The organism is Eubacterium sp. AM46-8 (assembly GCF_003466705.1).
In the GTDB taxonomy this organism is placed as follows: Bacteria; Bacillota; Clostridia; order Lachnospirales; family Lachnospiraceae; genus Lachnospira.
This window is the reverse complement of record NZ_QSEU01000015.1, coordinates 1-57,671: the sequence shown is the minus strand read 5'-3', so window position 1 is coordinate 57,671 and position 57,671 is coordinate 1. Positions and strand designations below refer to the sequence as shown.

The 57,671-nt window shown below is 38.4% G+C and carries 47 protein-coding genes and 2 pseudogenes (1 of these 49 running past the window's edge); 44 read left to right on the top strand and 5 right to left on the bottom strand.

The window, feature by feature from the left end; all coding sequences use genetic code 11:
* The 4 genes from DW963_RS10435 to DW963_RS10420 all read left to right on the top strand — a co-directional run.
* Nucleotides 1-1,757, top strand: the 3' portion of a protein-coding gene (locus tag DW963_RS10435) for an LTA synthase family protein (RefSeq protein ID WP_117915619.1). 256 nt of this gene lie to the left of the window's left edge; the window shows 1,757 of its 2,013 coding nt (coding positions 257-2,013); its start codon lies off the left edge, out of view; its stop codon occupies nucleotides 1,755-1,757.
* 90 nt (nucleotides 1,758-1,847) lie between these two features.
* Entirely contained in the window at nucleotides 1,848-2,045 is a 198-nt protein-coding gene (locus tag DW963_RS10430) for a cold-shock protein (RefSeq protein ID WP_022098789.1), read from the top strand.
* Nucleotides 2,046-2,171: 126 nt separating this feature from the next.
* A complete protein-coding gene (locus DW963_RS10425) occupies nucleotides 2,172-3,020 on the top strand; it encodes a YhfC family intramembrane metalloprotease (RefSeq protein ID WP_117915617.1) in 849 nt (282 codons plus the stop codon).
* Complete coding sequence (locus DW963_RS10420; RefSeq protein ID WP_117915616.1) at nucleotides 3,013-5,394, top strand: HAD-IC family P-type ATPase; 2,382 nt, start codon at nucleotides 3,013-3,015, stop codon at nucleotides 5,392-5,394. Before DW963_RS10425 ends, DW963_RS10420 begins: the two co-directional genes overlap by 8 nt.
* 14 nt (nucleotides 5,395-5,408) lie before the next feature.
* Here DW963_RS10420 and DW963_RS10415 read toward each other — a convergent pair whose 3' ends face one another.
* On the bottom strand, nucleotides 5,409-6,431 hold the full coding sequence (locus DW963_RS10415) for an ABC transporter substrate-binding protein (RefSeq protein ID WP_502694419.1): 1,023 nt from the start codon (nucleotides 6,429-6,431) through the stop codon (nucleotides 5,409-5,411).
* A gap of 135 nt (nucleotides 6,432-6,566) precedes the next feature.
* Here DW963_RS10415 and DW963_RS10410 point away from each other — a divergent pair, with 135 nt between their 5' ends.
* The 6 genes from DW963_RS10410 (at nucleotide 6,567) to DW963_RS10385 (ending at nucleotide 11,052) form a co-directional block, all read left to right on the top strand.
* Entirely contained in the window at nucleotides 6,567-8,228 is a 1,662-nt protein-coding gene (locus DW963_RS10410) for a putative manganese-dependent inorganic diphosphatase (RefSeq protein WP_117915614.1), read from the top strand.
* Nucleotides 8,229-8,246: 18 nt separating this feature from the next.
* Nucleotides 8,247-9,119: a methionyl aminopeptidase gene (locus DW963_RS10405; protein ID WP_195367232.1), complete on the top strand. Its 873-nt coding sequence runs from the start codon at nucleotides 8,247-8,249 to the stop codon at nucleotides 9,117-9,119.
* Between the two features lie 109 nt (nucleotides 9,120-9,228).
* A complete protein-coding gene (locus DW963_RS10400; RefSeq protein ID WP_117915610.1) occupies nucleotides 9,229-9,369 on the top strand; it encodes a spore coat associated protein CotJA in 141 nt (46 codons plus the stop codon).
* A complete protein-coding gene (locus DW963_RS10395) occupies nucleotides 9,366-9,644 on the top strand; it encodes a spore coat protein CotJB (protein WP_012738763.1) in 279 nt (92 codons plus the stop codon). The genes DW963_RS10400 and DW963_RS10395 overlap by 4 nt, the downstream gene beginning before the upstream one ends.
* Nucleotide 9,645: 1 nt before the next feature.
* Nucleotides 9,646-10,245: a manganese catalase family protein gene (locus DW963_RS10390; protein ID WP_022098783.1), complete on the top strand. Its 600-nt coding sequence runs from the start codon at nucleotides 9,646-9,648 to the stop codon at nucleotides 10,243-10,245.
* A gap of 69 nt (nucleotides 10,246-10,314) precedes the next feature.
* Nucleotides 10,315-11,052, top strand: coding sequence for a DUF6062 family protein (locus DW963_RS10385; protein WP_117915608.1), 738 nt, complete (start codon nucleotides 10,315-10,317; stop codon nucleotides 11,050-11,052).
* A 59-nt stretch (nucleotides 11,053-11,111) separates the two neighbouring features.
* Here the strand turns inward: DW963_RS10385 and DW963_RS10380 are convergent, their stop codons facing one another.
* On the bottom strand, nucleotides 11,112-12,194 hold the full coding sequence (locus tag DW963_RS10380; RefSeq protein ID WP_117915606.1) for a transglutaminase domain-containing protein: 1,083 nt from the start codon (nucleotides 12,192-12,194) through the stop codon (nucleotides 11,112-11,114).
* A gap of 88 nt (nucleotides 12,195-12,282) precedes the next feature.
* Here DW963_RS10380 and DW963_RS10375 point away from each other — a divergent pair, with 88 nt between their 5' ends.
* The 10 genes and pseudogenes from DW963_RS10375 (at nucleotide 12,283) to kduD (ending at nucleotide 22,040) form a co-directional block, all read left to right on the top strand.
* Nucleotides 12,283-13,149, top strand: a complete 867-nt coding sequence (locus tag DW963_RS10375) for a DNA-3-methyladenine glycosylase family protein (RefSeq protein ID WP_055215735.1) — start codon at nucleotides 12,283-12,285, stop codon at nucleotides 13,147-13,149.
* A 178-nt stretch (nucleotides 13,150-13,327) separates the two neighbouring features.
* The gene (locus DW963_RS10370) at nucleotides 13,328-13,615 is read left to right on the top strand and encodes a co-chaperone GroES (RefSeq protein ID WP_041688456.1); all 288 of its coding nucleotides are present in this window, start codon (nucleotides 13,328-13,330) and stop codon (nucleotides 13,613-13,615) included.
* A 71-nt stretch (nucleotides 13,616-13,686) separates the two neighbouring features.
* The gene (gene groL / locus DW963_RS10365) at nucleotides 13,687-15,312 is read left to right on the top strand and encodes a chaperonin GroEL (protein WP_117915604.1); all 1,626 of its coding nucleotides are present in this window, start codon (nucleotides 13,687-13,689) and stop codon (nucleotides 15,310-15,312) included.
* 80 nt (nucleotides 15,313-15,392) lie between these two features.
* On the top strand, nucleotides 15,393-15,899 hold the full coding sequence (locus tag DW963_RS10360; RefSeq protein WP_117915603.1) for a DUF6106 family protein: 507 nt from the start codon (nucleotides 15,393-15,395) through the stop codon (nucleotides 15,897-15,899).
* 159 nt (nucleotides 15,900-16,058) lie between these two features.
* Complete coding sequence (gene guaB, locus DW963_RS10355) at nucleotides 16,059-17,519, top strand: IMP dehydrogenase (RefSeq protein ID WP_117915601.1); 1,461 nt, start codon at nucleotides 16,059-16,061, stop codon at nucleotides 17,517-17,519.
* 171 nt (nucleotides 17,520-17,690) lie between these two features.
* Nucleotides 17,691-18,119, top strand: a complete 429-nt coding sequence (locus DW963_RS13790) for a tRNA pseudouridine synthase A (protein ID WP_243004275.1) — start codon at nucleotides 17,691-17,693, stop codon at nucleotides 18,117-18,119.
* On the top strand, nucleotides 18,098-18,427 hold the full coding sequence (locus DW963_RS13785; protein WP_243004274.1) for a tRNA pseudouridine synthase A: 330 nt from the start codon (nucleotides 18,098-18,100) through the stop codon (nucleotides 18,425-18,427). The genes DW963_RS13790 and DW963_RS13785 overlap by 22 nt, the downstream gene beginning before the upstream one ends.
* Before the next feature lie 22 nt (nucleotides 18,428-18,449).
* Nucleotides 18,450-20,216, top strand: a complete 1,767-nt coding sequence (argS, locus tag DW963_RS10345) for an arginine--tRNA ligase (RefSeq protein ID WP_117915599.1) — start codon at nucleotides 18,450-18,452, stop codon at nucleotides 20,214-20,216.
* 12 nt (nucleotides 20,217-20,228) lie between these two features.
* Nucleotides 20,229-21,254, top strand: coding sequence for a glycosyltransferase family 2 protein (locus DW963_RS10340; protein WP_117915597.1), 1,026 nt, complete (start codon nucleotides 20,229-20,231; stop codon nucleotides 21,252-21,254).
* Nucleotides 21,255-21,276: 22 nt separating this feature from the next.
* A pseudogene (gene kduD / locus DW963_RS10335) lies at nucleotides 21,277-22,040 on the top strand (2-dehydro-3-deoxy-D-gluconate 5-dehydrogenase KduD).
* A gap of 55 nt (nucleotides 22,041-22,095) precedes the next feature.
* Here the strand turns inward: kduD and DW963_RS10330 are convergent.
* On the bottom strand, nucleotides 22,096-22,617 hold the full coding sequence (locus tag DW963_RS10330; RefSeq protein ID WP_243004273.1) for a hypothetical protein: 522 nt from the start codon (nucleotides 22,615-22,617) through the stop codon (nucleotides 22,096-22,098).
* A gap of 177 nt (nucleotides 22,618-22,794) precedes the next feature.
* Here DW963_RS10330 and DW963_RS10325 point away from each other — a divergent pair, with 177 nt between their 5' ends.
* Genes DW963_RS10325 through DW963_RS10305 form a run of 5 tightly spaced genes read left to right on the top strand, consistent with a single transcriptional unit; the run spans nucleotide 22,795 to nucleotide 28,516 of the window.
* The gene (locus DW963_RS10325) at nucleotides 22,795-24,477 is read left to right on the top strand and encodes a putative bifunctional diguanylate cyclase/phosphodiesterase (protein WP_286169311.1); all 1,683 of its coding nucleotides are present in this window, start codon (nucleotides 22,795-22,797) and stop codon (nucleotides 24,475-24,477) included.
* Nucleotides 24,474-25,796 carry a dihydroorotase gene (locus tag DW963_RS10320; RefSeq protein ID WP_117915593.1) on the top strand — a complete coding sequence of 441 codons (1,323 nt, stop codon included), beginning with the start codon at nucleotides 24,474-24,476 and terminating at the stop codon, nucleotides 25,794-25,796. The genes DW963_RS10325 and DW963_RS10320 overlap by 4 nt, the downstream gene beginning before the upstream one ends.
* 45 nt (nucleotides 25,797-25,841) lie before the next feature.
* Nucleotides 25,842-26,765, top strand: a complete 924-nt coding sequence (gene pyrF, locus DW963_RS10315; protein ID WP_117915591.1) for an orotidine-5'-phosphate decarboxylase — start codon at nucleotides 25,842-25,844, stop codon at nucleotides 26,763-26,765.
* Between the two features lie 39 nt (nucleotides 26,766-26,804).
* Nucleotides 26,805-27,605 (top strand): dihydroorotate dehydrogenase electron transfer subunit, encoded by an 801-nt coding sequence (locus DW963_RS10310; protein WP_117915589.1) that lies wholly within the window; start codon nucleotides 26,805-26,807, stop codon nucleotides 27,603-27,605.
* An 8-nt stretch (nucleotides 27,606-27,613) separates the two neighbouring features.
* Nucleotides 27,614-28,516 (top strand): dihydroorotate dehydrogenase, encoded by a 903-nt coding sequence (locus DW963_RS10305; protein WP_334299502.1) that lies wholly within the window; start codon nucleotides 27,614-27,616, stop codon nucleotides 28,514-28,516.
* 68 nt (nucleotides 28,517-28,584) lie between these two features.
* Here DW963_RS10305 and DW963_RS10300 read toward each other — a convergent pair whose 3' ends face one another.
* Nucleotides 28,585-30,339: a 1-deoxy-D-xylulose-5-phosphate synthase gene (locus DW963_RS10300; protein ID WP_117915586.1), complete on the bottom strand. Its 1,755-nt coding sequence runs from the start codon at nucleotides 30,337-30,339 to the stop codon at nucleotides 28,585-28,587.
* Between the two features lie 281 nt (nucleotides 30,340-30,620).
* On the opposite strand from DW963_RS10300, the pseudogene pyrE reads away from it, so the two are divergent.
* The 10 genes and pseudogenes from pyrE (at nucleotide 30,621) to hisS (ending at nucleotide 39,386) form a co-directional block, all read left to right on the top strand.
* A pseudogene (pyrE, locus tag DW963_RS10295) lies at nucleotides 30,621-31,306 on the top strand (orotate phosphoribosyltransferase).
* A 25-nt stretch (nucleotides 31,307-31,331) separates the two neighbouring features.
* The gene (locus tag DW963_RS13440) at nucleotides 31,332-31,484 is read left to right on the top strand and encodes a hypothetical protein (RefSeq protein ID WP_022097792.1); all 153 of its coding nucleotides are present in this window, start codon (nucleotides 31,332-31,334) and stop codon (nucleotides 31,482-31,484) included.
* A 50-nt stretch (nucleotides 31,485-31,534) separates the two neighbouring features.
* A complete protein-coding gene (locus DW963_RS10290) occupies nucleotides 31,535-32,005 on the top strand; it encodes a VanZ family protein (RefSeq protein WP_286169309.1) in 471 nt (156 codons plus the stop codon).
* Nucleotides 32,006-32,009: 4 nt separating this feature from the next.
* Nucleotides 32,010-32,324, top strand: coding sequence for a DUF6142 family protein (locus DW963_RS10285; protein ID WP_012738795.1), 315 nt, complete (start codon nucleotides 32,010-32,012; stop codon nucleotides 32,322-32,324).
* 28 nt (nucleotides 32,325-32,352) lie between these two features.
* Nucleotides 32,353-34,356: an aminopeptidase gene (locus DW963_RS10280; protein ID WP_353652815.1), complete on the top strand. Its 2,004-nt coding sequence runs from the start codon at nucleotides 32,353-32,355 to the stop codon at nucleotides 34,354-34,356.
* A gap of 176 nt (nucleotides 34,357-34,532) precedes the next feature.
* Nucleotides 34,533-35,033 carry a 5-(carboxyamino)imidazole ribonucleotide mutase gene (gene purE / locus DW963_RS10275; RefSeq protein WP_012738797.1) on the top strand — a complete coding sequence of 167 codons (501 nt, stop codon included), beginning with the start codon at nucleotides 34,533-34,535 and terminating at the stop codon, nucleotides 35,031-35,033.
* Between the two features lie 57 nt (nucleotides 35,034-35,090).
* Nucleotides 35,091-36,116 carry a phosphoribosylformylglycinamidine cyclo-ligase gene (purM, locus tag DW963_RS10270; RefSeq protein WP_117915584.1) on the top strand — a complete coding sequence of 342 codons (1,026 nt, stop codon included), beginning with the start codon at nucleotides 35,091-35,093 and terminating at the stop codon, nucleotides 36,114-36,116.
* The gene (purN, locus tag DW963_RS10265) at nucleotides 36,110-36,706 is read left to right on the top strand and encodes a phosphoribosylglycinamide formyltransferase (protein WP_117915582.1); all 597 of its coding nucleotides are present in this window, start codon (nucleotides 36,110-36,112) and stop codon (nucleotides 36,704-36,706) included. The genes purM and purN overlap by 7 nt, the downstream gene beginning before the upstream one ends.
* 46 nt (nucleotides 36,707-36,752) lie before the next feature.
* Nucleotides 36,753-38,027 (top strand): phosphoribosylamine--glycine ligase, encoded by a 1,275-nt coding sequence (purD, locus tag DW963_RS10260; RefSeq protein WP_055286313.1) that lies wholly within the window; start codon nucleotides 36,753-36,755, stop codon nucleotides 38,025-38,027.
* An 84-nt stretch (nucleotides 38,028-38,111) separates the two neighbouring features.
* Complete coding sequence (gene hisS / locus DW963_RS10255; protein WP_117915580.1) at nucleotides 38,112-39,386, top strand: histidine--tRNA ligase; 1,275 nt, start codon at nucleotides 38,112-38,114, stop codon at nucleotides 39,384-39,386.
* Between the two features lie 6 nt (nucleotides 39,387-39,392).
* Here hisS and DW963_RS10250 read toward each other — a convergent pair whose 3' ends face one another.
* Entirely contained in the window at nucleotides 39,393-39,890 is a 498-nt protein-coding gene (locus tag DW963_RS10250) for a hypothetical protein (RefSeq protein WP_117915578.1), read from the bottom strand.
* Between the two features lie 113 nt (nucleotides 39,891-40,003).
* Here DW963_RS10250 and DW963_RS10245 point away from each other — a divergent pair, with 113 nt between their 5' ends.
* The 9 genes from DW963_RS10245 to DW963_RS10210 all read left to right on the top strand — a co-directional run.
* Nucleotides 40,004-40,723 (top strand): M15 family metallopeptidase, encoded by a 720-nt coding sequence (locus tag DW963_RS10245; RefSeq protein WP_199665636.1) that lies wholly within the window; start codon nucleotides 40,004-40,006, stop codon nucleotides 40,721-40,723.
* Between the two features lie 321 nt (nucleotides 40,724-41,044).
* Nucleotides 41,045-44,818: a pectate lyase family protein gene (locus DW963_RS10240; RefSeq protein ID WP_117915576.1), complete on the top strand. Its 3,774-nt coding sequence runs from the start codon at nucleotides 41,045-41,047 to the stop codon at nucleotides 44,816-44,818.
* Between the two features lie 96 nt (nucleotides 44,819-44,914).
* On the top strand, nucleotides 44,915-48,244 hold the full coding sequence (locus DW963_RS10235; protein WP_117915574.1) for a PD-(D/E)XK nuclease family protein: 3,330 nt from the start codon (nucleotides 44,915-44,917) through the stop codon (nucleotides 48,242-48,244).
* Nucleotides 48,204-51,674 carry a helicase-exonuclease AddAB subunit AddA gene (gene addA, locus DW963_RS10230; RefSeq protein WP_158568701.1) on the top strand — a complete coding sequence of 1,157 codons (3,471 nt, stop codon included), beginning with the start codon at nucleotides 48,204-48,206 and terminating at the stop codon, nucleotides 51,672-51,674. The genes DW963_RS10235 and addA overlap by 41 nt, the downstream gene beginning before the upstream one ends.
* A 5-nt stretch (nucleotides 51,675-51,679) precedes the next feature.
* Nucleotides 51,680-51,889 carry a PD-(D/E)XK nuclease family protein gene (locus DW963_RS10225; RefSeq protein WP_158567487.1) on the top strand — a complete coding sequence of 70 codons (210 nt, stop codon included), beginning with the start codon at nucleotides 51,680-51,682 and terminating at the stop codon, nucleotides 51,887-51,889.
* A 122-nt stretch (nucleotides 51,890-52,011) separates the two neighbouring features.
* Nucleotides 52,012-54,747: a pectate lyase family protein gene (locus DW963_RS10220; RefSeq protein ID WP_117915568.1), complete on the top strand. Its 2,736-nt coding sequence runs from the start codon at nucleotides 52,012-52,014 to the stop codon at nucleotides 54,745-54,747.
* A gap of 380 nt (nucleotides 54,748-55,127) precedes the next feature.
* Nucleotides 55,128-55,304 carry a hypothetical protein gene (locus DW963_RS13330; RefSeq protein ID WP_158568699.1) on the top strand — a complete coding sequence of 59 codons (177 nt, stop codon included), beginning with the start codon at nucleotides 55,128-55,130 and terminating at the stop codon, nucleotides 55,302-55,304.
* Nucleotides 55,305-55,439: 135 nt separating this feature from the next.
* Complete coding sequence (locus DW963_RS10215; protein ID WP_117915566.1) at nucleotides 55,440-56,480, top strand: glycosyltransferase family 2 protein; 1,041 nt, start codon at nucleotides 55,440-55,442, stop codon at nucleotides 56,478-56,480.
* A gap of 91 nt (nucleotides 56,481-56,571) precedes the next feature.
* The coding region (locus tag DW963_RS10210) for an HAD-IA family hydrolase (RefSeq protein WP_147347594.1) at nucleotides 56,572-57,671 on the top strand (1,100 nt) is incomplete at its 3' end.

Here is a 57,671-nt window from a genome sequence, read left to right as displayed (position 1 = left end):
CACTTACTAATTTTATAATACTTTCTTCAAGAAAAACGCCATTTACGGCGATGGATTTTTACCTTATAAAAGATGCTATAAAGGTTGCGGGATTATATGTGAGTGTTATACAGATTATTCTTATTGCATTGCTGGTTATAGCGGTTATTGCAGGACTTGTTTTTCTGTGGCGGAAAGCTCCAAAGCTTGAAGTGACAATTAAGAAAACAAAGTTTGTTGCATATGCAGCAGTACAGATGATACTTGTATTTCTTGCAGCATATGGAATGGGAATTACTCTTCTGTTTACAGGAACTGTTGAAGGTCACTTTGGTAATCTCGCTCAGGCATATAAGAAATATGGATTCAGTCACTGCTTTGTCAGCAGTGTGCTTGACCGGGGAATTAAAAAATCAGGAGATTATTCTGAGGAATATATGGATTCACTTAAGAATGATCTTGATAATGTTGATGTCGAAGCGAGCGAAAAGACTCCTAATATTATATTTGTCCAACTGGAGTCTTTTTTTGATCCTACACATGTAAAAGGAATAACTTTATCAGAGAATCCGCTGCCTAATTATCAAAAACTTGTATCTGAATGTTCTTCAGGATATCTTTCGGTTCCATGTTTTGGAGCAGGAACATGTAATACAGAGTTTGAAGTACAGACAGGAATTAATATTGATGATTTTGGACCAGGTGAATACCCATATAGAACAATTATGAAATCCAAGGTATGTGAGTCTATGGCCTATGACCTTAAGAAGCTTGGTTATTCAACTCATGCAATACACAATAATGATGGAACATTCTATGATAGAAATCTGGTGTTTTCACATCTGGGATATGAAACATTTACTTCAATTGAATATATGGATGGGTTTGAAGAAACGCCTATGGGATGGGCTAAGGATTATATTCTTACAGGAGAGATTACTAAGGCACTTGATTCAACAGCTGGAACTGACTATGTGTTTACAATATCTGTACAGGGACATGGTGATTACCCGTCTACACCAATGGAAGGATACACACCAGAGATTAAAGTGACTAACTTTCCAGTTGCAGAACAGCAGGCATCATTTGAATATTATGTAAATCAGATTCATGAGATGGATAATTTCATAGGTGAGCTTATACAGTCTTTATCAGAGAGAGATGAAGAAACTGTACTTGTACTTTATGGAGATCATTTACCTACATTTGATTTTACAGATGAAATGCTTACTAATGGAGATAAATTCCAGACACAGTATGTAATCTGGAGCAACTTTGATATGGACAGACAGGAAAAGAATATTCAGGCATATCAGTTGTCTGCGTATGTAATGAAAAGGCTTGGTATATCTGAAGGATATATCATGAAATATCATCAGTCAAAGCAGGAACTTCCAGAGGATGAGTATTTGAAGAAACTCAAAATTCTGGAATATGACATTCTGTATGGTAAAAAGGAAATTTATGGTGGAGAAACACCATATGAGGCTACTGATCTTAAGATGGGTATTGATAATATTGAGATAACAGATGTCTATAATTATAATAATACAGTGTTTATAGAGGGCAGTAGTTTTAACGATTACAGTTGTGTTCTGATTAACGGAAAAGAATATACCACGGAAAAGGTGAGTGACCGTCTTTTAAGAGTTAATGGTATTAATGTAAAGAAGGACGATGTAGTTGTTGTCGCACAGAAGGGTGATGACAAAGTTGAACTCAGCCGTACAACTTTTACAGTAAAACAACAGAGTAAGAAAAACGCACAACAACAGTAAATGTGCTATCTTTAATTGACAGCAGGTACCTGAAATGGTAATATTAGTAAGGTGTTTCAAACATCAAGATTTTTTTTGGAGGTACTTGAAATGAAGGGTACAGTTAAGTGGTTCAACAACCAGAAGGGTTACGGCTTTATCAGTGATGAGTCAGGAAAGGATGTATTTGTACATTACTCTGGACTTAACATGGAAGGCTTCAAGTCTTTAGAGGAAGGCGCTCAGGTTGAGTTTGATGTAACAGATGGCGCAAAGGGTCCTCAGGCTACTAACGTAACAAAATTATAATCGGTTGTTTTCAGTGTGCCTTTTTTATATTATATATAGAAAGATATATTGTAACACAATAGGATTATGGGGGCGGTCACAATTAATATTGGACCGCCTTTTTTAATAATATAATCTGGAGGTTTTATGGAGAATTTAAATATTAATTATGACAAGACAGTGAGTAATGCAACTGTCAGTATGATATCGGCAGGTGCAATACTTGTTATATCTGTTCTGATAGTTCTTCTTGTGCTGGTAATTAAGAGATGGAAGGGAAGATTTATACCTTTGGCATTAGGTGTTCTTTCGTATGCTGTGTTTGGGTTTATGTTTTCACAGCTTTTAATGAGTGTTCTTTCGCTTATACCTAATGTTGACCAGTCATTTACGTATAATACCAATGCATATGTGGTTATATATAATATTCTGTTTGCTACAGGTTTTGGTATTGCAAGATGGTTCACGGCAAAGATGATGACTGACAGATATAACAGATCCGGGGATGTGCTTATGGCAGGAACGGGGCTTGCAATTGGGGATACCGTTATTACTTATGCATTGTCAATGTTTACATTTTTTGTATATGCACAGGCAATATCAGCTAATGGATTAGAAAAATTTATCTCGGATATGTTTAACAGCGGAATGGCTGAGAGTGATGTAATTACATTGTATACTTCAAATGTGTCACAGCTGGTTGATTCGCCTGCGATTCTGTGGTTTTTAATTGCTGTATCTGCAGTTCTTGATATTGCACTTAATATAATGCTGTTTATGGTTGTATATGGCGTGGTAAGGAAACAGGTTAATTATATGTATGCATATTATGCGATAATTGCACAGTTTGTTTCTAATATAATGTTCCAGTTATATAATGCATTTTCACTTACTAATATTATTGTTTTGTTTATTGTAAAGCTTGTGATTGTAGGAGGAATAGTTTTATTTATCAAGCAATTCATTATGAAGGAGATAAAATACTCAAATGACTGATGTGAAAAAAGGACTAACAGCAGATGAAGTAGAGCAGTTAACAAATGATGGCATGGTCAATGTGTCAGTTGGAAAACAATCCAAGACCATTGGCCAGATTGTTGCGGGCAATGTATTTACATATTTTAACCTGATATTTGCTGTATTTGCTGTTCTTCTGGCTCTTGTAAGGTCATATAATAATATGACATTTCTTCCGGTAATTATTTCTAATATGTTTATTGGAATAATACAGGAGATAAGAGCTAAGAAGGTTCTTGATAAACTTACGGTGGTTAATGCACCTAAGACATCGGTTATAAGAGAGGGACAATTACATACTATAGCTTCGGAGACTCTGGTTAAGGGAGATTTGTGCGTATTTTCAGCTGGAAACCAGCTGAGTGCAGATGCAATTCTTGTTGATGGGTTTGTTCGTGTCAATGAATCATTAGTTACTGGTGAGTCTGACGAGGTTGTCAAGAATGCCGGGGATATATTACTCTCCGGCAGTTTTATTGTATCCGGAGAATGTAGGGCTGTGCTTACAAATGTCGGTCTTGATGCATATGCAGCAAAGCTTGCAATAGAAGCAAAGGCAGGGCGAAAGAAACACAAAACAGATATGATGCAATCTCTTGATAAGCTTGTTAAGACAATCGGTGTCCTTATAATACCTATAGGAGCCGGACTGTTTTTACAGAGCAGATTCGCAGTCGGTGGCTCAATAAAGAGCAGTATAGATTCAATGGTAGCCTCTCTTGTTGGAATGATTCCAGAAGGACTGTATCTGCTTGCAAGTGTTGCACTGGTTGTCAGCGTTATGAGACTTGGAAAGAAAAATGTTATTGTACATGAGATGAACTGTGTAGAAACACTGGCGAGAGTTAATGTGTTGTGTGTTGATAAAACTGGAACAATAACCAGACCAGATATGTCAGTTACTCATGTTGAGATATTAGATTACACAGATGATTATGGAAAGCATACTGATTACCATGAAACAGAGAGAATTATAAAAAATGTAGTGGCGGCAATCAGCTCTGACAATGCAACAATGGAAGCAATACATTCGTATTATAGAATTGAGGAGGAATGTGAATGTGACCAGGTATTTCCATTTTCTTCTCAGAATAAATACAGTGGTGCGAGATATGGGAAAGATGTATATCTGTTAGGAGCACCTGAATATCTGCTTCTTGATTCATATCCGGATTATAGGAATATTATTGATAAGTATTCATGCAATGGAGAGAGAATTGTCGTGTTTGGGCTGGCAAATGAGCAGATAACAGGAGAGGCTGTCACAAAGGCAATAACTCCTATGGCTTTTATAATCCTTGAGAATGAGATAAGAGAAACGGCAAAAGAAACATTTGAATATTTTAAAAAGCAGGGGGTCGCAATCAAAGTTATATCTGGAGATAATCCGCTGACTGCATCAAAGGTTGCAATACGGGCAGGGATAGATGATGCCACATATTACATAGATGCGACGACGCTTAAGACAGATAAGGATATAGCAGATGCGGTTCAGAAATATACTGTTTTTGGAAGGGTTATCCCGGAACAGAAGAAAAAGATTATAGAAGCATTTAAGATGGCAGGCAATGTTGTGGCAATGACAGGTGACGGAGTTAATGACGTACTTGCATTAAAATGTGCTGACTGCAGTGTTGCAATGGCATCAGGAAGTGAGGCTGCCAGCAATGCGGCACAGATAGTTCTTCTGGACTCAGATTTTTCAAAAATGCCTGATGTTGTTGGAGAAGGAAGAAGAGTTGTCAATAATATTAAGCGTTCAGCATCACTGTTTCTTGCAAAAAATATATTTTCAATGCTTCTTACGATATTCACACTTATATCGGTTAATCTGTATCCTTTATATCCGACCCAGTTATCATTCTTAGGAATATTTACGATAGGTGTACCGGCTTTCTTTCTGGCATTGCAGCCTAATAAGAGTCTTATAAAGGGAGATTTTCTGCTTAATGTAGTACTAAAGGCGTTGCCTACAGGTCTGACGGACTTTATTGTAGTTATGATTATAGCAATATATGGCAATTGCACAGGTGCACCGCATGAGCAGACGGCGACTGCAGCAACTCTTGTGCTTCTTACGGTGGGTATGGCAGCACTGATAAGAGTATGCAAGCCATTCGATATAATAAGAGTATGTGTATGCGTTGCAATGGCATGTGGAATTTTATTTTCAATGATATTTTTACGCTCATTATTTGCAATGGTTGTATTAAAGGGGCTGGCACTTAATCTTACTGTTATTATGATGGTTCTGTCGCTGCCTCTGTACAGATATGTATGCAGGATGACGGCATGGCTGATAGATTTCCTTGAGAACCATAACCGTCATTTCAGACACCTGCTTAAAGGTTAATATATTAAAATGTATTACTGCTTATTTAGAGCTTTTTCAGAGAATTCAGTTGTTACAAGGCTGTTGTAAGGAACTGGAGATTTAAGCTCGCCAGCCTGTGTAAGAATGTCCTGTAAAAGATTAAAACTGTCTTCGGTGAATACAGTGGAGGTTTTCCATGTATCCTGTGATTTATATCTTTCAACAATTGCGGTTATTGTTGCAATATCGGTTTCTTTAAACTGAGGTGCAATGATGGCCGCAATTTCTGCTGATGAATGTGTATTGACATAATCAAGCCCCTTCTGTGTAGCGTTAGTGAATTTCTGGATTACATCAGGATGCTTCTGGATATAGCTTTTCTTTGCACAATATGCTGTGTAAGGAACATAGCCGCTTTCTACACCGAGTGAGGCGATAACATGGCCTTCGCCCTGCTGTTCAAGTAAAGTTGCAGAAGGCTCAAATTCAACTGTGTAATCACCTATTCCAGATGTAAATGCGGCAGATGTTGAACCAAAATCAACATTTTGAAGGATTTCAAGGTCTGTTTCAGGCTCAATATTATTCTTCTTCAGAATATATTCAAACAGCATCTGAGGCATACCGCCGGCTCTGCCGCCGATAACAGTTTTTCCTTTAAGTTCAGCCCAGTCAAAATTATCATTGGCTTCCCTTCCGACAAGGAAATTGCCGGCACGCTGTGTAAGTCCGGCAAAGTTGACAGCATAGTCATCAGAGCCTTCAGCATATACATAGATTGATGATTCAGAACCCATGAATCCAATATCTGCATCACCGGATATTAAGGCTGTCATTACCTTGTCAGCACCAAAACCATTAGTTACGGTAAGCTCAAGCCCTTCGTCGGCAAAATATCCATTTTCAATGGCAACATATTGTGGTGCATAGAATATAGAGTGTGTAACTTCGCAGAGAGTGATTTTTTTAACAGAATTGTCTGCTTTTTCTTTGTTGCAGGCAGTCATAGGGAGACAAAGTGTTACAATAATAGTAAGGGTGAGGAGCAAAGATATATATTTTTTAAGATGTCTCAATGTAAATCTCCGTTGTAGATGCTTTTATTGTTATAGTATTATGGCGGCGGCGTTTGGTTACAAAAAAGGAACAAAGATATTGTCATTAATTATTGGATTTGCTAAAATAGTTATAATATGGAGAGTGAATAGCTTATGGAAAAATATAAAGAAAAAGTAAAGGACGTTATGGTTATAGGCCATAAGAATCCGGATACGGATTCAATATGTTCAGCGATATGCTATGCAAACTTAAAAAATAAGATAACAGGAACAGATAATTATGTTCCAAAGCGTGCTGGACATATTAATGAGGAGACACATTTTGTACTTAACAGATTCGGAGTGAAGGCACCGGAATACATTAAAGATGTACGTCCTCAGGTAATGAATATTGAGATAAGACAGACTCCTGGCATCGATAAGAATCTTTCAGTCCGCAATGCATGGAAGCTGATGGATACACTTAATATTGTGACATTGCCAATCACAGAAGGCCGGGAACTGACAGGACTTGTGTCTATTGATGATATTGCCAAGTCATATTTTGAATCATTTGATAACAGGGTTTTATCCAATGCTAAGACAAGCTTCGCTAATATCGTTGAGACACTTGAAGGAAGAGTGATAACAGGCGATGCCAGTGAGATATTTGACAAAGGCAAGATGCTTATTGCAGCAGCTAATCCTGATATGATGGAAAGTATGATAGATGAAGGAGATATTGTAATTCTTGGTAACAGATATGAATCGCAGCTCTGTGCAATAGAGATGGAGGCAAAATGCCTTATAATATGTGAAGGTGCCAGGGTATCCAATACAATCGCCAAGGTTGCTAAGAGTCACGACTGTATTATTATTGAGACGGATTATGATACATATACTGTTGCAAGACTTATGAATCAGGCTATTCCTGTAGGCTTCTTTATGACACCAAGAGACAGGATAGTGTGCTTTAAGACAACAGATTATGTTGAAGATATACAGGAAATCATGACTAAGAAAAGGTTCAGGGATTTCCCTATTGAGGATGAAAATGGTAATTATGTAGGAACTATTTCAAGAAGAAATCTCCTTCGTTCAGGAAGAAAGAAGGTTATTCTTGTTGATCACAATGAAAGAAATCAGGCGGTTAACGGAATAGAAGATACAGAGATTCTTGAGATAATTGACCATCACAGATTAGGCCCTATCCAGACTATCACGCCGGTATTTTTTAGAAATCAGCCACTTGGCTGTACAGGTACAATCATTTATAAGATGTATCAGGAAGCAGGGATTGAGATAGAACCAGTTATAGCAGGACTTATGTGTTCTGCAATTATATCTGATACATTAATATTCAAATCACCAACATGTACAACAGATGATATAGAGGCGGCAACAGAACTTGCAAGGATTGCAGGTATCGATCCTGAAGTATATGGAAGGGAAATGTTTGGTGCAGGAAGTAATCTTGACGAGAAGACTGACAGAGAGATATTCTATCAGGATTTTAAGAAGTTCACGATTAATGATGTTACTATAGGCATTGGTCAGGCTAATGCAATGGGACCTGAGGATATAGAGAAAATAAAGTTAAAAGAGCTGCCGTTTATTGATACAGTTGTAGGAGATGGCGGACTTGATGTTGTATATTTCCTTATGACAGACATATCTGCAGAGTGCTCTTATGTACTGTGTTCAGGAAAGAATGCTGATACGATAATGACTCTTTCATTCGGAGTTGACAAACAGAAAGATACATATATACTAAAGAACGTTGTTTCAAGAAAGAAACAGTTTCTTCCAGCTATAATGGAAGCTATGGAACAGTAGAGGAAATGGAGAATAGTGATGAAGGCATTACGAAAGAATGATCCTTGCTGGTGTAATAGTGGAAAGCAGTATTGTGACTGCCATATGGAATTTGACAGAAAGTTAGATAATTTCAAGAGAAAGTTCCACAAAATACCACCAAGAAGTATTATTAAGAATGAAGAACAGCTTGCAGGAATGAGAGAAAGCAGCAAGATTAATATTGCGGTACTTGATTATGTTGCAGAGAATATTCATGCAGGAATGACAACACAGGATATAGATGACCTGGTATATCAGAAGACAACCGAGATGGGCGGAATTCCGGCGCCACTTAACTATGAGGGATTTCCTAAGAGTGTCTGCACTTCAATTAATGAGCAGGTATGTCACGGAATACCATCTAGAAATATCCAGTTACTTGATGGAGATATAATTAATGTTGACTGTTCAACAATACTCAATGGATATTTCTCAGATTCATCAAGAATGTTCTGCATAGGCAATGTTTCACCTGAGCACAAGAAGCTGGTAGATGTTGCCAAAGAATGTGTAGAGTTAGGTCTTGCACAGGTAAAGCCATGGGGACATCTTGGAGATGTTGCCGCAGCAATCAATGATCATGCCAGGGCTAACGGATATTCAGTAGTAAGAGAAGTTGGCGGACATGGAATAGGTCTTGAATTCCATGAAACCCCATTTGTAAGTTATGTAATCAAGAAGGGAACTGGCATGGTTATGGCACCGGGGATGGTCTTCACAATCGAGCCTATGATTAATGCGGGACTTCCTGACATATACATAGATGAGGGCAATAACTGGACAATATATACAGATGATGATTCGTACTCAGCACAGTGGGAAATAATGGTTCATGTGACTGAGGACGGATATGAGGTTATGTCCTATTAAGATAGATGCTGCTATATATAAATACAGCAGTATATATCCTGACAGGACATACAACAATAAGTGAAAAGCTCCATATACTGTAGTGATACATGTATATGGAGCTTATTTTATGATGATGACACAACAGGTTCCGGCGATGTGCTATGTACCGTGGCAGCGTTGGGATGAATTATATGAGCCTTCGCGGGCAATTATGCGGGGGACTATGTTTCCTGTACTTGATAAACCATTTACAGGAGGCAGGGCATGAATTGTTGTAATAATATAAGAAATGAAAAAGCTATGATTATGAAGAATATTTATGAACTTGGCTTTGCACTTGTTGAGACTATGCTTTATCTTGATACTCATCCGGATGATGCTGCAGCTATTGAATATTATGCAGAAATTAAGGATAAATATGTGCAGTTTATGAAAAAATATTCAGATTATTATGGACCTCTCAGTATGGAATATATGGTAAATGACAATTACTGGATGTGGGTGGCAACACCTATGCCATGGGAATACAAGGGAGGTATGTGATATGTGGAATTATGAGAAGAGACTTCAGTATCCGATTAATATAAAGAATTGCAATCCTACACTGGCAGCAATGATTATTTCACAGTATGGTGGACCTGACGGCGAGCTGGGAGCATCAATGAGATATCTTTCACAAAGATATTCTATGCCATACAGGGAGGTTGCCGGACTGCTGACTGATATCGGCACGGAAGAACTTGGTCATCTCGAGATGGTCAGTACAATGGTTCATCAGCTTACAAGAAATCTTACAATGGAACAGATAAAAGGAACTCCGTTTGAGGCTTATTATGTTGACCATACGGTTGGTGTATGGCCGCAGGCTGCAGGAGGTGTACCTTTCTGCGCAATTGAATTCCAGTCAAAGGGTGATGCAATAACTGATATTGCAGAGGATATGGCAGCAGAGCAGAAAGCGAGAAGTACTTATGATAATCTGTTAAGACTCTGCCGCGACGATCCGGATGTGTATGAACCGTTGAAGTTCTTAAGAGAAAGAGAAGTTGTACATTTCCAGAGATTTGGTGAAGCAATGTCAATTATACAGAGCAAGCTGGATTCTAAGAACTTCTATGCATATAACCCGGAATTTAAAAAATAAGAAATAGAATGATATTAATAAAATATTATGATAGAATACATTTATAAAAGACTGATTAAAGGAGTACTTATGAAAGAAAAGATATATACAATACCTGTTAATGATGCATTTTCATCAGATTGCGAATGTCCGATTTGTTCAATGTATAAGGCATTAGAGGATGATGCAGTAAGTTATACAATGGGACCCAGCTACATGGAGGATGATATAAGAGCCATGACAGACAAGAAGGGTTTCTGTCAGAAGCATCTTAAGAAAGTGTATGACTGTGAGAACAGACTAGGCTTTGCACTTGTCATGAAGACACATCTTGACAGGGTGATTAATGATATTGAAAGTCTGCAAGATGGTAAGGTTGCAGGAAAGTCAATGTTTAAGAAGGCTGATAAGCCAGCGGTGACTGCATATACCGAGCAGCTTGAAAGCACCTGCTTTGTATGCGAGAGGATTGAGGATACATTTGAAAGATATCTCGATACTATATTTCACATGTATAAGCATGATGCTGAGTTCAGACAGAAATATAGCGAAAGTAAAGGCTTCTGTACCAAACATTATGGAATTCTTATTGAGCGTGCAGCTAATTCTTTAAAGGGTGATATGTTAGATGAGTTCATAAAGACGACTAACAGTCTCTATATAGAAAATATGAAGCGGGTAAGGGATGATGTAGAGTGGTTTATTAATAAGTTCGACCACAAGTATATTGATGAGCCATGGAAGAATGCAAAGGATTCTCTTGTCAGAGCCATGATAAAGGACGGTTCGTATATAGCGGATGAACCTGGAAAGAAGAATATAAGATAATAAAGGCCCCACAGCTCAAGTAAGACTGTGGGGCTTCTTTCTTGCATTATAAATGTGCCTTAATACGTAAAAGTAACAGAATACAGTGTATAACCTGTTCGCTCGGTAGCTTTGTATGAATAAGATAGCTGGACACCCGCATTAGATACGGCTGATTTTAAATCAAGGTCTGATATAGTTGTGAACTCAATGTGGTCTGAGCGGCTTTTGATGCAGCGTAGTATATATCTGTCAAGGTCATACTGTGTTCCGACAGAATGAAGCTTTGCCTGAACAGGATATGTATATATATATCCATTGGCAGGATTGGCATCGTTGATATCAGACGTCCAGGTATGGTCGATTGCCATATCTGAATCAGATATATTGAAATAGCTGTGGTCAATATATTCCGGTGAACCGCCAACAGGATCATCCCATGTTACATCTACCTGATACCAGTCGCCGTTAATTTTTACGACATTCCATATATGCTGGTCGTTACCGGCTTTTCCTGAAATAGTGTAATTCTCGATTCCTAACATATCCATAAATGTTTTGAAACTTTCTGTATAACCGCTGCAGACAGCCTTTCCGTTAATCATGGCATCGTATGCGTTGAATGTCGAACCACCATTATCAATGTATGTTATATGTGATACAAGATAGTCGTGGATTGCCAGTTCATTTTCATAATCGCTCCTGGCAGGGGAGGTTACTTTGGCAAGAACTTCTATGTATTTGTTATAGAGTTCAACCTGACGGCTGTTTAACTGAGAAGTGTTTCCTGAATTAAAAGCTTTAATAATTGCATAATTATCCCAGCATTCAAATGTTACAACAAGGTTATAACCATCTTTAATTCTGCGGTATTCACATTTTATCTGCTCAATTCCGCTTATTCTTGTCAGCCATTCATTGGCATCTATAAGGTCAGAGTCGGGAACAAATATATTACATGAAGTCTGGTTATCCGACATAGCTTCTATAATGAAATTAATAATATCTTCTGTGTCAGTTGCTTTATTATCAAATGCTGTATATGAAATCTCTGTAGAACTGTCAGAGCTGTTATCATTCGTAAACGGTAATGTGCAGCCATACAGGGATGCAAGAATTACGACTCCGGTTAAAAGAGACGCCCAATATTTTATGTGTTTCATGTGTGGTCTCCTGAAAATTCTGTTATAATCATATACGATTGTATAACGAGATAATTGCAAATGTAAAGCATATTTATGGAGGAATTTTATGTCGGATTATAAATTAAAAAATATATGTGATTTCGACCTGGCTCAGACATTGGAATGTGGTCAGTGTTTTCATTTTGTAAAGCTTGATGAGAATGATTATGTACTGACAGCAAAGGGACGTTTGCTGCATGTTTCGCAGCAGGCGGATACAGTTACATTCTATGACACGGAAGAGGATGAATATGTAAATGTATGGAAAGATTATTTTGACATGGACAGGGATTATTCGGAAATTAAGAATAAACTGCTGGAAAAGGATGATAAGTTAAAGGATGCAATTGAAAGTATGTGGGGTGTGAGAATTCTTAATCAGGATTTTTTTGAAACTCTTATATCGTTTATTATATCGCAGAATAAGCAGATACCTCATATTAAGAAGATTGTAGCTGATATATCTGCTAAGTTTGGTTCATATAAGGGGACATATGGCGGAGTAGATATGTATACATTTCCAACGCTTGAACAGCTTACCAATGCGAGTGAAGAAGATTTTAAAGAGTTAAAGACAGGATTCCGCGCACCTTATATTATGGATGCAATAAGAAGAAACATGGCAGGACAGTTTGATGAGAATGAACTTAAGAACATGGAGTATGACTCATGTATTAAGGAGCTTATGACAATAAAAGGCGTTGGCGAGAAGGTTGCCAACTGCGTAAGTCTTTTCGGACTTGGAAAGAAAGAAGCATTTCCTGTTGATGTGTGGATTAAGAGAATAATGGAGACAATGTATTTTGACGGTGAGGATACCCCTAAGGATAAGATTTCTGCATTTGCAAAGGAGCGGTTTGGCGGCCTTGGCGGTTTCGCACAGCAGTATCTGTTCTATTACGGAAAAACTATAAAAATGGGTATAAAGAAATAATTATTAATAAAATCTAAAAAGTATAATATATTTGAATTAGTTGTTGACAAATAAAAGTATGAAGTGTTACATTATGTGCAGTGGTTAGCACTCGGAAAGAATGAGTGCTAACAGAGATATGAATGCTGCCATGAAGGGTTCACTCTCATGTGAAGACAGCGGAATGGAGGAATATATAATGAAATTAGTACCATTAGGAGACAGAGTTGTTATTAAAGCATTAGTTGCAGAGGAGACTACTAAATCAGGAATCGTCCTTCCTGGACAGGCTAAGGAGAAGCCACAGCAGGCAGAGGTTATTGCTGTAGGACCTGGCGGTGTTGTTGATGGTAAGGAAGTTGTTATGCAGGTTAAGCCTGGTGATAAAGTTATCTATTCTAAGTATTCTGGAACAGAAGTTAAGCTTGATGAAGATGAGAATCTTATCATTGTAAAGCAGTCTGATATTCTTGCTATCATTGAATAATTGACAAAGTCAGTTACAGATGAGGGCGGTTTGAACATATAAGAAGTATATTTATTTAGGAGGCTATTATTATGGCAAAGGAAATTAAATATGGAATTGAAGCTAGAAAGGCTTTAGAGGAAGGCGTTAATAAGTTAGCTAATACAGTAAGAGTAACAATCGGACCTAAGGGACGTAACGTTGTTCTTGATAAGTCATATGGTGCGCCACTTATCACTAACGATGGTGTTACTATTGCTAAGGATATCGAACTTGAAGATGCATTTGAGAATATGGGTGCACAGCTTGTTAAGGAAGTAGCAGCTAAGACTAATGATGTTGCAGGTGATGGTACAACAACAGCTACTGTTCTTGCACAGGCTATGATTAATGAAGGTATGAAGAATCTTGCAGCAGGCGCTAACCCAATTGTATTACGAAAGGGAATGAAGAAGGCTACTGATTGTGCTGTTGACGCTATCGCACATATGAGCGAGAAGGTAACAGGCAAGGATCAGATTGCTAAGGTTGCGGCTATTTCAGCAGGAGATGAAGAAGTTGGACAGATGGTAGCTGATGCTATGGAGAAGGTTTCTAACGATGGTGTTATCACAATCGAGGAATCTAAGACAATGAAGACAGAGCTTGATCTTGTAGAAGGTATGCAGTTCGACAGAGGATATATTTCAGCATATATGGCTACAGATATGGATAAGATGGAAGCAGTTCTTGATAATCCATATATCCTTATTACAGACAAGAAGATTTCTAATATTCAGGAAATTTTACCAGTTCTTGAGCAGATCGTTCAGAGCGGTTCTAAGCTCCTTATCATCGCAGAGGATGTTGAAGGTGAGGCTCTTACAACACTTATCGTTAATAAGTTAAGAGGAACATTTAATGTTGTAGCTGTCAAGGCTCCTGGATATGGTGACAGAAGAAAAGAGATGCTTAAGGATATCGCAATCCTTACAGGTGGTCAGGTTATTTCTGAGGAACTTGGACTTGAGCTTAAGGATACAACAATGGATATGCTTGGTAGAGCTAAGTCTGTTAAGGTTCAGAAAGAGAACACAGTTATCGTTGATGGCGAAGGCGCTAAGGAAGATATTGATGCAAGAGTTGCACAGATTAAGGCACAGCTTGAGGAGACAACTTCTGAATTTGATAAAGAGAAGTTACAGGAAAGACTTGCAAAGCTTGCTGGTGGCGTAGCTGTTATCAGAGTTGGTGCTGCAACAGAGACAGAGATGAAGGAAGCTAAGCTTCGTATGGAAGATGCTCTTAATGCAACAAGAGCTGCTGTTGAAGAAGGTGTAGTATCAGGTGGTGGTTCTGCTTATATCCATGCTTCTAAGAAGGTTGCAGAGCTTGTTAAGACACTCAGTGGGGATGAGAAGATTGGTGCCCAGATTATCTTAAAAGCACTTGAAGCTCCATTATTTCACATTGCATACAATGCTGGTCTTGAAGGTGCTGTTATCATCAATAAGGTAAGAGAGTCTGAAGTTGGTACAGGATTTGATGCATACAAGGAAGAGTATGTCAACATGATAGATGCTGGTATCCTTGACCCGGCTAAGGTTACAAGAAGTGCATTACAGAATGCTACAAGCGTTGCTTCAACACTTCTTACAACAGAATCAGTTGTTGCTAATATTAAGGAAGATGCTCCAGCTATGCCAGCAGGTGGTGCAGGCATGGGCGGAATGATGTAATTCCACAGAATAATTAAAACTTACAGCCCGGTGGGTAATTTCCCGCCGGGCAAATTGCTTTAAAGAAAGGTTATTGAATTATGATAGAAGGAACAGTAGAGCAGATTGTTAAAGTTACCGCTCCTAAGATTTCAATTTTTTACAGAATAATACTTGTGATTGCATGTCTGCTTGCAGCGACAACAATTGTGCAGACAGGATGGCTGGGTGTAATAGTTCTTGTTGTATTTATATTCTTTACGGTATTTGTATTTGAATATTATAACGCTGAATATGAATATTCATATGTTAACGGAAATCTCACTATAGATAAGATTATGGCTAAGTCTATGAGAAAGAATGTGGGAAGTTTTGACCTTACAAGAGCAACTCTGGTTGCGAAAGTAAACAGTCAGGAAGCTTTGGGTAAGGCGAGACAGCAGTTAAGGACATACAATTGTTCATCAGGAGTAGATGACCCTGATGATATTGTAATATACACATATGACAATGACAGCAATGAGATGATAAGACTGTTTATGCTTCCTGATGATTCAATGAAAGAAGCAATAGTAAGTGCTGTTGGTAATGGGGTTGCACATTTATAAAAAATGTTTGACTTTTAGCGGCAGTTTTGTTATATTCTCTTGTAACATATTTATAAACTGACTAAGATGTCAGAGACTCGTAGAAACATCCGGATTAATTTATTTATTCGGATTTTTTCTATATATTAAAACACAACAGAAAGCGAGGATTTTAGCAAAATGGGTAAAATTATTGGTGAAGGCATTACATTTGACGACGTACTTTTAGTTCCACAGTATTCAGAAGTAACACCTAATATGATTGACCTCTCAACACAGCTCACTAAGAATATTAAACTTAACATTCCTTTAATGAGTGCAGGTATGGACACAGTTACAGAACACAGAATGGCAATCGCAATGGCTAGACAGGGCGGTATTGGTATTATTCATAAGAATATGTCAGTAGAAGCTCAGGCAGAAGAAGTAGACAAGGTTAAGCGTTCAGAGAATGGTGTTATCACAGACCCATTTTTCTTACATCCAGATAATACATTACAGGAAGCTAATGACCTTATGGGTAAGTTCAGAATCTCCGGAGTACCTATCACAGATGATAATGGCAAGCTTGTTGGTATCATTACTAACAGAGACCTTAAGTTTGAGGAGCATTTTGAAAGACCAATCAAGGAGTGCATGACAAGCGAGAATCTTATCACTGCTCCTGTTGGAACTACTCTTGAAGAGGCTAAGAAGATATTAGGTAAGGCAAGAAAAGAGAAGCTTCCTATCGTTGATGATGATTATAAATTAAGAGGACTTATTACAATTAAGGATATCGAGAAGAGCGTTAAGTATCCGTCTTCAGCACATGATTCACAGGGCAGACTTTTAGCAGGTGCTGCTGTTGGTATCACAGCTAATGTTATGGACAGAGTCCAGGCACTTGTTAATTCAAGTGTTGACTGTATTGTAATTGATTCAGCTCATGGTCATTCTAAGAATATTATTACAACTCTTAAAGAGATTAAGTCAGCATTCCCTGATCTTCAGGTTATTGCCGGTAATATTGCAACAGGTGCAGCTGCAAAGGCTCTTTGTGAGGCTGGTGTAGATGCTGTTAAGGTTGGTATCGGACCTGGTTCTATCTGTACAACAAGAGTTGTTGCAGGTATTGGTGTACCACAGGTTACAGCCGTTATGGACGCTTACGCAGAGGCTAAGAAGTATGGTATTCCTGTAATTGCTGATGGTGGTATCAAGTATTCAGGAGATATCGTTAAGGCTATCGCAGCAGGTGGTAATGTCTGCATGTTAGGAAGCCTTCTTGCAGGTTGTGATGAGGCTCCTGGTACATTCGAGTTATTCCAGGGAAGAAAGTACAAGGTATACAGAGGAATGGGTTCTATCGCTGCCATGGAGAACGGAAGCAAGGACAGATATTTCCAGACTGGTGCCAAGAAGCTTGTTCCTGAGGGTGTTGAAGGACGTGTTGCTTATAAGGGCCTTGTTGAGGATACTATATTCCAGCTTATGGGCGGTCTTCGTTCAGGTATGGGATATTGTGGAGCACCTACTATTCCAGTACTTCAGGAAACAGCTCAGTTTATTAAGATGTCTTCAGCAGCTTTAAGAGAGAGTCATCCACATGATATTCATATCACTAAGGAAGCTCCTAACTATTCAGTTGAGGATAAGTAATTATCAGTAAGAATTGTCATCCGGGCAGATTATTCTGCCCGGTGTTTTTTTCAGAAGCAAAATGTATTTTCTTCTGAAATTATTGCTATTAAATAACTATATGATGTATAATAAATTAAATATAATATATTTTAATGTGAATGATATAGAAAAGGTTATGGACAACGAATAATGTATAATTACCGTATTGAAGCAGAGTATGATGGTGGAAGATATGATGGATGGCAGAGACTTGGAAAAGATGCCAGCACCAATACAATAGAGAGTAAGCTTACAGAGATAATAAGCAGAATGACTGGAGAAACAGTTGATATGTATGCCGGTTCAAGAACTGAGAAGGGTGTGCATGCACTTTGCCAGACTGCTAATTTCAAGCTTGAGAAAGAAGTTAAAGCATTTGAACTTAAGAATTATCTTAACAGATATCTGCCAAGAGATATTGCAGTTATGTCAGTGACAGAGGTTGATGAAAGATTTCATAGCCAGTTGAATGCCAGACTCAGGATATATGAATACAGGCTGGATACAGGCAATGTAGCCAATGTGTTCCGAAGGAATATGCTTATCATACATTTGATATGCCTGATTTTGATGCGATGAGAAAAGCTGCAGGATATTTTGAAGGCAGGCATGATTTTAAAGCATTTACAACAGCTAAGAAGAGCAAGAGTACAGAAAGAACAATTAAGAGAATAAGTATAGAGTATGAAGGAACAAGAGCATACATAAGAATTGAAGCGGATGATTTTCTTCATAACATGGCAAGATATATGGTAGGAATGCTGCTTGATGTAGGTAACGGATTAAAGAAACCGGAAGATGTCAGGAGATGTCTTGACGGAGAGAATGTCCAGATGTCACTTCCAGCAGAGAGCTATGGTCTGTTCCTTGTTAAGGTGATTTACTAGATAATATTAAAGGTGGAGAATAATGAAGACAATTATTGAATTAATTACAGATGAACTTAAGAGTGTGTTCACAGAGTGTGGCTATGATGAATCATATGCAAGGGTAACTGTATCTAACAGACCTGACTTGTGTGAATTCCAGTGTAATGGTGCAATGGCGGCAGCCAAGGCTTACAAGAAAGCACCATTTATGATAGCAGATGAGATTGTTGCAAAGCTTGCAGACAACAAGATGTTTTCTAAGATTGAAAGCGTAAAGCCGGGATTTATCAATATTAATATATGTGAAGATTACCTGGCTGGATATCTTAATGAGATGTCTGAAACAGAGAAGTTTGGATATGTTAATTCAGAGGGCAATAAGACTGTTATCGTAGATTACGGTGGAGCTAATGCGGCAAAGCCTCTACATGTGGGACATCTTCGTTCAGCAGTTATCGGAGAGAGTGTTAAGAGAATTAACACATTTGTTGGTAATAAGACTATTGGTGATGTTCATCTTGGAGACTGGGGTCTTCAGATGGGACTTATCATTGAAGAGTTAAGAGACAGAAAACCGGAGCTGCCATATTTTGATGACAGTTTTACCGGTGAGTATCCAGAGGAAGCACCATTTACAATTTCAGAGCTTGAAGAGATTTATCCGGCTGCTTCAGCTAAGTCTAAGGTGGATGAAGCATTTGCAGGGAGAGCTCATGAGGCAACACTTAAGTTACAGAGCGGAGACAAGGCTTGCCGTGCTATATGGCATCATATTATGAATGTTTCTAAGGCTGATCTTAAGAAGAATTATGACAATCTTAATGTACATTTTGACTTATGGAAGGGAGAGTCTGATGCACAGCCATACATTGATGATATGGTTAATAAGATGATTGATGATGGAATCGCTCATGAGAGTCAGGGAGCAACTGTTGTTGACATACAGCAGCAAGGAGATACCAAAGAACTTCCTCCATGTATCGTAAGAAAGTCTGACGGAGCAGCCCTTTATGCTACATCTGATCTTGCTACTATTGTTGAAAGAGAAAAGTTATATAAGCCGGATACATACATTTATCTTGCAGATAAGAGACAGGAACTGCATTTTACACAGGTATTCAGAACTGCCAAGAAGGCTGGAATTGTAGCACCTGATGCGGATATGAGATTCGTAGGTTTTGGTACTATGAATGGTCAGGATGGCAAGCCATTCAAGACACGTTCGGGTGGTGTCATGAGACTTGAACATCTTATAGCTGATATTGATGAAGCAGTATATGAGAAGATTATGTCTAACAGAACTGTTGAGGAATCAGAAGCAAGAGATACAGCTAAGATAGTTGGTCTTGCAGCTTTAAAGTATGGTGACCTTTCTAATCAGGCATCTAAAGATTATGTATTCGATATTGACAGATTTTCTTCATTTGAAGGTAATACGGGTCCATATATTCTGTATACAATTGTAAGAATTAAGTCTATCCTTAACAAATATAAGGAGAATGGCGGAAGTCTTGAGAATCTTAAGATTATGGGTGCAAAAGAAGAAAGTGAGAAGAATCTGTCGTTATCACTTATTAAGTTTGCAGATATGATTGATGGAGCATATAAGGATAACGCACCACATAAGATATGTCAGTTCATATATGAAGTATCTAATGCATTTAATGGTTTTTATCATAATAATAAGATACTTTCAGAACCGGATGAGGTTAAGAAGGCAAGTTATATTGCTCTTATCAGCCTTACTAAGAGCATTCTTGAGCAGTGTATTGATTTACTTGCAATTGAATGCCCTGACAGAATGTAAAGGAGAAATTTGATGGGTAAATTATTATCATTTGCAATACCATGTTATAACTCAGCAGAGTATATGGAGCATTGTATTAATACAGTGATTGCTGGAGGGGATGAGGTTGAAGTTATTATAGTTGATGATGGTTCAACAAAGGATAATACATATGAGATAGCAAAGCGTTATGAGCAGGAATATCCAGAAATAGTTAAAGCTGTACATCAGGAGAATGGTGGACATGGTGATGCTGTTAATACGGGGCTTAAGCATGCTACAGGTAAGTTTTTTAAGGTTGTTGACAGTGATGACTGGGTAGATTCCAAGAGCTATAAGAGGATGCTTGCGACTCTCAGAAGTTTTGAAGAGGGTGAAGAGCCAGATATGGTTATCGCTAACTATGTGTATGAGAAGGTTGGAGCAAAGAGAAAGAAAGTTATTCATTATGAGAATGTATTTCCAGTTGGACAGATGTTTACATGGGATGACATTAATATTGGCGATTTTAAGGTTGACCAGTACATTCTTATGCATACTGTAGTATACAGAACGCAGCTTTTAAAGGATTGCGGATTACAGCTCCCTAAGCATACATTTTATGTTGATAACATATTTGTATTTGAGCCGCTTCCATATGTTAAGAAAATGTATTATGTTAATACGAATTTCTACAGATATTTTATTGGAAGAGAAGATCAGTCGGTTAATGAAAGTGTCATGATTTCGCGTATTGACCAGCAGCTATCTGTTAATAAGAGAATGATTGATTCGTTCATTTCAGAGAACCCTCAGAATATCAATTGCAGAAAGTATATGATTAATTACTTAAGAATTATGATGGAAGTATCATCTATTTTTCTTATTGTATCTGGAACAAAAGAACATCTTGAAAAGAAAAAGGCTTTGTGGCAGTATGCCAAGGATAAGGATGAGGCACTTTATAAGAAGTTAAGACACAGCCTTTTAGGATGGTCTGTTAATATTCCGACAGCTGCAGGAAGATGGGTGTCTAAGCAGGGATATAAGATAGCTAATAATATAATAGGTTTTAATTAATATATTTAGAGGAGAGTAAAATATGTCTATAATTGATGCATTCAGACTTGATGGAAAAGTTGCAGTTGTTACAGGTGCTAATACAGGACTTGGACAGGGAATGTCTGTTGCGCTTGCACAGGCAGGAGCTAAAGTTGTAGGAGTTGCGAGAAGATCATGTGAAGATACGAAGAAGCTATAGAAGCTGATGGAGGAGAATTCACAGAGGTTATAGCAGATCTTTCGGATATGGCAGCGATTGAGACTATTGTTAATGGAGCACTTGCTGCATATGGACAAGTTGATATTCTTGTTAATAATGCAGGACTTATTAAGAGAAATGATGCTATTGATTTTACGGAAGATGAATGGGATAGTGTTATTCAGGTTAATCAGAAGATGGTATTCTTTTTAAGTCAGGCATTTGCAAAGCAGTATATTAAGCAGGGACATGGTGGTAAGATTATTAATATTAATTCTATGCTTTCATATCAGGGTGGAATAAGGGTTCCTTCTTATACAGCAAGTAAGAGCGCAGGAATGGGTCTTACAAAGGCTATGTGTAATGAATGGGCAAGCCATAATATTAATGTTAATGCGATTGCACCAGGATATATGTCTACTAATAATACAGCACAGTTAAGGAGTGATTCTGACAGAAGCGAAGCTATTATAGACAGAATTCCGGCAGGACGCTGGGGTACTCCGGACGATATGAAAGGAGCGGTTGTGTTCCTTGCATCGGCTGCATCTGATTACGTTAATGGATTTACACTTGCTGTTGATGGCGGATGGCTTGCAAGATAATTAAGAATAAAAAAGCGTTTCAACTTTAACTGGTGAAACGCTTTTTTTATAGTTCCTAGAAATTGATTTTGCAAATGTTTCTATCAACATGTGACTTGATGTAGGCAGGAACAGCAGCTTTAATGTCATCTGGCATGTCCTTCTGGCTTAACATGACAATCATGCGTCCTTTGTTAAATAACATGTAATAGCCAAATTTGTTGTAAACATTAGTGAACTGATTCCATTCGTATGTATATACAAGGTTATGGTCAGGAATATCAGCCATGATAGCATTATCCATAAGAGTTATAGTACAAGGCGCTTCCTCAGATGGATCTCTGTGTTTCAGGTGATAGTTCACGCTTGACTTGAACTGGTATCCGAATATATATAACGGATAAAACCAACATACAGCATAAAGAATCAACAGAAAGCTTGAGTAAAAATGCAGACACAGAAGCACGATAGATATAACTGCAGGTGTCCATGACAATATAAGTTCGATAGGGTTTCGTACGAATCTGTTCCAGAAAACTATTCTGGAATAATCTTTTCCAGAAGCTTTTAGTGTTGTGTTGAATTTAATAATATCCATAATAATCCTCATAAATAAATTGATATAAAGATATAATAACACCCCATCTGATATAAAACAATTAATTATCTGTTAAATTAAAAATATGAGTTTTCAAAAGGCTCGTAATAAGCTATAATATTATTAATATTTATATGGCGTAAAAGTAATGTTTTGAGAAGGGGTAAGGGCATAGGTATGGGGCTTCAAGGCATAACGGATAGTGGAACAATTATTTATAAAGGGAAGTCTTCCTATGAGGTTGTACAGAAGATTCTTGATAATATAGATTCTGGAATTGTTGTGTGTGCTACGGACTCAGGAGAGGTGCTTTTTGAGAACAGAATTGCGGCAAAAGTGCCGGAAATCCATAGAACAATTATGGATTGTATACACAATGCTCTGGAAAGTGGTGATGTACAGGGTAGAATTGGTACACCGATGGAAAGATATAATACGGAATCAGGTCTGTGGTTTGAGGTGAAGTTCACACAGCTGGTGTGGATTAGTGGGATTAATGCAATTGCTGCATCAGCAGCTGATATTACACAGAAGAAAAAGAACCAGCAGAAGATAGAATATCAGGCACACAATGATTTTCTTACAGGCTTATACAACAGGATGAAATGCGAGGTTGATTTAAGGAAAGCAATAAAAGATTCAGTGCAGAACGGTAATAAGGGAGCTGTATTATTTATAGATCTGGATGATTTCAAGCATATCAATGATGGGCTTGGACATCAGTATGGCGATATCCTGTTACAGCAGATAGCAGCGGGGATTGCAGGTATTCCAGGACTTCGGGGACATTGTTACAGAATGGGTGGAGATGAATTTGTAATAATTGTTGAACCGGAGCTTTTTGGGGATCTGGATAAGGTTATTAACAATATAACATTATTATTCAATAAACAATGGTATCTTATGGAAACAGAGTATTTCTGCACAATGAGTATGGGAATAGCATTCTTTCCTGACAACAGCGTGGATGTACATGAGATAACAAGAATGGCAGATGTTGCGATGTATGCAGCCAAGCGTTCAGGAAAGAACAGATATGTATATTATAGCAGCGAAGTAGAGAGTGCAACTTCCCAGCGTCTTGATATTGAGAACAGTATGAGACAGGCGGTTTCTACAGGAATAGACGAATTCGTAGTATTCTATCAGCCGGTTGTGAATGCTGATACGCAGCAGTGTACATCATGTGAAGCACTTGTCAGATGGGATAGCAAGGCGCTGGGTTTTATGGGACCTGGAGAGTTTATCCCACTTGCAGAATATCTTGGGCTAATTACATCAATTGGTGATTACGTTCTAGAGGAAGCATGCAGACGCTGTAAACTGTGGAATGATAATGGACATCCGGATTTCTATGTTAATGTTAATCTATCGGTTGTACAGCTGTTACAGAAGGATGTTGTAGAGAATATCAAGAAAATTCTTGAAAAAACAGGAGTTAATCCTAAGAATGTTGTACTTGAGATAACAGAATCATTTGCAATTAATGATATGCATAGAGTTATGGAAATTATCACAGGTCTCAAGAAACTGGGACCTAGAATAGCACTGGACGATTTCGGCACAGGATATTCTTCACTTAATTATATAAAGCAACTTCCTCTTGATATTATTAAGGTTGATAAAACATTTATAGACGATATTGTGGAAGATGATTATGCACAGGCATTTGTAAAGCTTATAGTTGATCTCTCGAAGACTATTGGAACTAAGATAGTTGTTGAGGGTGTTGAACATAAGGAGCAGTATGATTTGCTCAAAAGACTTGGAGTAGATTACATACAGGGATATTACTTTGGTAAACCTGTACCAGCTAAAGTCTTTGAAGAAAATAACTTAGAGGGGAGATTGGGCGAATGAACATATTGATTAAACAAGGCAGAGTACTTGATCCTGCAAGTAAAACAGACAAAGTTATGGATGTACTTATCAAAGATGGATTTGTTGCATCTATGGAGGAGAACATTGACGAATCACAGGCGGATGATGTAATTGACGCATCAGGATGCATGGTTATGCCAGGACTGGTTGACCTTAATGCACATTTCAGAGAACCGGGACTTGAACATAAGGAGACTATAAGAACAGGTTCAAGAGCTGCAGCAAGAGGTGGCTACACAACTGTGTGCATGATGCCTAATACGAAACCTGTAATTGATAATGTTGATATGTTACAGTATGTAACCGATAAGGCGGAAGAGGTTACTGACCTTAATCTGTATACAATAGCAGCCATGACTGCGGGTCAGGAGGGAGAATATCTTACTGATTTCGAGGCACTTAAAGATGCAGGGGCCATTGCAGTCAGTGATAATGGTGGAACTATCATGAATGCGAGAACTGCAAGACAGGCTATGAGACAGGCCGCAGAGGTTGATATCCCTGTATTTGCACATTGCGAGGATACTAACCTTGCAGCGAGAGGTGTAATGAATGCGGGCGAGAGAGCCAAGGAACTCGGTCTTTTCGGAATAATGGATGCGGTAGAAGATGTTATTGTTGCAAGAGATATTCTTCTTGCCAAGAATACAGGGGCAAAGCTACATATCAGCCATGTGTCTAATAAGGAGTCTGTATTCATTATTAAGACAGCCAGGGAGCAGGGGATTAATGTGACAGCAGAGGTTGCACCACATCATTTTACCCTTACTGAAGAAGCAGTTAATGGTGATGATGCTAATTTTAAGATTAATCCTCCATTAAGAAGAGATGATGATGTTAAGGCAATTAAGGAGGCACTTGCTTCAGGTGTAATTGATGCTATTGCAACTGATCATGCACCACATCATCCGACTGAGAAAGCAAGGCCTTTTGATGAAGCTCCATTCGGAGTTGTAGGCCTTGAGACAGCAATTCCTGTTACTATTACGGAACTTGTAAGAACAGGCATACTTACTCCATTACAGATGGTAGAGAAAATGAGTTATAATCCGGCTAAGATTATAGGAATTGACAGAGGTGTATTGGCACCAGGAAAGGTGGCAGATATCGCAGTTGTTGATCCTACAGCGGAATATGATATTGACAGCAACAGATTTGCTTCAAAGGGAAAGAATACTCCATTTGAAGGAAAGCATGTGTATGGAAAAGTGTTATATACAATTGTTAATGGAAGAGTTGTATACTCAGATCATAATGGAACTGAAATTCTTATTGAAAGAGAAGTCCCAAAGTTGTAAAATAAAGTGATTTTGCGTATGAATTAAGGAGGCTAAAGTAGATTAATGATTAAGAAGCTTGTTGATAAGATTGTAGAGACTAATGCACCAATAGTTGTAGGACTTGATCCGATGATGAAGTATCTTCCAAAGCATCTTGCAGATGCTGCATTTGAGCAGTATGGTGAGACACTTGAAGGAGCAGCAGAGGCTATATGGCAGTATAACAAAGGCATTATAGATAATATATATGACATTGTTCCAGCTGTTAAACCACAGATTGCAATGTATGAGCAGTTTGGAATTGAAGGACTTAAGGCATTCAAGAAAACAGTTGATTACTGTCACGAGAAAGGCATGATTGTTATCGGTGATGTTAAGAGAGGCGATATCGGTTCAACTTCTGAGGCTTATGCGGTAGCACATCTTGGAAAGGTAAATGTTGGCTCTAAGGCAATTACTCCTTTTGACGAAGATTTTGCAACTGTTAATCCATATCTTGGCTCTGATGGTATCAATCCATTTATTAAGGTTTGTAATGAGCAGGACAGAGGTATATTTATACTTGTTAAGACATCTAATCCTTCAAGTGGAGAATTCCAGGATCAGCTTATTAACGGAAGACCATTATACGAGTTAGTTGGTGAGAAGGTTAATGAGTGGGGAGCTTCAAGCATGGACGGAGATTACAGTAATGTCGGTGCGGTTGTTGGAGCTACTTACCCAGAGATGGGAAGAGTATTAAGAAAGGTTATGCCTAAGGCGTATATCCTTGTACCAGGATATGGTGCACAGGGCGGACAGGGCAAGGATCTTGTTGATTTCTTTAATCCTGACGGACTTGGAGCTATTGTAAACAGCTCAAGAGGAATTATTGCAGCATATACTAAGGAACAGTATGCGAAGTTTGGTGAGAAGAACTTTGGAGAAGCTTCAAGACAGGCTGCTCTTGATATGATTGCTGATATCAACGGAGCACTTGGCAAGTAATTATACATATTTACACACAGGTTAATAATGGAGATTATTATGGCGTACAGAGAAAATGCGAAGATTCTTAAGGCGGATTGTCTTGCTGACGGAGTCTATGAAATATGGTTTGAAACAAAGGATATTGCTAAGGCCGCTAAGGCAGGACAGTTTATATCAGTATATTCTAATGATGGTTCAAGAATGTTACCAAGACCTATCAGTATATGTAAGGTTGAGAATAATAATTTAAGAATTGTATTCAGAGTTGCCGGCAAGGGAACAGAAGAGTTTTCTAAGATGAAGGTAGGAGAATATCTTGATATTCAGGGACCTCTTGGCAATGGCTATGACTTGGAAAAAATTGCTGCAGAGCTTAAGACAGAAGGCAGAAGCTTTGATAAGGCTATTCTTTTCGGTGGTGGAATAGGTGTTCCTCCTATGCTTGAGCTTGCAAGAAGATTAGACTGCCACAAGAATGTTGTAGTTGGTTACAGAAACAGCCAGACTTTTCTTAAGGAAGATTTTGAAGCAGTTGCTGATACAGAAGTGTATATTGCAACAGAAGATGGAAGCGTTGGAGCGAAGGGTAATGTATTAGATGCCGTAAAACAGGAAAAGGTTGAGGCAGATGTTATATTTGCATGTGGACCAACTCCTATGCTTCGTGCAATTAAGGCATATGCACTTGAGAATGATATTCCTTGTTATGTATCATTAGAAGAGAAGATGGCATGCGGAATTGGTGCATGTCTTGCATGTGTATGTAAATCAACTGAGATTGACGACCATTCTCAGGTTAAGAATAAGAGAGTGTGCAAGGAAGGTCCGGTATTTAATGTTAAGGAGGTAGAACTGTAATGAGCGATATTAATATGTCAGTCAATATTGCAGGAGTTGAATTAAAGAATCCTGTGACAGTTGCTTCCGGAACATTCGGCTCAGGCATGGAGTACGGAGAATATGTTGATCTTAACAGACTCGGTGCAGTAACAACAAAGGGTGTTGCCAATATTCCATGGCCGGGCAATCCTACACCAAGAATTGCTGAGACTTATGGTGGAATGATGAATGCTATCGGATTACAGAATCCGGGACTTGATACATTTGTAAAAAGAGATATTCCATTTCTTAAGCAGTACGATACTAAGATTATTGTTAATGTTTGTGGAAAATCTGAGGCAGATTATGTGGATGCTGTTGAAAAGCTTGGCGAACAGCCAGTTGACCTTCTTGAAATCAATATCTCATGCCCTAATGTCAAAGAGGGTGGAATTGCTTTCGGACAGGTTCCATCTTCTGCGGAGGCTATTACTAAGGCGGTTAAGAAGGTCGCAAAGCAGCCGGTTATTATGAAGTTAAGTCCTAATGTTACTGATATTACAGAGATGGCAAAGGCTGTAGAGGCAGGTGGTGCAGATGCGGTTTCACTTATCAATACTCTTACAGGTATGAAGATTGATGTGAACAGAAGAACATTTGCAGTAGCTAACAAGACTGCCGGTGTGTCAGGACCTGCTATTCACCCAATCGCAGTAAGAATGGTTTATCAGGTTGCCAATGCAATTAATCTTCCTATAATCGGAATGGGTGGAATCAGAACAGCAGAGGATGCACTTGAGATGATTATGGTTGGTGCAAGTGCAGTTGCTGTCGGAACAGCGAATTTTAATGATCCATATACAACTATTAAGGTTATTGATGGAATCAGGGAATATATGGAAAAGAATAATGTAAAAGATATTAAAGAACTTATAGGCTGCGTAAAGTGATTTTTTACCGGTCATTAATCTAAAAAGACATGACAGTCATCATTAAGGTGACTGCCATGTCTTTTTGATTATAATGTTGCTGCGATATCTTCAGCAATCTGTTCAGGAGTAAGGTGATTGTCCTTTAATACTTCTGCGACATTGTATCTGTCGATAAATTCTTTCTTAATACCGAAGTTTAATACCTTCATGTCAGAAGAACCATAGAATGCTGCAATCTTAGCTCCGAAGCCGCCTTCAAGGTAGCCGTCCTCAAGAGTTGCAACTACTGCGTGGTCTTTCTTTAATTCATTAAGAGTGTCTGCGTCAATACCTGAGATATAGTAAGGATTGATAACAGTTGCGTCAATTCCGTGTGAAGTCTTAAGAATATTAGCGGCTTTTACAGCAGTTTCATAGAAAGTTCCAAGCCCGAGGATAGCAACTCTGCTTCCTTTCTTAGTAATCTCGTAAGTGTCAAGCTTGCTGAAATCTTTAGTTACAGGCGTGCCTGTTGAAATCATGCTGCCACCCGGAACTTTAATAGCAACAGGATACTCATTCTGTGTTAAAGACCAGTCAAGCATTGCAATATAATCTTCCTTAGTAACAGGTGCAAGATATACAAGACCAGGAATACTGTTAAGCATAGGAATATCCTGAAGTCCAAGATGTGTAACATCATTCATTCCATATACAGAGCCTGCAAATACTGCAAATGTTACTGCATTTCCGTTGATACATACATCTTGTGTAATCTGGTCATAGGCTCTCTGTATAAATGAGCTGTAAACGCCAAATACAGGCTTTCCGCCGTTAGCAGCGATACCGGAAGCTAATGCAACAGCAGTTTCCTCTGCGATACCAACATCAACAAACTGCTTTCCAGCCTTAGCTCTCATGTCAGCAGTAAATCCCATAACAGTAGGAGTTCCGGCTGTGATTGCAACAACACTCTTATCCTCGTCCATCTTCTTTAACAGATATTCTAAAGAAGCGTCAGAGAAATCAGGCTCTTCGTCCTTGAAAAGAGATTCACCGGTTGCGATATCAAAAGGCATATGCCAGTGCCATTTTTCTTTGTTCTGTTCAGCAGGTGCATAACCCTTGCCTTTAAGCGTATTAATGTGGACAACAACAGCTTTTTTAGTATCTTTAACCTTTTCAAATGCTTCAATTAAAGAAGCAATATCATTTCCCTTATCAACATAGATGTAATCAAGGTTCATTGCTTTGAAAAGATTACATTCAGACTGTCCATTTGTTTCACGAAGAAGCTTTAAGTTGGCATAAAGACCACCGTGATTCTCAGCAATAGACATATCGTTATCGTTAGCAACAATAATCATGTTGCCATTTAATTCAGAAGCAAAATCAAGACCTTCCAAAGCCTCGCCGCCGCTTAAAGAACCATCACCTATAACAGCGATTACATTACCATCTTCACCGTTTAAATCTCTTGCTTTGGCAAGACCACAGGCAAGACTTATAGAAGTTGAAGTATGACCTACAGTAAAGAAATCATGTTCGCTTTCGTCCGGATTAGTGTATCCTGACACATCATCATAATGCTCCTCATAAAGATATGCATCTTTTCTTCCAGTGAGCATTTTGTGAGGATAGCACTGGTGTGATACATCAAATACGATTTTATCTTTAGGCGAATCAAATACATAATGCATGGCGATGATTGCTTCTATCATACCGAAGTTAGGACCAAAATGTCCGCCGTGTTTGCTGGCTCTTGTAAGAAGGGCGTGACGCATTTCTTCTGCAAGGACATTAAGCTGCATAATGTTTAATTTCTTCACATCAGCAGGACTGTTAATATTCTCAATATACATGTTTTCTGATACTCCTTATCTTATATTTTAATACATTTTATATGATAACACCTAAAGTCAGGTTTAGGTCAAGAGAAATCTTTATGACTTGCGTTGGCGGGCATATCAGGCGGGAAAGACCTACTAGGAGCGGGAAAGAGCTGCGGTTAGTAGGTAAATCCAGCACAATACAAATCAACGCAAAGACGCATTGAAACGGGAAAACATTTATGATAAAATAAAAATCAATATTGAATATGAAGCAGCACCGCCGGACAGCGGGGCTGAATAAGGAGGATATAATGGAGCAGTATAAGCAGGAATTTATAGATTTCATGGTAGAGAGTGATGTGTTAAAGTTTGGAGATTTTACTTTAAAGAGTGGAAGAAAGTCACCTTTCTTCATGAACGCAGGTGCGTATGTTACAGGACACAGCTTGCAAGACTTGGAGAGTATTATGCAAAGGCTATTCATGAAACATATGGTGATGATTTTGATGTACTGTTCGGACCAGCATATAAGGGAATTCCAATCAGCGTAGTTACAGCAGTTGCATATGCAAAGCTTTACGGCAAGGAAGTAAGATACTGCTCAGACCGTAAGGAAGAGAAGGACCATGGTGCTGATAAGGGCGGATTTCTCGGAAGCAAGTTAAAGGATGGCGACAGAGTCATTATGATAGAAGATGTAACAACATCCGGCAAGTCGATGGAAGAGACAGTTCCTAAGGTAAGAGGGGCAGCAGATGTTACTATTGTAGGACTTATGGTTTCACTTAACCGTATGGAAGTAGGCCTTGGCGGAAAGGTGAGTGCGCTTGAGGAGATTAAGGAAAGATACGGTTTCCCAACAAGCGCAATTGTATCTATGGCAGATGTTGTAGAACACCTTTACAATAAAGAGTGTGAGGGTAAGGTAGTTATTGATGATGCACTAAAAGCAGCAATTGACAAGTATTACGCAGAATATGGTGTTAAGAACGCATAAAACTGATGTTAATGGAGGGTTAACTATGGAAGAGAATCTTTATAAGAAATTAAAGTCAGTAGGAGCTTCTAATCTTGTATTTGGTATCCTGATAATACTCTTTGGTATCGGTGCAGGTGTTATGATGATTATTAATGGTGCAAGACTTCTTGCACACAGATCAGATAGCTTATTCTAGTGAAGGGGAACTGCCTGGTGGGTTAATTATGCCTGCCGGGCAGATTTGTTATGAAAAAGAAACATTATGTAACGCTTATAAAATGGGCGCTTTTTGTTATATATATGATTCTGCTCTTTTATGTAGTCTTTTTCGCAGAAGGAATGGGAAGGGCAGAGATAGCCAGCGGTTACAAATACAATCTTACACTGTTCACGGAAATAAGGCGCTATTGGCGTTATCTTGGACATTTTGACTCGCTTGGCTGGATAGCATTTCTTAATATAATTGGAAATGTGCTGGCATTCATACCATTTGGAATATTCGTGCCGTGGCTTTCCAATGGCAGAATTAATGTTTTTGCTACATTTGCATATGGATTCGCACTGTCGCTTACAATAGAAACAGTACAGCTTATATGTAAGGTCGGCTGCTTTGATGTTGATGACATTGTGCTTAATGTACTGGGAGCATTGTGCGGTTATGCGGTATATGCGATAGCATACAGAATAGTTAAAATGTTTAGTAAAAAGGACAGGTGAAAAAATGAAACTTTTTAATAAATACAAGTTCTCTGATAAAAGTCAGGCACTTGGTGGTTTGATATCGACTGCGATGGGAATACTGTCATTGCTTTCTTTTGGTTACGGAGTGTATCTGTCTTTTAAAGCAGCAGGAGAAGGCGGCTTAAGAGTAGGAAGTCTTGGAATATTAAGCCTTATCTTAGCGGTAATTGGAACAGTAATCGGACTAATCAGCTTCAAAGAAGATAATAAGTTCTACGGAACTTCGAGATTTGGTTCAATGCTGTGTGGGGTAATAGCAGTATTTATGATAGCAGTATTCTTAATGGGAATATAATCCTTATCAGGGCAGAAGGAGAAAGAAATTGTTTAATGATAATGTAGAAGAGCGTTACGCTCTTGCAATAGAAAGAATTAAAGAGATAGCAGAGGAACCTGGGCTTAAGACGGATGGGTTTGCAGATTATTTCAAATGTATTGCCACATTTATTCTTAAGATGGATAAGCTTGCGGCTGACTTAAAAGCTGATGTTTTCAGAGATTGTTCACTTGAAGAGTATAAGAATGTGAATACAGGACTGTATGAAGATGTAATTGGCAAGGCTTATGAGACAAGCTACGCTAATCCGGCATATGCAGCTTCAAAGTTAGGGCTTTCAGAGGGAAGACTTTTGTCATTCCTTTATGTTGAGATAAGAGGAATGATTGTGTATGCATATGAAGGCAGAATGGCAGAGATGACAGCACTTATGGAGCTTTTTGTTGAAGTGTACTGCATGTGTGCATCGACTGAGGAAGACTGTGGAAAGCCAGATTATAAGCAGATGAAAGAATCTGTGTACTGGTATGTGAGCGATTACAGTGATGACCTTATGGAGTACAGGGTAAGAGAGCTGTTAGACCCTGAACTTGATTTTGCAACTAAGATAATTATGGAGTCTGACCTTACAGATGTAAGATATCTGTACAGATTCGGTGAGTATGTTACTGACAATGAGATTAAGACAGCAGAGTATCTTAGTTCGCTCAGTGAAGAAGAAATCCAGAAGATGGCAGACACATTTACTGAAGGGTACAGAATCGGATTCGAGCTTACAGGCAAGGATTTGTCTAAGAAGAAAACAGTTAATATAAGATACTGTCTGGGATTTGAAAGACTTGTGAGGGCTGAGATTAAGAACTTTGAAAAGCTTGGCCTTAAGCCTACAATATACAGAGCTGCGGTCAACACTATTAATAAGAGACTTAACATCAAGGTTGGTTATTACGGTGCGAATCCTAACAAACAGATGGATTTTGACCATCGTTTTGACAATGCGCTTTATATGGACGGAGAATTCATTGAGAGAAAGACAGGCGCACTGAGGCTTGCTTATGAGAAAAACAAAGAGCTTGCAGCAGTTCATGGTGGACCTGCTGTTATGGAAGTGTTTGGTGAAGTGCCATTTGAACCACAGATTAAGAGTGAAGCGTTAAGCCTTGATGCAAAACAGCAGAAGCTTTCTGTGAAATACAGCAATGACGCGGGAAGTATTGTTAATGAGTATATCAAAGGCGAGGAGAGAAGCTTTACAATAATTGCTTATCCGGTACCGGAGATTGGAGAGAATTTCGAGGAAATATTCGAGGGTACTGTTAAGATTAATACCCTGGATTATAACAAATATAAAGCTATCCAACAGGCACTTATTGATGTACTTGATACAGCACAGTATGTTGAGGTTAAAGGAGCTAACGGAAACTGCACAGACATGAAGGTTTCTATTATGAAGATAACCGACCATAATACGCAGACTGTATTTGAGAACTGTCTTGCGGACGTTAATATTCCGCTTGGAGAAGTATTTACATCACCTGTGTTTAAAGGTACAACGGGCGTTCTTAATGTGAGCAGTGTATATCTTAATGATATTAAATTCAATAATCTCAAGGTGTGGTTTGAGGATGGATTTGTTAAGGATTACACATGCACCAACTTTGAAGATGAAGCTAAGAATAGAGAGCTTTTCAAGGCAAATGTGTTATATGACCATGAAACACTGCCGCTTGGGGAGTTTGCTATAGGAACTAACACTACTGCGTATGTATTTGCCAATAAGCATGATATCGTGTATAAGCTTCCAATTCTTATTGTCGAGAAAATGGGACCGCATTTTGCAGTTGGTGATACATGCTATTCGAGAGCAGAGGATGTGTATGTAACGAATCCCGACGGTAAGGAGATTATCTCGAGGGATAATGATGTTTCACTCCTTCGTAAGACTGAGCCTGACAAGCTTATTATAACTGCCATACAGATATTACAATTCCATATGATGAGATTGGCAATATCACAGTTGTGGCAGAGGACGGAACAAGAAAAGACCTGATTAAGAATGGCAGATTCGTGCTTGATGGCACGCTTGCACTCAATGATGCATTTTTACAGGAACAGTAAAGATGTAATATGGGCTTTTTCTTGACGCGTAGTTTAAAACAAAGTACAATAATATTTAAGTGTTTTTCACTGATAAAATTATATATCTATCGGACATAGGAGGTTAATATGGCTTTAGTAGGAATTGTTATGGGAAGTGACTCTGATATGCCTGTTATGGCAAAGGCAGCAGACATTCTTGAACAGTTAGGAATTTCGTATGAGATGACAATTATCTCAGCACACAGAGAGCCTGACGTATTCTTTGAATATGCTAAGAGTGCAGAGGAGAAGGGATTTAAGGTTATTATTGCAGGTGCAGGTATGGCAGCACATCTTCCGGGTATGTGTGCAGCTATTTTCCCAATGCCTGTTATTGGTATTCCAATGCACACAACATCACTAGGCGGTAGAGATTCATTATATTCAATAGTACAGATGCCTACAGGTATTCCGGTTGCAACTGTTGCTATTAACGGCGGTGCCAATGCAGGTATTCTTGCAGCCAAGATTCTTGCAACATCTGATGCAGCACTTCTTGAAAGGCTTAAGGATTATACTAAGAATCTTAAGGAAAGTGTTCAGAAGAAGGATGCCAGACTTCAGGAAGTCGGTTATAAGAATTATTAATTAGTAACTGGAGTTACATTAACTTACATTTATCATAATATTGAAGGAGAAAGAATCATGGATTACAAGAAATCTGGAGTTGATATTGAAGCAGGTTACAAGTCAGTTGAGTTAATGAAAGAGGCTGTTAAGTCTACTATGAGAGAAGAAGTGTTAGGAGGACTTGGCGGATTTTCGGGCGCATTTTCACTTGCTAAGATTAAGGAGATGGAAGAGCCTGTATTACTTTCAGGAACTGACGGATGTGGAACTAAGGTTAAGTTAGCTTTCATTATGGACAAGCATGATACTATCGGTATTGATGCAGTTGCTATGTGTGTTAACGATGTTGTATGTGCTGGTGGAGAGCCACTCTTCTTCCTTGATTACATCGCATGCGGCAAGAATTATCCAGAAAAGATTGCTACTATCGTTGGTGGTGTTGCAGAGGGCTGCAGACAGTCTGAATGTGCACTTATCGGTGGTGAGACAGCAGAGCATCCGGGACTTATGCCACAGGATGAATATGATCTTGCAGGATTTGCTGTAGGTGTTGTTGATAAGAAGGATCTTATTACAGGCGAGAACATCAAGCCGGGTGATACTCTTATCGGTATCGCTTCAAGCGGTGTACACAGCAATGGATTCTCACTTGTAAGAAGCGTATTTACAATGACAGAGGAATCTCTTAATACATATTACGATTCACTTGGAAAGACATTAGGAGAGGCATTACTTGCTCCAACTAAGATATATGTTAAGACAATGAAGGAAATCAAGAAGGCAGGCGTTAAGGTTAAGGGCTGCAGCCATATCACAGGTGGTGGTTTCTATGAAAATGTACCTAGAATGCTTCCAGACGGTGTTAAGGCAGTAATTAAGAAGGACAGCTACGAAGTACCACCAATCTTTAAGATGCTTGCAGAAGATGGCAATATCGAAGAGCATATGATGTATAATACATTTAACATGGGTATCGGTCTTGTACTTGCCGTTGATCCTGCTGATGTTGATACAGTTATGGCAGCAGTTAAGGCTGCAGGTGAGACTCCATATGTTATCGGAAGCATTGAAGCTGGCGAGAAGGGAGTTACTTTATGCTAAGAGTTGCAGTTATGGTTTCCGGAGGCGGAACTAATCTTCAGGCTATTATCGATGCTGTTAAGGATGGAACAATCACTAACACAGAGCTTGTAGCAGTTATAAGCAATAATGCCGGAGCATATGCACTCACAAGAGCTAAGGATAACAATATTCCAGCATATTGCATATCACCTAAGGATTATGAAAGCAGAGATGCATTTAACGATGCGCTGCTTGATAAAGTGAATGAGCTTAATGTTGACCTTATAGTACTCGCAGGATTCCTTGTAAGAATCCCAGAGAAAATGGTTCATCAGTACAGCCACAGAATTATTAATATTCACCCATCACTTATACCTTCCTTCTGCGGAGTTGGTTTTTACGGACTTAAGGTTCATGAAGCAGCTTTAGAAAAAGGTGTTAAGGTATCAGGTGCAACTGTGCATTATGTAGATGAAGGAATGGATACAGGAGAGATTATTTTCCAGAAGGCAGTTGATGTACTTGATGGTGATACTCCTGAAACTCTTCAGAGAAGAATTATGGAGCAGGCTGAATGGAAGCTTCTTCCTAAGGCAATTAACAAGATTGCCAATGAACATGTTAATTAATGATTACTGACTAAGTATATAGATAACAATATGCGGAGGAATTAAGATGAAAGTATTAGTTGTAGGCAGCGGCGGAAGAGAGCATGCAATATGCTGGAAGTTAAGCAAGAGTCCTAAGGTTGACAAGATATACTGTGCACCGGGTAATGCGGGAATTGCAGAACTTGCAGAGTGTGTTGATATTAAGGCAATGGAGTTTGAGAAGCTTGTAGCATTTGCTAAGGAAAACAGCATTGACCTTACTGTTATCGGTATGGACGACCCACTTGTCGGCGGTGTCGTTGATGTATTCGAGGCAGAGGGCTTAAGAGTATTCGGACCAAGAAAAAATGCAGCTATTCTTGAAGGATCTAAGGCATTTTCTAAGGACCTTATGAAGAAATACAATATTCCAACAGCAGCTTATGAAACATTTACATCAGCCAAAGAGGCCAAGAAGTACCTTGAGACTGCTGAGTATCCTATCGTTCTTAAGGCTGACGGACTTGCACTTGGCAAGGGTGTTCTCATCTGTGAGAACAAAGAGGATGCACTTGCAGGTGTTGATGAGCTTATGCTTGACAAGAAATTCGGAACAGCAGGTGATACTATTGTCATTGAGGAATTCATGACAGGCCGTGAGGTTTCAGTACTTTCATTTGTTGATGGTAATACAATTAAGATTATGTCATCAGCTCAGGATCATAAGAGAGCTAAGGATGGTGATCAGGGGCTTAATACAGGCGGAATGGGTAACTTCTCACCATCACCTTTCTACACTAAGGAAGTTGATGAGTTCTGTAAGAAATACATTTATCAGGCAACTGTTGATGCAATGAAGAGTGAGGGCAGACCATTTAAGGGAGTTATCTTCTTTGGACTTATGCTTACTCCAAAGGGACCAAAGGTTCTTGAGTACAATGCAAGATTTGGTGATCCTGAGGCACAGGTTGTTCTTCCTAGAATGAAGAATGATATTGTTGATGTATTTGAGGCTTGTATTGATGGAACTCTTGATAAGGTTGACCTTCAGTTTGAAGATAACGCATGTGTATGTGTAATTCTTGCTTCTGACGGATATCCACTCGCATACGAGAAGGGCTTCGAGATTAAGGGAATGGAAAATTTCAAGGGTAAGGATGATTATTTCTTATTCCATGCAGGTTCTAAATTCAACGAAGAAGGCAAGGTTGTAACTAACGGAGGACGAGTTCTCGGTGTTACAGCACTTGGCAAGGACCTTAAGGAAGCAAGAGCCAAGGCTTATGAAGCTACTGAATGGGTAGATTTCGATAACAAATATATGAGACATGATATTGGTAAGGCAATTGATGAAGCTTAATCAGTTATTTTAAGTATTAAAAATGGGGGCAGATGGCTGGAGAATACCGGTTATCTGCCTTAGTGTGTAAATGAGGAGACAATTATGAAAATAACACCAGTTAAGGGTACTAATGATTATCTTCCTAATGAGGTTGAAATCAGGGATTACCTTCAGAATGAGATATTAAAGGTATATGTTGCTAATGGATTTGAACACATTACAACACCTATTATTGAGGATATTGAGAACCTTGATAAGAGTGATGGTGGTGAGAATTTAAATCTTATATTCAAGATTATGAAGAGAGGCGATAAGCTTGAGAAGGCTGTAAGTTCACTTCAGGAAAATCCTAAGACAGGAACAGCCTGTGAGAATGAAATTGCTGATATGGGATTAAGATATGACCTTACACTTCCGCTCAGCCGTTACTTTGCTAACAACAAGGACAAGCTTACTCTTCCTATGAAATGTATCCAGATGGACAGAGTGTACAGGGCTGAAAGACCACAGAAGGGCAGACTTCGTGAGTTTGTTCAGTGTGATATTGATATTATCGGTTCTGATTCTACAGATTCAGAGGTTGAACTTATTCTTACAACAACCAAGGCCCTTAAGGCTATTGGCATGAAGAATTTCAAGGTTAAGATTAACGACAGAAGACTTCTCCGTTCATTCCTTCAGAATTGTGGATTTGCAGAGGAGCAGCTTGACAGTGTGTGCATTACATTTGACAAGATGGATAAGGTCGGACTTGATGGTGTTAAGGCTGAGCTTACAGATAAGGGCTTTGATGCTGCTGCAATTGAGAAGTTTATCGGATTCTTTGGAAGTGTTTCAAGTGCACAGGAGATAAGCCTTGAAAGTGTTGAAGCTATACTGGATGATAAAGCTCCGGCAGAGAGTGTAAGAGGAATCATTAATACAGTAAATGAGCTTTCAGACGGTCAGTTTGATGTTGTATTTGACCTTTCTTTAGTAAGAGGTCAGGGCTACTATACAGGAACTGTATTTGAAGTTGAAAGTATTGATTTCAAGGGTGCTATCGCAGGTGGTGGAAGATATGACAACCTTATTGGCAAGTTCTTAGGACAGCAGGTAAGCGCTGTTGGATTCTCAATCGGATTCGAGAGAATCTTCTCAATCCTTATGCAGAATGGCGTTGAGACTAAGGCATCAGCAGATAAGATTGCTGTTATGTATGATGAGGGACAGGTTAAGGAAGCCTATGCAATAGCAGAAAAATACAGAGCAGAAGGTAAGGTATGCTCATTATATGTAAAGCCTAAGAAGATGGGTAAGTTCCTCGGAAAGCTTGAAGAGCGTGGATATAAAGGATTTGTCAATGTCAGCAATGGGGACGAGATAAGCTTGTTTTAGTGAGTTTTATGGCGCAGCCTTTTTAAGGGCTGCGCTTATTGCTTCTATAAAGACGGAATATGTATATCTGTTGGCTGAATCATAGGTTATGTTGGTTGTGCCAGCTTCCATGACTTTAGCAGCAACTTCATCAAATGAAGTCGCCAGTTTAGGGTACATGGTAGTGATTGACTCGGAAAGATTAACAAGCTCAATGCTGTTAATGTTAGAAGAATCAACTGTGACCTGGATGTCAACGGGATTGCCATCTAACAGGATAGAAGCGGTATATACTCCGGGGCAGAATTTAGGAGCGTCGGCATTATCAAGGGGTGTTTCAATATTAGAAGAAGCAGAAGCATTTACAGTGCTGCTCCTAGGCTGAGTAGTGTTTCTGGAATTATCAGAATCCTTGCTGCCAAGACGGATAACAGCGAATATAACAAATGCTATTACAATAGCAGCGATAACTGCTCCAATAAGGAGCTTTTTAAGTGGAATAACAACGATTTTAGTCTGACTCATCACAAAGAAACCTGCCCTTCATATTCATTATTACAAAATATATGGCAGACATGAGAAGATTATGATTAAAATGTGGTATATTAATTACAAATGTATTAAAGAGACGAATGATTATGAACCGTAGATTTACCAAAATATTTGCAGTAATAATGCTGATAGCGGCAGGCATGACAGCGTGTGGACAAAAGAAAAATGTAACAATAGATGATACATTTGAAACAGAGACAGCGAACATACAGGAGATTGCAGTACAGGAAATTACAACACAGGAAGCTACAACAGAAAAAGAACTGGAAGATGATGAGTATGTACTTGTGAAAAAATACATACCGGATATATATGTCGAATTAATGTATGCAACAGAAAATAATTTTACAGGAGTAAAAATATATGATTTCACAGATGCATACCTGAGATATGGTACAGTTAAGAAACTTGCAAATGTGCAGAAAGAGCTGAATTCTTCTGGGTACAGTCTGAAGATATGGGATGCATACAGGCCATTTGAGGCGCAGGAAAAGTTGTGGGAAGTGTATCCAGATCCGAATTATGTAGCTAATCCGGCAAAAGGAATGAGAAAACACAATCTTGGTGGAACGGTAGATGTAACAATGGTTGACATTAATGGAGATGAGATTCCAATGCCTACAGAATTTGATGTTTTTTCCTTGAAAGCAGACCGCAATTATGCAGACATAGCTGATGAAGAAGCTGTGAAGAATGTGATGATTCTTCAGAACACTATGGAAAATAATGGCTTTACAGGCTATAAGGGAGAATGGTGGGATTATTCGGATACAGACTTGTATGAACCAGTTAATTTCATCCCATAAAAAATAAATAACAAAAAACTGTATTATGATGAATATAGGATAGCATTTCTGTAATAATATAATGAGATAGTTAGAGGCTTCTATGACACTTATCTGGATTGCTAACGAATCAAGAGTTAAATATAATATTAATTAGCAGAAGAGGTATAATGTTGTTGGATGGTAGAACGCCTCTTTTGTATATAGGAATGTGAATAAAGTATGAATAAAGCTTGAATAATCTGTGTAAAAGTGTTAACATTAATGCAAGTTTTGAGTTGTATATGTTCACAATAGACAATTCAATGCATTTTAAAAATAATATAAAGGAGAAGAGCTATTATGCAAAAAATTAGAAAAGTTTTTGCAAAGGTGGTTGCTGGATTATTAGTAGTAAGTAATCTTGCAATAGCAGCACCTAGTATGACTTATGCAGCCTCTGCTACAAGTTTTACTACAGTTGGGGGCTGGAATGAAATGATGTATGCTACAATCAAAGGCGTTAAGGACGCAGATGTAACAGCAGTATCTTATTCAGGTCCAGTAAGCGGATCTCTTACAGGTGAAGATTTTGAGTACCTTGTCAGAGATACAAGCGATGGTGTAAGAGTCGATGTTATGGGATTAAAGCCAGGCACATATACTCTTACTGTAACAACAAAGACTGGCACATATACACAGTCAGGTATTGAGGTTAATGAACAGGACAGATCTGGATATGCGCATTACAATTATACTGATGGTGTAGGTGCATATAATGATGACGGAACATTAAAGGATAATGCAATTGTTCTTTATGTAACAGATGAAAACAAGAACACAGTTACACTTTCTTATGGTGGAGTAACAGTTTCAGGCATTGGTAATATTCTTAACTCAGTCGGTAAGGCATGTGGTGAAGCAGGTCATGAGACAGAGTGTAAGAAGGTATCGAAAGGAAAGACATATTACGGTAAGGGTAATACTAATCAGGGTATTCTCCAGTTACTTGCTGAGAATAATATACCATTAGTAATTCGTATGGTCGGAGCAGTATCAGAGTCTGGTCTTTATAAGACAGGAACATGGGCAGCAGCTAATGCAGGACTTATTGATGGCCTTACAGATTATGATTGTAATGATTATGGTGGAAGTATTGGCGACAATGGTCATATGGCACGTATGAAGTCAGCAAAGGATGTAACAATTGAAGGTGTTGGTACAGATGCAGCTATGGATGGATGGGGAATTCATTTTATGTCTGAGACATCAACAACAGCAGCTGGATTAGGAAAGAGCTTTGAGGTTCGTAACCTCACATTTATGAATCAGCCAGAAGATGCTATTGGTATGGAAGGTGTTCAGGATGGCTCTGTTATAACAGCTCCAGTTGAAAGATGCTGGATCCACAACAATGAGTTTTACAGCCCTTCTATAACAGGACCTGCAGAATCAGATAAAGCTGAAGGTGACGGTTCTTGTGATTTCAAGCGTGGTGAATATTTAACAGTTTCATATAACTACTTTGAAGGATGCCATAAGACTAACCTTGTTGGTTCATCAGATACATCATTACAGTATAATCTTACATATCATCACAATATCTGGAAGGGATGTGCGGCAAGACAGCCTCTTGGACGTCAGGCAAATATGCATTTCTACAATAACCAGTTTATTGGAACAACAGATTATGCTATGAATACAAGAGCTAATGCTTATATATATTCAGAATACAATTTATTTTTCATGACAAAGAATCCAATGGATGTAAGATCTGGAGCAATTAAGAGTTATAATGATTCATTCTCATCTTGTATTGGATCGATGACAGGAACAGTTGTTACAGATAAGTCAACAAAGGTTACATCTGGTAACAAATATGAGAATTTTGATACAAATGCATCACTTTCATACATTCCAAGTGGTGATTATCAGTTACAGACAAGCGTCACAGATGCAGCTAAGGTTCTTAAGGCATATAATGGTTGTATGCCAGAGAATGTTAAGACATCAGGGGAAGTTACTACATCAGAGTGCTCATTATTATCATATTGTGCACCTGGCGTAACACCAATTAATATCTCTGAATATCCATATACAGCAGCACCAGGAAAGATTAGCAAGACAGTATATGCATTTACAGTGGGTGGAACAGTTGATGTTACTGTATCATTTGCATCAGAAGCATTAACAACAACTGGATGCCTTGTTAATGAGTCTGGTGAGTGCTTCCAGGTAGGAAGTGGTACTGTTACAGGACTTCCAGCTGGAACATATATGATTATGCCATGTAATATTCAGTCAGGCAGCAATGGAGTTAATCCGGCAGCAGGAACATTTAAGGAGATGACTATTAATTCAATTACAATTAATGCGGCTGATCCTAATGCACATTATCATCATTATGTATCAGAGGTAACTAAGCAGGCTACATGTGCAGAAGAAGGCGTTATTACATATACATGTATAGCAACTAATGGAACATGTGATAAGAAGACATATACAGAGTCAATTCCAAAGACTGCTCATACATATGGTGAGTGGGTAGTTGAAAAGGAAGCAACAGAGACAGAGACAGGTCTTAAGAGACATACTTGTACAGTATGTGGGGCTGATCAAACAGCAGTTATTCCAGTTAAGGGAAGTGAGCCGGATGTACCAGCACCATCAGAAGGAAGCTATGTACAGAATTTCACAGCTTCAGGAATGACAAGTGATTTCTATAGTATTACAGGAAGTACATCAGATAGTAAGGGATCAGTAACATATAATGGACTTACACTTACAACATGTCTTAAGATGGAAAGCAGGACTAATATAAGTTTTACAGCACCATCTGCTGGAAAGCTTACACTTGTATTTGGCGGAACAACGGCAGCTTCTGGCAAGAGTGTAAAGATTAACGGTACAGAAGCAAAAGTTGGCAGTGATGGTACAGTAACAGTAGATGTTGCAAAGGGTGCTGTAACTGTAACAAAGGGAGATGCAATCAATCTTTTCTATATGGTATACACACCAGATGGAACAACAGAAGAGACACATACACATAACTATGTATCAAAAGTAACAAAGGAAGCAACATGTACAGAGGCAGGAGTGCTTACATATACATGTACATCTACAACAGGAACATGTGACAAGAAGACATACACAGAAGCAATACCAGCAAAGGGACACAGCTTCAGCACAGAGTGGACAATAGATGTTGAGCCAACAGAGACAACACCAGGAAGTAAGAGCCACCATTGTACAGTATGTGATGCGAAGACAGATGTAACAGAGATACCAGCAACAGGAGTTGTAGAAGAACCATTAGCAATAAGCGTAACAAAGACAGAAACAGAAGCTAATGTAACATTTACAGCAGAGGCTACAGGTGGAAAAGAAGGTTATACATATAAGTTTATAGTGTATAACAGAACAACAAAGACCTGGGGACTTGTACAGAATTTTAGTAGTAATAATACATGTACATGGACAAAAGGAAGTGCTGGAGACAGAGAGTTTTATGTAGATGTAAAAGATGCTGAAGGAAACATAGTAAGAAGCGAGATGCTTAATGTAAAGATGACAGCAGAAGCAACACTTACAGGAAAAGAAGCAATAGGAGCAGGTGAAAAACTTACTCTTAAAGCCCAGTCAAATGTTGGAGCAGGATGCACATATAAATTTATAATCTTTAATCCAGCAACAAATCAGTGGTTTAAGTTACAGGATTTCAGCTCAAATGATACAATAACATGGACAGCAGGAAATGATGGAACAAGAATATTCTATGTAGATGTAAAAGATGCAGCAGGAAATGTAACAAGAAGTAAGGCACTTAATGTTAAGATAGGAACAGGAAGTGCAGATAAGCTTACAATAAAGACAACAGTAAGTGCTACAACAACAAAGGTAGGAGACAAGTTAACATTCACAGCAGAAGGAAATGGAGGAGAGTCAGGATACACATATAAGATGGTTGTATATAATAGAACAACAAAGATATGGGGACTTGTACAGAACTTTAATAGCAACAATACAATAACATGGACAGCAGGAACAGAAGGAGACAGAGAGTTTTATATAGACGTAAAGGATGCCGCTGGAAATGTAACAAGAAGTGCAATGATGAATGTTAAAACAACAAAGTAATTAACTGTTATATGGAGCACACAGGGTTAAACCTGTGTGCTTTTTATTTTGCGAGAATGTGTTATACTAATAAAAATGTAAAAAGGGGAGTAACACATGTCACTACAATTAATTCTAGGCAGTTCTGGTGCGGGAAAATCACACCATCTGTATACACATATAATTGATGAGTCAATGAAGAATCCTGACAGGAATTATATAGTTGTTGTGCCAGAGCAGTACACTATGGCAATTCAGAAAAGACTGGTGTCCATGCACCCAAGAAAGGGAATCCTTAATATAGATGTTGTGAGTTTTGAAAGACTTGCATATAAAGTATTTGAGGAAGTGGGCGAGGACAATCTTGAAGTTCTTGATGACACAGGAAAGAATCTGATTATTAAAAGAGTTTTGGAGCAGAACAAGGACAGATTAAAATATTTTGGAAGTAATCTGTCTAATACAGGATTTGTGTCAGAGATTAAGTCTGTTATATCGGAGATGCTTCAGTATGATATCAAGCCGGATGTTATGCAGGATGCGGCAGGTGCAGCATACAGTGATTCAGAGGGAAGTGCAGCACTTCAGTATAAGCTTGATGATATCGTACTTGTATACAATGCGTTTGCCGAGTACATAGACAAAAACTATATAACTAAAGAAGAAATATTGGATAAATTATGCAGTAAGGTTGCAGAGTCAGAGAGAATAAAGAATTGCGAGATAGCATTTGACGGATTCACAGGTTTTACTCCGGTTCAGTATAATTTACTGACAATTCTTTTATCAATGTGTCCGAAGATATATGTTTCTCTGACAATTGATGCATCAGAGCGTGAAAATTCAGTAAGAGGCAGGGAAGAACTCTTTTTCATGAGTAAGGACTGTGTATCAAAGCTTTATAAGATATGTGATGAAGGACATGTAAAGATTCTTGAACCTGTGTATATTGCGGATAGGGAGATTCCGGGAAAGAATATAACTGTGAACATCAATTCAAGGTTTAAGAATTCAATAGAATTGGATTTTCTTGAACAGAACCTTTTTAGAAACAATGCGGGAAGATTTAACCAGAAGACTGACAATATCGTTATATATGAGGGAGCTGTTGCCAGGGAAGAATTAACATTTGCAGCAGGAGAAATAATAAGACTTACAAGACTATGTGGATACAGATATAATGAGATTGCGGTAGTTACTGCGGACATGGACGGCTACGGAAAGCTGGCGGCTAATATATTAAAGCAGAATGATATACCGTATTTCCTTGATTACAAACGCCATGTGACTGACAATCCATTCATTGCGGCAATTAACGGCGCACTTGGAATAATTGATAATAATTACAGCTATGACAGCATTTTAGGATTCCTTAGAACCGGAATGAGCGGAATGGAGCGCGAAGATATTGATCTGTTAGACAATTACTGTGTTGCGGTTGGAATCAGAGGCAGGGGAAAGTGGCATGAACCGTGGATAAGAAAGTTCAGGGGAACGGTCAATAATACTGACCTGGAGAAGCTTAATTCACTAAGAACAATGATAACGGATATGTTGGACCCATTGGAAGAAGTGCTAAAGTCAAAGGAATCAAATGTTGCTGATATGGTAAAGGCACTTTATGAGTTTCTTGTGCGTGAAAATATGGAGCATAAGGTAAGTGCGCTTAATGACAGCGAGTACACTGGTGATGAATATGCGCAGTTATATAAGAAAGTTATAGAAGTATTAGATAAAATGTATGCTCTTCTTGGAAGCGAGAAGGTTGGTATTAAAGAATTTAATAAAATACTTGCGTCAGGATTTCAGGAGATTAAGATAGGACTTATTCCGCAGACCAATGACTGTGTTGTTATAGGTGATATAGAAAGAACCCGTCTTGACAATATCAAGGTCATGTTCTTTGTCGGAATCAATGACGGCAACGTCCCTAAGAAAGCTGATTCAAGAAGCATTCTGTCAGAAAGCGACAGGGAATATCTTGAGGATAAGGGGATTGTTATGTCCGCTTCCGTAAGAGAGAAAGCATTTACACAGAGATTCTATCTGTATCTTATTATGACGAAGAGTGCGGAAAAGCTGTACATGTCATATGCTGTGAAAAACAGTGAGGGTGCAGCACTTATGCCATCTTACATTATAAGAAGCATGAGAAAAATGTTTCCACAGTGCCTTAAGTTATCTTACAAAGACACAGCACAGCAGAATTCTTATGTAACAATACCACATGCGGCTTACAGCTATGAACAGACTGAAACTGCTGCAAATGTAGATGAGGATATTATTGATTCACTTACGGGCGGAAGGCTTGTCGGAAGCGTAACTTCTTTTGAGAATTTTGCAGAGTGTCCATTGAGATATTACCTGAGGTATGGAGTTGATTTAAAGGAACGGGAAGAATTCACATTTTCACCAGTAAACTTCGGCGTCGTATTGCATGCGGTTATCCGTGAGGTGTGCGATGAAATCAAGAAAAACGGTGAGTCGTACTATCTGATATCAGAGGAGAAGCGCCGCGAGATGGTAAAAAGAAGTGTTTCTGCAATTACTGACATATACCAGAACAGTATCCTTAAGGATTCAAGCCGTAATTCATTCATGATTAAGCGAATGGAAGACCTTGCAGACCGTACTATATGGGCAATGGGTGAGCAGTTAAAATGTGGTGATTTCGTGCCATTTGTATTCGAGCATAAGTTTAATATGGAAGTCGGAGACGGAGACAGAAAGCAGCTTATGAGCGGAACAATTGACCGCGTGGACATATGTGAGAACGACACAGATGTGTATGTCAGGATTATTGATTACAAGACTGGAAAGAAGGATTTCAACATAGTAAAGACCTACTACGGAATTGATATCCAGCTTATGGTCTACATGGAAGCGGCGATGAAGCTTGTGGCAAAGATGCGTCCGGGTAAAAATGTGCTTCCTGCCGGAGTATTCTACTATAACATAAGCGACCCGATTGTATCTGCAACTAATGAGAGTGCGGAAGAGATAGAGGATAAGATTAAGGGTGAACTGCGTCTTAAAGGAATGGTCAATTCTGATAAGGATATTGCCGAGAAAATGGACAATACCGGGGGTACATCACTTAATATTCCAGTGAGCAGAAAGGCTGACGGCGGATTTGATTCAAGAAGAAGCAAGGTGATGAATACAGAACAGTTTAACATGCTTGGAAGATTCGTTGATGTAAGGGCGGTTGATACCGCGGATAGAATTGCAGGTGGTGATATCAGGAGAAGTCCTTATAAAGACGGACAGTTTTCAAGCTGTGACAGATGTCCTTATGGGGCAGTGTGCGGATTTTCAGTGGATTTGCCAGGCTGCAATTACAGAAAATTAAAGAAATTCGATGATGAAGTATTATGGAATAATATAAAGGAAGGGGTTGATGAGAATGGAAAGAAAATGGACGCCGGCGCAGAAGAACGCGATTGATACAAGAGACTGTAATGTGCTGGTTTCGGCGGCTGCCGGTTCAGGAAAGACTGCTGTTCTGGTAGAGCGAATTATTTCCATGATTACAGACCCTGACAAGAATATAGATATAGACAGGCTGGTTGTTGTTACATTTACAAAGGCGGCAGCAGCCCAGATGAAAGACAAGATAAGAAAAGCACTTGATTCAATGCTTGACGAGAATCCGGGGGATGTGAACCTTTTAAGACAGATAACACTGCTTAACAATGCACAGATAACGACAATAGACAGTTTCTGTCTATGGATAATCAGAAATCATTTTCCAGAGGTTAATCTGGACCCGGGGTTCAGGATAATGGACGAGGGTGAGAAGAAGCTTATTGAAAATGATGTGTTAGAAGATGTGCTTGAGGAATTCTATGCCGAAGCAGATGAAGAATTCTTTAATCTTGTTGATGCATTTGGCATGGGACGGGACGATTCAGGGCTTGTGAGCATTATAGATAAAATATACCGTTTTTCAAGAAGCAATCCGTGGATTGATGAGTGGTTTGACGAGTGCATGTTAGTTTATGATGATGAGACTTACGATAATCCTGCAATTAAGGAGCTGTATGATTCAATTAAAAATGCACTTTTCGATTACCGTGATAAATACAACAGATTAGTAGATATCTGTTCTGAGCCGGCAGGACCTGCAGCATATACAAGTGCTTTGCAGTCTGACCTGCTTGGAATTAATGAGATGATTAATTCACAGGATTTTGGAGAGCTTGGCAGAAAGATAAGAACATTTTCATTTGAAGCACTGTCAAGAAAGAAGGATGCAGGAGCAGACCCGGATATTAAGGAATATGTCAAGGGGCAGCGAAAGCTGTTCAAAGATTATATAGGACGGCTTAATGACAAGATATTCTTAAAAGACGATGATGGAATATTTGAAGACATGCAGGGAGCAGGTATTCAGATACGGACTCTTCTTAAAGTGGCAAAGGTGTATGCAAAGCGTGTTTCGGAGGTGAAGCGGGAGAAGGGTATAATTGATTTTAACGATATGGAACATCTTGCACTTTCAATACTTGTAAAGAAAGAAGACGGAAAGCTTGTGTACACAGAGACTGCTGACAAGCTTGCAAACAGATTTGAAGAAATACTAATAGACGAGTATCAGGATTCCAACCAGCTGCAGGAGGTTATTCTTAATGCGGTGTCAAAGACGAGACTGTCAGGTGTGAATAATAATATATACATGGTTGGAGATGTAAAGCAGAGCATATACAAGTTCCGTCTTGCCTGCCCGGAGCTTTTCATAGAGAAGTACGATACATACGGCGAGACTGGCGATAATGTAAGAATTGAATTACAGAAGAATTTCCGAAGCCGGGAAAATGTGCTTGAGTGTGCCAATGATGTGTTCAGTCATATCATGAATAAGAATTTTTCAGGAATCGGGTATGACGAATCGGTAAGGCTTAATGCAGGATTTCCATATCCTGAATATAGTGACAGTAATTACGGTGATGAAGCCAACAAGAGTACAGACGTTATTCTTATATCTTCAGAGAATGAAGAAGAAGCTACGACAAGAGAGCTTGAGGCAGACAGGCTTGCAAAGCTGATTGAGGGAATAGTTTCTTCTGGCGTAAATGTGTATGATGCAGATGAGAATATATACAGACCGGCAGAATACAGGGATATTGTAATTCTTACAAGGTCAGTTACAGGTTGGGCAGATACATTTTCAGATGCCCTGATGGACAGGGGGATACCGGCGTATACAGATTCGTCAACAGGATATTTCAGCGTGCGTGAGATACAGGTAATCTTAAGCATGCTTACAATAGTAGATAATCCGGTTCAAGAGATAAGCCTTGCGGCGGCGATGATGTCTTATTTTGGAGGATTTACGGCAGCAGAGCTTGGAATGGTGAGAAAGCTTGGCAGAGAGTATGTGGATAAGAATGTGCATAATAATCTGTATGAACATTTGAAAGCAGTTGCAGTGCTTGCCGGAGCAGATAAGATACAGGAGACGGATGTTAAGCAGCTGTCCGGCAAATGTGCATTATTTCTTGCAAAGCTCACAGAATACCGAGACAAGAGCAGTGTTGAGTCACTATATGATCTGTGCTGGGAGATGATATATGATTCAGGCTACTACGATTATGTGGGAACAATGCCTGCCGGAACGCAGAGACAGGCTAACTTAAATGTCCTGCTGGAAAGAGCAGCGGGATATGGAAAGTCAAGTTATTCTGGTCTGTTTAATTTCTTAAGATATATTGAAAGACTTAAGAAGTTTGACGAAGATTTTGCAGAGGGGGCTGCCAGTCTTGATAATGAGAATCTTGTAAGAATTATGAGTATCCATAAGAGTAAAGGTCTTGAATTTCCTATTGTAATACTTGCTGGGGCGCATAAGAACATTAACTTTATGGATGCAACAGCACCGGTGCTTGTAGACCAGAACTTAGGAATTGCAGTTGATTATGTTGACCTTAAAAGAAGAACCAAGACACCTACCATAATAAAAGGTGCCATGGCAAGAAGAATTGTAAGGGAGTCGATAGCTGAGGAAGAGAGACTTCTCTATGTTGCAATGACAAGAGCAAGGGAAAAACTGATAATCACTGGAGTTGTAAAAGATGCAGACAAGACACTTGATAAATACAGGGGAAGTGCAAAGCAGCTTGAAGCAGATGGAATGTTGTCTTTCGCAGACAGTGAGAATATAAAGAACTATCTTGATATGATAATGCCGGTGTGCCTTATGGATTCAGATAAATTGAAAGGCAGCTTTAAAGTTATGGTTGATGCCGGAGAGGATTCCTTGGCTGATGCGGATGAATCCGGGGAGATGGCTGGTGAAGCGAATGCTGTTAGAATTGGGGAACTGGCTGATGAAATTATGGAAGCTGTGTCTTATCCTTTATTAGATGAGCTTCCGGAGTATGTTCCTGATGATAACGCAGCCAGAAGGATGAAGCTGACGGTTTCGCAGCTTAAGGCTATGCAGGCGGATGATGATTCAGAGGAAAATGCTTACATGGATGAATCTGTGAAGACAGCACTTAAAAAGGAAGCAGACGATGAGCAGACAGACAGTGAAGCAATGGTTGAACTGTCAAATTCAATAATTCCTAAATTTATAAGCGGCAAGGAAGTAAAGCTTGCAGCTAATGAACGAGGCAGCGCATATCACAGGGTTATGGAATGTCTTGATTATTCAGTGAGCGTGAACCTCGAAGGCGTTAAATCCGATATTGAGAGGATGTTAGAAACCTGCAAGATGAATGAATTACAGGTGAAAAGTGTCAATCCATGGGATATATATACATTTGTACAATCAGATATAGGCAGGAGAGTTGCAAATGCGGTGAACTGTGGCAGTGTCAGAAGAGAACAGCCTTTTGTATTTGAGTACGAGGACAGCTTATACAGGGCATAATTGACTTGTATTTTGAAGAGGACGGAGAACTTGTGATTGTTGATTATAAGACCGACCGGGTTAATAAAAGTGCTGAGGGAGCACAGAAACTTGTGAAAAGGTATGCAGTCCAGCTTAATTATTATGCCAAAGCTTTAGCACAATTGACGGGGAAATGTGTCAAAGAGAAGATAATATATTCATTTGCTTTAGCAAAAGGGATAATAATTGACTGATTTTACGAAAATTTAATATGAACTCTTGTTTTTATTGTGCATAAGTGGTAATATGGGTTTGTTTTTGGGATACATGGTATCCAAAATGTACAATTAATTATTGCAAAAAAAGGAGAAGAGCTATGAAAAACAGATTAAAAAAGTTTTTAAGTGTGGCACTGGTTGCAGTTATGACATTAGCATCAGTCGTAATTACTGATATTCAGCCAGTTCATGCAGCTTCTGGCGCAATAACAGAAGCAAACGGCTGGTTTGAGACAGCATATGTTAAGTGGACTCCAGTATCAGGAGCAACTGGATATAACGTATATGTTAAGTCTGCCAGCGCATCAGATGCAGCATATGTTCAGTTAGATGATGAACTTATAAGAAAGTATCCATCATACATGAGAGCAGATGCACTTGGATTAAGAGCAGGCGACTATGTTATGAAGGTTGTTCCTGTTGTAAATGGAAAAGAAGATAAAGCTGAAGCTATAGTTTCTAATACAATGACTGTATCTGCATATGACAGAAGTGGATTTACATTTTCAAGTAATTCACCAGCAAAGAACGGTGTTGGTGCATATAACAATGATGGTACATTAAAGTCAGGAGCATCTGTACTTTATGTGACAGAAGCTAATAAGAATACAGTTAAGATGAAGATTGGCAACACTGAATATACAGGTGTATCAGCTATTACACAGGCAATTAAGACTAAGAATAACTGCCAGCCAGTTGCTATCCGTATTATCGGTCAGGTTACATTAAGCGGACTTTCTTGCTCAGATATGAGATCAGCATATGCTATTGGCGTTAAAGGCGCAGCTAACGTAACATTTGAAGGTGTTGGTGATGATGCTACATTATATACAGCAGGTGTAGCTGCATTCCAGTCAAGCAGCATTGAAGTAAGAAATCTTGGCCTTATGAACTGGGGCGGTGGAAAAGATGGAGATGGTATAACTCTTAAGCAGTCACTTGGTGTATGGGTACATAACAACGATATATTTTATGGTAATGCTGGTTCAGATGGTGACCAGGCTAAGGGCGATGGCTCTATGGACTTAAAGGATAATTCACAGTATGTAACAATTTCTTACAATCATTTCTGGGATTCAGGAAAGATGTCACTTTGTGGTATGAAGTCAGAATCAGGTGAGAACTGGATTACATATCACCATAACTGGTTTGATCATTCTGATTCAAGACATCCTCGTATCAGAACAATGTCAGTTCATGTATATAACAATTACTATGATGGTAATGCTAAATATGGTGTTGGTGCAGCTAAGGACAGTGAGGCATTTGTAGAAGCTAACTACTTTAGAAATTGTCCATATCCAATGCTCAGCTCAATGCAGGGCAGCGATGTTCTTACAGGCGGAATATTCTCAGGCGAGAATGGTGGTGTCATCAAGGCATACAATAACTACATGGAAGGTCAGAAGTCTGTTATATATGCTAATTCAGATGCTGGCACAACAAGTGCAAGTGCAACTGATTTCGATGCATACCTTGCAACATCAAGAAGTGAAACAGTTCCTTCTACATATTCAGCAAAACAGGGTGGAAAGACATATTCTAATTTCGATACAAAGGTTGATTTAGGTGTTAAAGAATCAGCAATTGATAATCCTGCAGATGTTCCATCAATTGTAACATCTGAGGCAGGTCGTCTTGCTGGAGGAGACTTCAAGTGGACATTTGATAACAGTGTTGATGATGCAAGCTATTCACTTAACACAGCATTAAAGACAGCACTTAACAACTACAAGACATCTCTTGTATCTGTAGGTGGTGGAAGCACATCAGGTGAATCACATACACATACATATGGTGAGTGGGTAATTGAAAAGGAAGCAACAGAGACAGAGACAGGCCTTAAGAGCCGTACATGTTCAGTATGTGGAGATAAGCAGACAGAAGTTATTCCTAAGAAGGGTTCAACAGATACACCAGATGTACCAGCCCCATCAGAGGGAAGCTATGTACAGAACTTCACAGCAGATGGAAAGACAAGTAATTTCTATGCAATAACAGGTAATCTTGCAACTAATAAGGGCACAGTAACATATAATGGACTTACACTTACACAGTGTCTCAAGATAGAATCAGCAACAAATATTAAGTTTACTGCTACAGCAAAGGGTAAACTTACACTTGTATTTGCAGAAGCAAGTAAGTCTATAAAGGTAAATGGTACAAAGTATGCATCTGATTCAAATGGTATTGTATCAGTAGATGTTAACGCTGGAAGTGTAGAGATAACAAAGGGAGATACAATGAATCTCTTCTATATGGTATATACACCAGATGGAACAACAGAAGAGACACATACACATAACTATGTATCAAAAGTAACAAAGGAAGCAACATGTACAGAGGCAGGAGTGCTTACATATACATGTACATCTACAACAGGAACATGTGACAAGAAGACATACACAGAAGCAATCCCAGCAACTGGACATAAGTTCAGCACAGAGTGGACAATTGATGTAGCTCCAACAGATACAACACCAGGAAGCAAGAGTCATCATTGTACAGTATGTGATGCAAAGACAGATGTAACAGAGATTCCAGCAACAGGAACAGAAGAAGAGCCATTAGCAATAAGTGTTACAATGGCAGAAACAGATAACGATATAACATTTACAGCTGAAGCTACAGGTGGAAAAGAAGAATATACATATAAGTTTATCGTGTATAACAGAACAACAAAGACATGGGGACTTATACAGAATTTCAGTAGTGATAATACATGTACATGGACAAAGGGAAGCGCTGGAGACAGAGAGTTTTATGTAGATGTAAAAGATGCAGAAGGAAATATAGTAAGAAGTGAGATGCTCAATGTTAAGATGAAGCAATAGCTACACTTACAGGAGAGACATCAGTAGAAGCTGGAGGAAAGCTTACACTTAAAGCCCAGTCAAATGTTGGAGCAGGATGCACATATAAATTTATAATCTTTAATCCAGCAACAAATCAGTGGTTTAAGTTACAGGATTTCAGCTCAAATGATACAATAACATGGACAGCAGGAAATGATGGAACAAGAATATTCTATGTAGATGTAAAAGATGCATATGGAAATGTAACAAGAAGTGAAGCACTTAATGTTACAGTTGGAACAGGAAAAACAGATAAGCTTTCAGTAAAGACAACAGTAAGTGCTAACACAACAAAGGTTGGAGATAAGGTAACATTTACAGCAGAAGGAATTGGAGGAGAGTCAGGTTACACATATAAGATGGTTGTATATAATAGAACAACAAAGACATGGGGACTTGTACAGAACTTCAATAGTAACAATACAATAACATGGACAGCAGGAACGGCAGGAGACAGAGAGTTTTATATAGACGTAAAGGATGCCGCTGGAAATGTAACAAGAAGTGCAATGATGAATGTTAAAACAACAAAGTAATTAACTGTTATATGGAGCACACAGGGTTAAACCTGTGTGCTTTTTCGATTATATTAGCGATATAATTGTTGATAATAATTAGAATTGTGTATATAATATACTTTTAGATTAATAAAAAATGAGAGGGGAATTATTATGCCAAAGATAAGTGTTATTACGCCTGTCTATAAAGTTGAAGAATATTTAGGCAAATGTATCGATAGCATACTTGAACAAACATTTGAAGATTTTGAACTGATTATTGTCGATGATGGATCTCCTGATTCGTGTGGTAAAATAGCAGATGGATATTTAAGTAAAGATTCAAGGGTAAAAGTTATACATAAGGAAAATGGTGGGGCACCAAGCGCTAGAAATAAAGGAATAGAAATAGCTACAGGTGAATGGTTTTATTTTCCTGATTCGGATGACTGGTTAGAATCAGATTATTTGGAGAAACTGTATAACGTTGCAGTCAAAACAGATGCTCAAATGGTAATATCCGGGTATACAATGGAGTATTTTGAGAATGGAACAAGTAATAGTTACAGTGTTTCAACACCTGAATTTGATTACAAAACACAGAATATGGTTAGAAATAATTTACATAATTATTTTGATAATATGATGATTGCTGTGCCATGGAACAAGTTATATAAAGCGGATTATATAATGAAAAATAATATTCGTTTTCCAGAACTAAAGTGGGATGATTTGCATTTTAATATGGAAGTAATTATGGATATTGAAAAAGTGGCTATATGTAGCAGTTCGGGATATCATTTCTTTAGATCAAGAATGGGGTCAGAAACAACGACTGTTTTTGATAACATGTTATATCAAAAGAGAAAAGAACAATTTGAACATGTTTTGAAGGTTTATCATCATTGGAAAGTTAATAATAGTGATATTCTAAAAATAATATATGGATATTATGCTTCTCGATTAGTTCAGTGTGTGCAAGAAATTGCGATAAGCAATAATAGCAAAGAAGATAAAAAGAAAATGATTTCAAATATATTAAATGATAAGCTTAGCTATAAAGCTATTAGAGTAGGAAAGATAAAATCTAAAATTTTATCAATTGCTGTGATTCCTATGAAAATTAAGAATGTTACTTTGTGTATATGTATGGGTAAGATTATTGGTTTTGCCAAGGTATATGTATGGGTAAGATTATTGGTTTTGCCAAGGTAAATATGACATCCCTGTTTTATAAAATAAAATCAAAATCAGTGAATAAAGCAAAGGTTATTAATTAATACAATAATAATATGGAGCGACAATAATGATAAAATCTTTAGTAAAAGACATATTAGATGATGTTCAGACAATTTCTTATAAAAAATTAGAAAATAGACTTGAAAGATATGACGAAGTAGCATTTGATATTTTTGATACACTTATCAAGAGAAATGTTCCTAAGCCAATAGATGTTTTTGAGCTTATGGAGAAATGTCTTGGATATAATGACTTTTGTAAGAATAGAATCAGAGCAGAAATCGAAGCTAGAAGAGTATCGGCTGAGGTGACTCTTAAAGATATATATACAGTGATGAAATCTTACGATGATAATACTAAGCATATCCTTATGAAGGCTGAAATTGAATATGAAAGAAATTTGTGTATTGCCAACAAAGATATGATTGATATATATAATAAGATTGTGAAAAATAAACGCGTGTTCTTAATATCAGATATGTATCTTTGCAAAGAAGTTATTGAATCAATTCTTGAGAAAAACAATATTATAGGATATGAAGAACTTATAATATCTAATGAGATTGGTAAAAGCAAAGCTGATGGAGAATTGTTCAAATATGTATTATCAAAATATGGATGTAAAAATATGTGCCATGTAGGAAATAATTTTATGGCTGATTATATATCACCTAAAAAATTAGGATTAAAATCCTATAAAATTAAAACAAATACATATCGTTTGCCAAGGAAATATATAATTGATAGAGACAAAGGGCAGTTTTTGAATGCTTTTTTAAATAACAATCATGATGCCTATAAAGATTATTTTTATAATTTTGGATATGAAAGATTTGGCCCTGTATTATATGGCTTTATAAAATGGATGTATGAAGACATGAAAAGAGAGGGAATACAAGAAGTCTATTTTATGGCAAGAGATGGATATATAATGGAAAAAGTATATCGCGAATTAGAATATAATAATGATATACCAGATAAATATTTTGAGGCATCCAGAAGAAGCTTAAGAGTACCATCATATTGTAAGGATAGTAGTTTAGAGAGTGTAATAAAGGAATCTCCATTATTATCAACAACTAATATGGAGCAACTTTTAGATAGTTTGGGATTAGAGATTTTAGATTATAAAGATAAAATTGAAAAATATGGATTTACTTTAGATGA

Excerpts from the sequence above, each read along its gene's own strand:
- DW963_RS10430 (WP_022098789.1), top strand. The coding sequence starts at position 1,848 with ATGAAGGGTACAGTTAAGTGGTTCAACAACCAGAAGGGTTACGGCTTT.
- DW963_RS10425 (WP_117915617.1), top strand. The coding sequence starts at position 2,172 with ATGGAGAATTTAAATATTAATTATGACAAGACAGTGAGTAATGCAACT.
- DW963_RS10420 (WP_117915616.1), top strand. The coding sequence starts at position 3,013 with ATGACTGATGTGAAAAAAGGACTAACAGCAGATGAAGTAGAGCAGTTA.
- DW963_RS10410 (WP_117915614.1), top strand. The coding sequence starts at position 6,567 with ATGGAAAAATATAAAGAAAAAGTAAAGGACGTTATGGTTATAGGCCAT.
- DW963_RS10405 (WP_195367232.1), top strand. The coding sequence starts at position 8,247 with ATGAAGGCATTACGAAAGAATGATCCTTGCTGGTGTAATAGTGGAAAG.
- DW963_RS10400 (WP_117915610.1), top strand. The coding sequence starts at position 9,229 with ATGATGATGACACAACAGGTTCCGGCGATGTGCTATGTACCGTGGCAG.
- DW963_RS10395 (WP_012738763.1), top strand. The coding sequence starts at position 9,366 with ATGAATTGTTGTAATAATATAAGAAATGAAAAAGCTATGATTATGAAG.
- DW963_RS10390 (WP_022098783.1), top strand. The coding sequence starts at position 9,646 with ATGTGGAATTATGAGAAGAGACTTCAGTATCCGATTAATATAAAGAAT.
- DW963_RS10385 (WP_117915608.1), top strand. The coding sequence starts at position 10,315 with ATGAAAGAAAAGATATATACAATACCTGTTAATGATGCATTTTCATCA.
- DW963_RS10380 (WP_117915606.1), bottom strand. The coding sequence starts at position 12,194 with ATGAAACACATAAAATATTGGGCGTCTCTTTTAACCGGAGTCGTAATT.
- DW963_RS10375 (WP_055215735.1), top strand. The coding sequence starts at position 12,283 with ATGTCGGATTATAAATTAAAAAATATATGTGATTTCGACCTGGCTCAG.
- DW963_RS10370 (WP_041688456.1), top strand. The coding sequence starts at position 13,328 with ATGAAATTAGTACCATTAGGAGACAGAGTTGTTATTAAAGCATTAGTT.
- groL (WP_117915604.1), top strand. The coding sequence starts at position 13,687 with ATGGCAAAGGAAATTAAATATGGAATTGAAGCTAGAAAGGCTTTAGAG.
- DW963_RS10360 (WP_117915603.1), top strand. The coding sequence starts at position 15,393 with ATGATAGAAGGAACAGTAGAGCAGATTGTTAAAGTTACCGCTCCTAAG.
- guaB (WP_117915601.1), top strand. The coding sequence starts at position 16,059 with ATGGGTAAAATTATTGGTGAAGGCATTACATTTGACGACGTACTTTTA.
- DW963_RS13790 (WP_243004275.1), top strand. The coding sequence starts at position 17,691 with ATGTATAATTACCGTATTGAAGCAGAGTATGATGGTGGAAGATATGAT.
- DW963_RS13785 (WP_243004274.1), top strand. The coding sequence starts at position 18,098 with ATGCCTGATTTTGATGCGATGAGAAAAGCTGCAGGATATTTTGAAGGC.
- argS (WP_117915599.1), top strand. The coding sequence starts at position 18,450 with ATGAAGACAATTATTGAATTAATTACAGATGAACTTAAGAGTGTGTTC.
- DW963_RS10340 (WP_117915597.1), top strand. The coding sequence starts at position 20,229 with ATGGGTAAATTATTATCATTTGCAATACCATGTTATAACTCAGCAGAG.
- DW963_RS10330 (WP_243004273.1), bottom strand. The coding sequence starts at position 22,617 with ATGGATATTATTAAATTCAACACAACACTAAAAGCTTCTGGAAAAGAT.
- DW963_RS10325 (WP_286169311.1), top strand. The coding sequence starts at position 22,795 with ATGGGGCTTCAAGGCATAACGGATAGTGGAACAATTATTTATAAAGGG.
- DW963_RS10320 (WP_117915593.1), top strand. The coding sequence starts at position 24,474 with ATGAACATATTGATTAAACAAGGCAGAGTACTTGATCCTGCAAGTAAA.
- pyrF (WP_117915591.1), top strand. The coding sequence starts at position 25,842 with ATGATTAAGAAGCTTGTTGATAAGATTGTAGAGACTAATGCACCAATA.
- DW963_RS10310 (WP_117915589.1), top strand. The coding sequence starts at position 26,805 with ATGGCGTACAGAGAAAATGCGAAGATTCTTAAGGCGGATTGTCTTGCT.
- DW963_RS10300 (WP_117915586.1), bottom strand. The coding sequence starts at position 30,339 with ATGTATATTGAGAATATTAACAGTCCTGCTGATGTGAAGAAATTAAAC.
- DW963_RS13440 (WP_022097792.1), top strand. The coding sequence starts at position 31,332 with ATGGAAGAGAATCTTTATAAGAAATTAAAGTCAGTAGGAGCTTCTAAT.
- DW963_RS10290 (WP_286169309.1), top strand. The coding sequence starts at position 31,535 with ATGAAAAAGAAACATTATGTAACGCTTATAAAATGGGCGCTTTTTGTT.
- DW963_RS10285 (WP_012738795.1), top strand. The coding sequence starts at position 32,010 with ATGAAACTTTTTAATAAATACAAGTTCTCTGATAAAAGTCAGGCACTT.
- purE (WP_012738797.1), top strand. The coding sequence starts at position 34,533 with ATGGCTTTAGTAGGAATTGTTATGGGAAGTGACTCTGATATGCCTGTT.
- purM (WP_117915584.1), top strand. The coding sequence starts at position 35,091 with ATGGATTACAAGAAATCTGGAGTTGATATTGAAGCAGGTTACAAGTCA.
- purN (WP_117915582.1), top strand. The coding sequence starts at position 36,110 with ATGCTAAGAGTTGCAGTTATGGTTTCCGGAGGCGGAACTAATCTTCAG.
- purD (WP_055286313.1), top strand. The coding sequence starts at position 36,753 with ATGAAAGTATTAGTTGTAGGCAGCGGCGGAAGAGAGCATGCAATATGC.
- hisS (WP_117915580.1), top strand. The coding sequence starts at position 38,112 with ATGAAAATAACACCAGTTAAGGGTACTAATGATTATCTTCCTAATGAG.
- DW963_RS10250 (WP_117915578.1), bottom strand. The coding sequence starts at position 39,890 with ATGAGTCAGACTAAAATCGTTGTTATTCCACTTAAAAAGCTCCTTATT.
- DW963_RS10245 (WP_199665636.1), top strand. The coding sequence starts at position 40,004 with ATGAACCGTAGATTTACCAAAATATTTGCAGTAATAATGCTGATAGCG.
- DW963_RS10240 (WP_117915576.1), top strand. The coding sequence starts at position 41,045 with ATGCAAAAAATTAGAAAAGTTTTTGCAAAGGTGGTTGCTGGATTATTA.
- DW963_RS10235 (WP_117915574.1), top strand. The coding sequence starts at position 44,915 with ATGTCACTACAATTAATTCTAGGCAGTTCTGGTGCGGGAAAATCACAC.
- addA (WP_158568701.1), top strand. The coding sequence starts at position 48,204 with ATGGAAAGAAAATGGACGCCGGCGCAGAAGAACGCGATTGATACAAGA.
- DW963_RS10220 (WP_117915568.1), top strand. The coding sequence starts at position 52,012 with ATGAAAAACAGATTAAAAAAGTTTTTAAGTGTGGCACTGGTTGCAGTT.
- DW963_RS13330 (WP_158568699.1), top strand. The coding sequence starts at position 55,128 with ATGGTTGTATATAATAGAACAACAAAGACATGGGGACTTGTACAGAAC.
- DW963_RS10215 (WP_117915566.1), top strand. The coding sequence starts at position 55,440 with ATGCCAAAGATAAGTGTTATTACGCCTGTCTATAAAGTTGAAGAATAT.